This is a genomic window from Nocardia sp. NPDC059240, from assembly GCF_042753865.1.
GTDB lineage: Bacteria > Actinomycetota > Actinomycetes > Mycobacteriales > Mycobacteriaceae > Nocardia.
This window is the reverse complement of record NZ_JBHZAC010000007.1, coordinates 112,396-168,475: the sequence shown is the minus strand read 5'-3', so window position 1 is coordinate 168,475 and position 56,080 is coordinate 112,396. Positions and strand designations below refer to the sequence as shown.

Below are 56,080 nucleotides of genomic sequence, written 5' to 3'. Positions count from 1 at the left end.
GCTACGCCCTCACTTCTCAGCCGAGCAGCGGTACGCAGACCGAGCCGAAGTCGATGTAGGGGCCACCGACCGAGGAGCCGACACCGACGGAACCGAGCCCGAGCTCGGCGGCCGGTCCGCTACCGCAGTTGCCGGTACCGGAGCCGGTGCCCGAGCCGGTGATGCCGACATCGATGGGCTGCAGCGTCACGTCGGCGTTGGCGGCGGGGGCAGTGAGGAACAGACCGGCGGCGAGCAGGCCGACGGTTCCGAGCGCAATCTTCATATGTACAACCTTCATCGGGAGCGGGTTATGCGCCTGCACCCTAGCCCAGCCCGCGACCTTCTGAAGCGTGTTTGTTTCACTAGATCTGACAGGTACCGGCGAGTAAGTTCGAACCACCGCGCTGACCAGGCGATTCGACAAGCCTGGACGGCACTTCTTACTCTGAAGTAAGATAGTCTTACTCAGGAGTAAGATTGCTGGGCAGGATCACCCACCTCCTCGATAGAAAACTGGTGATTATGAGCACTCGAGACACCGCAACGAAGCGGGATACCTCCGCCGTTGGCCTGAACCCGGTCAAACGCGACTGGATGGGCGCGGCGATGCGGGTCATGACGACCATCACGGGGTCCGAACTCGCCGAGAAGTACAAGCTGCGCAAGCCGATCGAGCGCATCACGTACGAGGGCACCAAGACCGGATTCCGCACCCTCGGCGCCGCGACCCGCGCGTTCGAGAAGGTCGCCGGAGGTGGGGCGCCGAAGCGGCTGCCCGCCAACGAGTCTCGTAAGAAGGACTACTTCGACCTCACCCCGACCGACGAGCAGCAGATGATCGTCGAGACGGTGCGCGAGTTCGCGGCGGAGATCCTGCGCCCGGCCGCCTACGAGGCCGACAATGCCGCCAAGGCCCCGCGCGATCTGCTCGAGCGCGCCGCCGAGCTGGGTGTGACCCTCATCAACGTGCCCGAGGAGCTCGAGGGTGCGGCGTCCGAGCGGGGCGCGGTGACCAATTCGCTGGTGGCCGAGGCGCTTTCGCACGGTGACATGGGCCTGGCGCTGCCGATCCTGGCGCCGAGCGGTGTCGCGGTCGCGCTGTCGCAGTGGGGTTCCGACGCGCAGCAGAAGACCTACCTGGGCGCTTTCGCGGGTGAGAACGTGCCGCAGGCTTCGGTCGTCATCTCCGAGCCGCAGGCGCTGTTCGATCCGTTCGCTCTGAAGACCAAGGCGACGCGTGCGCCCAGCGGTTTCCGCCTCAACGGCGTGAAGACCCTGGTGCCCGCCGCCGGTGATGCCGAGCTGTTCATCGTCGCCGCCGAGCTGGATGGCCGCCCGACCTTCTTCATCGTCGAGTCCGACACCCAGGGTGTTTCGGTCGAGGCCGACCCGAGCATGGGTATGCGGGCCGCGGGCCTGGGCCGCCTGGTGCTCAACAATGTCGCGGTGCCGACCACCGCCCTGCTGGGTGACGCCGAAGGCGCCGTGCGCGCCGAGGAGTACGCCGACGCCGTGCGGCTGGCCCGGCTGGGCTGGGCCTCGCTGGCCATCGGCACCGGTCAGGCCGTGCTGGACTACGTGATTCCGTATGTGAAGGAGCGCGAGGCGTTCGGTGAGCCGATCGCTCACCGGCAGGCGGTCGCGTTCATGGTCGCCAATATGGCGATCGAGCTGGATGGTCTTCGTCTCGTGACCCTGCGGGGTGCGTCACGCGCGGAGCAGGGTCTGTCGTTCGCTCGCGAGGCGGCGCTGGCCAAGAAGCTGGCCACCGACAAGGGCATGCAGATCGGCCTGGACGGTGTGCAGTTGCTGGGTGGACACGGCTTCACCAAGGAGCACCCGGTCGAGCGCTGGTACCGCGATCTGCGCGGCGTCGGCGTCGCCGAAGGCATCGTCCTCATCTAGCCCCGACTTCCCCACGGAGACAACCCCATGATCAATCTCGAACTCCCCAAGAAGCTGCGGGCCAGTGCCAACCAGGCGCACCAGGTCGCGCAGGAGATCTTCCGTCCGGCTTCGCGCAAGTACGATCTCGCCGAGCACGAGTACCCGGTCGAGCTGGACACCATGGCCGCCATGGTCGAGGGCCTGTCCGACTCCGGCACCGAGCAGATTTCCGGTGCCACCGGCGGCCGCCAGGTCGAGGATGAGAAGAAGGACGCGCACGCCACCGAGCTGCTGGGTAACACCAACGGCGGCAACATGTCCGCGCTCATGAACGCCCTGGAGACCTCCTGGGGCGACGTCGGCCTGATGCTGTCGATCCCCTACCAGGGTCTCGGCAATGCCGCCATCGCCGCGGTCGCCACCGATGAGCAGCTGTCGCGTTTCGGCAAGGTGTGGGCCGCCATGGCCATCACCGAGCCGTCCTTCGGCTCCGACTCGGCCGCGGTCACCGCCACCGCGACCCTCGACGGTGACGAGTGGGTCCTCAACGGCACCAAGATCTTCGTGACCGCGGGCTCGCGCGCCACCCACATCGTGGTGTGGGCTTCGGTGGACAAGTCCGCCGGCCGCGCCGCCATCAAGTCCTTCGTGGTCCCCCGGGATGCCAAGGGCCTGACCGTGTCCCGCCTCGAGCACAAGCTCGGAATCAAGGCGTCCGACACCGCGGAGATCCGCTTCGAGGACTGCCGCATCCCGAAGGACAACATCCTCGGTTCGCCGGAAGTCAACGTGGAGAAGGGTTTCGCGGGCGTCATGCAGACGTTCGACAACACCCGCCCCCTCGTCGCCGCCATGGCCGTCGGCGTAGGCCGCGCCGCCCTCGAGGAGCTCCGCACCGTCTTGACCGACGCGGGCATCGAAATCTCCTACGACAAGCCCGCCAACAACCAGCACGCCGCCGCCGCGGAATTCCTCCGCCTGGAAGCAGACTGGGAATCGGCCTACCTCCTCTCGCTACGCGCAGCCTGGATGGCCGACAACAAGAAGCCCAACTCCCTCGAGGCGTCGATGTCCAAGGCCAAGGCCGGCCGCATGGGCACCGACGTCACCCTGAAGGCCGTGGAGCTGGCCGGTGCCACCGGCTACTCCCAGCGCACCCTCCTCGAAAAGTGGGGCCGCGACTCGAAGATCCTCGACATCTTCGAAGGCACCCAACAGATCCAGCAACTCATCGTGGCCCGCCGCGTGCTCGGACTGTCCAGCGACAAGCTGAAGTAGCAAGCAACATATCGAAGGCCTGTGTGACCAGAATTTCTGGTCACACAGGCCTTTCATGGATGGCGATACTTTGACGGAGAGATCTACCGCCAAGGCTCCCCAGGAGGCCAGGTATCGGGGAGCCCGAGGAACAAGGCAGCTGTGACCGGCGCGGGTCCCTCCACCAACTGCGTCCCCTTAGCCTCGATCGAACCCCACGGCAGACCAGTATCCGAGGGGAGCAACCGCAATGGTGCAGGATGATGCCAAAGAGTGGTTTCAGCCCGAAGAACATGCCACGGCATCAATTGATTCACCAGCAAGACGGCGGAGACATTATTGTGGTTCCAGTCCGGTGCCGTCCCGAAATAACCATCGGGCTGCCTGACAAGGCCATCGAATACGAGATCACCGTCAGTAGATTGCGTTAATGTCATCGCCTCATGACCATACAGGGCATTACTGCTGTGCCATCGGTCAGTATCGGCAATATAGGTACCAATAGCGATCACAAATGGGGAGTCGAGACCAGGGTAGGCACTGTGCTTCTCAGCAAGTGCCGCCCTGATCGTTGAGGCGTCATCAACCCAAGACGAGACGGTCGGATACAAGCCGATCGCACGACCAGAGGTTCCGCTATGACGGGCATTCGGGCTCTTAGGAATGACCGAAAACATTGCAGCCCAACCGTCATCTTCCCAGCGCAGCTCCGGCGAGTTCTCGAAATCGAACACATCATCTGGGGCGAGGCCAGCGACCCAACGCTCCAGCTGCTTGCGAAGCTTGGCGGCACGCGGTGGATTGAGTCCATCTTGCAGCTCTACGATACGCAGGAAGAAGTTCGGGCTCTCAACACGATTCACCATGTCAAGCAGGTCCGCACGCCGACGAGCAGCCCCCTTTGCCACTTTGCTCGAACTAGGGGATATCGCTTCTACGAAGAACCCGGAGCCATTACGCTCAGCATAGAAGTCGGGGTGACGGGTCGTACCTGGCACATTAGGGTGAACGGTTACGTGATATCCGGCCCGATAAAGACATTCGTGAAGATACAGCTCGAGGAATGCGCTTCGGAACTGGTCATCCTCCCCGGATCTGAGGCGATTTCGCAGGTCTCGGTATTCCGCCTCGTCGCTTATGTGCTCGGCCCACTCCTGCATCAACCTGCGCGGATGTTGCCAATAGGTCCCATGCACACGATTGAGAAAGGTAAAGCTCGGCTCTCCCTGCCTGCCAGGCGAAGGATCGGTGCGTTCGAAAACATCAAAGATCGGTTCTCTGGTGAAAATCACCTCAGTAGCTCTCCTCGAGTCGTCGCCCATGACCCACGTCTAGTTCGTGCTCGTCATCATAGGTGCGGCACGTAAGAGCATCGCGAACAACGTTGTGATCGAGTTTGCGCGCAACATCCCAATTCTTGTAGACGGACGCACGCTTCCAAGCTGCCCAAGGAAAGGAACCCCTTCGATGCCAACGACGTTGCCAGCAGAGTACCGTGCGGATGTCGAAGTCCTCTGGGACTACAACCAGCTGCGCCATGAGCCCCGTCCGGTCGATGTCGGCGTCGGTCTCGGCGGCCATGACTTCGGAGTCGCCACCTACACAGCTGATCTCTATAACGCGGGCATCTTCCCGATGATCGTGTTCACCGGTGCGAACGCACCGACCACCGTCGACCTGTTCCCCCGTGGCGAGGCAGTGCACTTCCGCGAACGAGCCATAGAATTCGGCGTGCCCGTCGATGCGATCCTGGTCGAGCCCAATGCGACCAACACCGGCGACAACATCGATTTCACCCGCGCGCTACTGAGCGAGCGCGACTACCTGGACTCGGTCAATTCCGTGATGCTGATCTCCCGGCCATACCAACAGCGCCGCAGCTTCGCTATCTGCCGGAAGCGCTGGCCCGAGGTGGATGTGGTCTGCGGATCGCTTCCCCTCGCTCTGGACGAGTATGTGGCCGACATCGGGGACATTGATCGCGTGATGAACATGCTCGTCGGTGACACCCAACGAATCTGGGTCTACCCGACGAGGGGCTGGGCTATCGAGCAGGACGTCCCCGAGATGGTGCGAGACTCTTACGAGCGCCTGGTCGCCGCCGGTTTCACGCGACGCCTACTCCCGGAGTAGAGACACGAACCCGCCGCACCAGATTCGCGACCCCGGCCAGGTCAGGCCCAGTACCCTGCGCCCATGGGCCGCCGCATCGACTACCACGAGGATCCGAACGCACCCGCCGCCAACAGCGTCAGGCCGAGTGCCGGCGCTTTCGTCCGCCGCGGCGACGAAGTACTCCTCATCCGCCGCTCCGACAATGGCAATTGGTCGATGCCCGGCGGCGGGCACGATCCCGGAGAATCCCTCAGCCACACGGCAATCCGCGAGACCGCGGAAGAGACCGGCATCAGTATCCGCCTGACCGGCATCGTCGGAATCTTCACCGATCCGACCCACCTCATCCACTACACCAGCAATGACGAAGTGCGGCAGGAATTCTCAGTCATCTACCGCGCCGAGGCCATCGACGGCGAGCCGACAACCAGCAGCGAAAGCACATCCGTCGAATGGGTTCCCGTCGACAAGATTCCGGCGCTGACCATGGACCCGAGCCAACGCATGCGCATCGACTGGGCACTCTCCAACACCGAGCCGCATTTCGATCCCGAGCCTCGCTGACCGACCGCCTGTGAGTTACCGGAGCCGGGTTGTCCTGCCTCCTCATCGGCCCATTGGTCTCGCTCCACTCGGACGCACCGAGGACGCTACGCGTCGGCTACGCCGATTGACATTCGTCCGCTTTGCCCCCTTCCGCCGAGGGGCGCCTGCATGAGGAAGCAGGGGAAGGGAAGCCGCCGGGCCGACCGAGCCGTGGCCGCTTCGAACCGGCCCGGGTCGCGGCACCAAGGGACGCTCAGGTCGGAGAATCGGGAGGATTCGCACCGGCGTCAGTGAATAGCCTGACCGGAACCGATGGGAGATCCAGTTCCCGGCGGGCTGATTCGATGAATCGCTCCAGGGCTTGGCGTGCCGGCGTTCGCGCCTGCGTCCAGGCGTCATCAGTCGTAACTTGCCGTTCCACTGCCAAGTAGAAGAGTGAGCCGATGGCGTCGTCGAGTTGAGTCGCAGAGGTTACTACCTCCGCCGATCCGTGTAACCAGATCGCTGCGACCGCACTGTCCCATGCAGCGAATCCGCCGGTTCTCGTGTGGTCGATGAGGGCTTGTCGCGATGTGGAATCCGAGTCGGTAAGGGCAACGATGCGGATCGCCTCATAGGTGGCTTGAAACTCTTCAGCGAGACGCTGGTAGCAGGCGGTCTTCTGATCTCGTCGCCACCGGGTGGACTCTGATTTCGTGTCCCAGAGCCGACCGACCGCGAGCCCCACGATCCCAGTCAGTGCTGCAAGTAGTGCTGCGGTCACACGTTTCCCCCGAGGATCGCCGGACCGATCACGGATGGTCCGGACAGAGTTCATTCTATGGGCATTACAGGAGGTTTCGGCCGCTGGAGGTCACCGGAATCGGCCTCGAGATCCTCGGCATCTTCGAAGGCACCCAGCAGATCCAGCAACTCATCGTGGCCCGCCGGGTCCTGGGCCTGTCGAGTGACAAGCTGAAGTAAGTTCTGCCCCAACGAGAAACCGGTGCGGACCTGCGTGGTCCGCACCGGTTTTTCGTTGTCCACGGCGAGTCGATGTCGGTCGGCTCCTGCATGATCGGTACATGCCGATCACGAACCAGCAAGTGGCGGAGCGTACGTTCCTGCAGCCGTTGTACGCGGATGCGTACTTTCCCGATCGCGTCCTCGATAAGGGCACTGCCATCCTGTTGCGGCTGTGCGAACGGATCGAGGCCGAGAAACCGTCGGATCTGACGGCCCTGTACACGCTCACCTGGGCCGCGACGGAGGAATTCAATCTTCTGGAGGCGGAGTTCGAGGCGGCGGGGAGCGAGATCGAGACGGTGGCGCGGGAGGAGATCGCCGAAGACTTCTGGTTCATCGCGTCGGCCTACGGTTTCGCAGACGCCGACGCAGAGGAACTCATCGCTACCCGCGACTGGTAACCGGCGTCGCGGGTTACGGGCCTACGCCGAGGGGCCGGCGAGGAAGCACCAGATACCGATCAAGGGGTCCATGTTGCATAGACCGCCGGCGACGGGCTCGGTTGATGCGGCAGTGGGTGATTCGAGTGGGACGGGGGCTGCTGCTGCGGGGGCGGCGGCGGTGAAGGCGGCTGCACCGATCAAGGCGGCGGCGCAGATCGCGCGACGTGCGGACATTCGAAGCTCCTCTGGGACAACGGGTTTTCGCGGAGGATGGAGGTTGGCGGGGCTAGAGCACCAGGCAGGAGCTGCCTGCGTTGACGCCGGTGCCGACCGTTAGGACGATGGTTTTGGTGGTGTCGGCTTGGGTGATGAGGATGGTGTGGGTGCCGGGGGTGGTGGGGGTCCAGTTGGCGGTTTGGGTTTTGGGGGTGGGGCTGCCTTCGGTGGTGGCGAATTGGATGCCGTTGTCGGAGAAGGTCATTCCTGAGGGGCCGGTGCCGTTCGCGACTACCTGGTAGGTGCAGCCGGTTCCGAAACCGTTGCTGAGGCCGCCGCCGGCGATGACGACCTGGGCGCCGATTTCGGCGGATGCGGTCGGCGCGTTCAGCATGGCGCCTGTGGCGACGACGGCGACCGCAGCTGGAATCGAGTGCCGCAGACGGAAGTTGACGCGGTTGTTGCGTGGATCTCTCGAGAGTGCTCCCATGCGGTCAGCCTCGCATGCTGAGATATCAATATCAACCCGAGATATCTTTACGGCAGAGCTTCGCTGACCCCCTGCTATATCAATGGTCTGCGCTGGCATACTGTCCCCGTGTCGGATATTCACAGCGTGATCGCGGGAACGCCTCATATCCCAGCGCTGCTCCTGGTCGGCCGCGACGAATCGGGGCTCGACCGCACCGGGCTGGCCTATCGGGCGATCAGACGGCAGATCATCGATTTGAAACTGCCGCCGGGCAGCAGTTTTACGGAGGCGTCGCTCACCCAGCAGGGGCAGACCAGTAAGACGCCGGTTCGTGAGGCGTTGGCCCGGTTGCGGCGGGATGGGCTGGTGAGTGCGCTGCCGCGGGCGGGTTATGTGGTCAGTCCGGTGACATTGCAGGACACCGGTGATCTGTGTGCGCTGCGGTCGGTGCTGTCCAGCGAGGCTGCTCGTACGGCGGCCCGGGTCGGGGTTCCGGGACCGGCGCTCGATCGGCTGGCGGCGCTGGCCGAGGTGCCCTACGCACGCGTGGCAGGCGAAGCGGGGCTGGAGGATTCGCTGCGGGCGGGGATCGAGTTCGAGGGCATCATCGCCAATGCCGGGGGCAACGGTCGCCTCGCGAAGGCGGTTGTCGACGTGATCGACGAGCTCGAGCGGATTCTGCGGATGGCCGCCTTGATCGCGCCCGATATCGCGAGCCCGCCCGGGGAGCTGAAAGCGATCGTCGAGCGACTGCGTGAGCGTGATGCCGACGGCGCCTACGACGCCACCCACAAGCGTTGCGAGCGTGTGCGTCTCGACATCCTGCAGGTGCTGTCCAGGAGCACCTCGGTGAGCCGGGCACCCATCGAACTACCGGTGCACTAGGGCTTCCACTCCGCGCAGGACACGACATCGAAACCGCGGCTGGGGAATACCGCGTCGACGAAGAAGGCGTGCATCCCCGGATCACCGTCGGCGCAACCGTCCCGCAGCACCGTCACCCGATAGCCGCGATCCGCCGCGTCGTAGCAGGTGGCGGCCACCATGGCGCTGGTCGCGACCCCAGCGATCACGACGCTGTCCACACCGCGGGCACGCAGCACCAGATCGAGATCCGTACCGGCGAAAGCGCTTGCCCGCCGCTTCAATACGACGACATCCTCCGCGTCGACCGGCAGATCGATCTCGGTCCCCGGCGACCCCTCGTGAAAGTCGTCCCCGGCATCGTAGAACGTCCGATACAGCGCGTTGCCCGGCGGCACATCAGCCCCGTTACCGCGGAAAGCGAAGTGCACGAACGCCACCAGCACACCCGCGCCACGCGCACGTGGCAACAGCTCGGTGAGCGCCGGCACGATCTCCCCGGCGAACGGATAGCCGCCCGTGATTCCCCGTTGCATGTCGCCGATGATCAAAGCAGTGGCCATGCTTAAGATTCCAACATCGAACAGCTGAGATATCAACCTCGGCTGAACATGTCGGTGGGTCCCGGTTGAATGGCGCCGTGAACGAATTTCTGAGTCGACTGCCTGAGATCGCGACGCTGCGGGGGCGGTGTCGAGCCATGGCGATGCTTGATGCCGTGCTGAGCCCGGAGTGGGGGGATCGGTACTACTCGTTCAACTGTCGATGGAGCGACGGGGAAGAGATGGCTTCGATGCGGGACGGGTCGGGCAATGACTGGTTCATCGTCTTTTCCGGCGCAGGTGCCTACGGACGCGGGTTCGACCATGAAAGAGGTAGTGAACCAACGGCATTCGAGAAGGTGCCCGCGGTCTTCAGCCCCTATGTCGCCGAGCCCGCGTTCGCTGATCATGATGGTTCACCCCTTGCGACGGCGTGTTTCTGGCGGGAACCTCACGACGGTGACTGGGGCGTGGCCTCGCCCGGCAACGATGGCCGTCAGCTGTTCGAGTTGCTGGTTGAAGGTACGCCCGAGGCCTACCGGGACTGGGCCGAGGACTACTACGAGACGCCGGTGAGCCTGGCAGCAGTCCAGCATGTGTACGCCCTGCGCCCGCTGACGGCCGCGGTCGTGAAGGAGCTCAATCCCGATCTCGATCCGACCGACCTCGAGCCGGACGTGGACGAAATAGGTTATCCGCGTTGAGTATTCGGCGATCTGTGGCGGTCAAGGGGAGCTAGCCGGACGCGGCGTCCGATTCCTGCCAGCGTGGGCTCGGCGGGGGAAGCAGGGTGGATGGCATGCATCGAGTTATTGATCTCAAGGTTTTGTACTTCGGGACTCCGGTGGTGCTCATCAGCACGCGGAATGTGGATGGGACGGCGAATATCGCGCCGATGTCTTCGGCGTGGTGGCTGGGTGATCAGTGCATGTTGGGGATGAATTCCGCGTCTCAGACCACGCGGAACATGCTGCGGGAGGGGGAATGTGTGCTCAATTTGCCGTCTTCGGAGTTGGCGGGGGCGGCGGATCGGCTGGCGTTGTTGAGCGGGTCGCCGGAGATGACGCCGCACAAGGTGGAGAAGGGGTATCGGTACGAGCCGGATAAGTTCGGGGCGGCCGGACTTACCCCGCAGGCATCGGAGCTGGTGGGGGCACCCCGGATTGTCGAGTGCCCGATCCAGCTCGAAGGCAGGGTGGTGTCGTCGCGCCCGTTCGATGAGAGGGGCGGGGTTACCGCGCACACCGTTCAGATCGTGCGTGCCCACGTTCAAGAGGACCTCATCGTTCCAGGGACCGCGCACGTCGACGCTCGCGGCTGGGATCCGCTGATCATGAAGTTCTGCGAATACTTCGGTGGCGGAACCCAACTCCGCCCCTCCCGCCTGGCCGAGGCCTGGCAGATCCCCCAGCCTCAACCGGCCCGCTAGCACCGGATATCTCGCTTAGCGCCACGTCGGCGAACCATTTAGGCTGTGCAACGAATTGCCGAGGGCGGCAATCGGTCGAATGGAGTACGGACGTGTTCATTTCCCCCATTGCGAGCACGGGCAGCGGCGCGGCGCTCGGTTCCTTGCTGGCGCTGTTGTTGGGGCCGTTCGTGTGTGCGCCGGCCGCCGGAGCCTCGTGTGCGACGATCCTCGGCAACATGACGGGCTCGGCGGGCTGAGCCGGGGATCTGCGGTTATATCCGTTGTAGTTGCTGAAATGTGATCCGCGCGGTTAGGTTTCGGCGGTGCGTGGATTCAGTAGACGGATGCTATTGGGGGGCAGCGCTATTGCTGTCGGGGGGTTGATGCGGGCGGGCGTGGCGCGGGCCGGGGTGCCTGTGATCGGGCCCGCGTTCGATGCCGAGTATCGGGCGGTGACGGGGCTGGCGGGCGGGCGGTGGCATTGCCTGGTCAGTGATTTGGGGTCTGGGAAGCCGGAGACGGTGGTGGAGGAGGATGCGGACTTCGTCATCGAGGGGGCCAGCGTGCAGAAGCTGGCGGTGATGACGGCATTGATGAGCGAGGTGGATGCCGGGCGGGTGAAGCTGTCCGACACCACCACGCTCGACGCCGAGATGGTGGCCGATGGCAGTGGGCTGTATTTGAATCAGGCGGCGTTCGGGGATCAGCTGACGGTCGCGAATCTGCTGACGACGATGTTGCAGGTCTCCGATAACACCGCGGTGCGGTTGATGTCGCGGTTCGTGTCAGGCGATCAGATCAACGACACGCTGGATCGGCTGGGGTTCAAGCAGACCCGGGTGACGCCGGTCCCGGGCGACAGCAAGTTCTATCTGGGCTACACCACGCCGCGGGAGAACAACGATCTGCTGTACCGGCTGGGTTCGGGGACGCTGCTGTCGAAGGAGTCGACGCAGGCGGTGTTGCGGATCATGACGTGGTCGTCGGTGGGATACACCGACGGGGTGCGGCGGAACATGTCGTCGGACGAGCGGGCGCGCTTCGCTACCAAGCATGGTGCCTCCGATGACAAGCGACACGATACGGGGATCATGTTCGATACAGCCGGTTCGCCGTTGGTGGTGTTCTCGTTCTTCGCCGATCAGTCGCCGGACGCCGACAACTACGGGGCCACCAACCCGATCGTGGAGGCGCACGCCACGCTGGGACGGGCGCTGCTCGACACCTACACGCACCTCTCGCCACTGCAGTCGTTCATCGATCCGAAGAAGATCGCTGCCGGCGGGCACTGAGTGGCACTCGAGATCGTGCGCTGAACGGTTCAGTCCGACAGTAGGTTTCGCATGGCGGTGAACACCTCCGACGCGCCGCCGAGCGACCAGCCGCCATCGACGGGGATGATCGCGCCGTTGACGTAAGAGGCGAGCGGGGAAGCCAGCCACAGGCAGCAGTCGGCGATCTCCTGCGCGGTGCCGTAGCGGCCCAGCGGCACGGACTTCGCGACCAGCTCGGCCATTTCGGGGGTGGGCGCCAGCCGCGCCATCCCTTCGGTGTCCTCGATGGGTCCCGGTACCACGGCATTGACGCGGATCCCGGCGGCCGCCCACTCCAAGGCCGCGACCCGGGTGAGCATGTCCACCCCGGCCTTGGCGGAGCAGGCGTGCGCCTGCAGTGTCATCGGAATGCTGGCCTGCGGCGCGGAGATATTGATGACCGCTGCGCCGGGCGTGCGCAGATGCTCGCGGGCGGCGCGCAGCACATTGAACGTGCCCTTGAGGTCGATGTCGACGACTGCGGCGAACGCGCGCGGCGACATGGATTCCGTTGCGGCGGGAAAGTTCCCGGCCGCACCGGAGATCAGGATATCGAGTTCGCCGAGCTCCGCGCAGGTGGCGGCGATCCCCTGCGCGACCGCGTCGTAGTCGCGGACGTCGGCGACGAAGCCCAGGGCGGTGACCCCGCACTCCCCCAGCGAGTCGACGGCGGCCCGCACCTTCTCCGGCGTTCGCGACAGCACCGCCACCGATGCTCCCGCCCGCGCGAACGCCTGAGCCACAACAAGATTGATGCCGCTGGTACCCCCGGCCACGAACACGGAGCGGCCGGAGAAATCGAAGAGATCGCTCATCCTACGATTCTGCGGCGGACGCGGCTCCCCGGTGCCGGGTTCAGTCGGTTCGATATGTATCAGCGGCGTCCAACGCGGCATCTGCGTCGGCAAGGTCAGTTTCCGTGACGCCGGCCTGGGCGGATAAATCGGCCAGGATCTGCTCGGCTGCGGCCCAGTCGGGTTCCCGCCCCGTTGGTCGGCTCATGCGGCGGCGAAACGGACGGCGAGCTGGGTGCGGCTGGTGCAGGAGGTTTCGGCGAGGACGCGGGTGAGGTGCTTTTTCACGGTGTCGACGCCGATGAACAGGCGTTCGGCGATCTGGCGGTTGGTGAGGCCGCGGGCGGCGAGGTCGGCGACCTCCCATTCGCGCGGGGTCAGGTGCCAGTTCGCGGTGGCGGCGCGGCGTTCGTGGTCGCGCGCGAGCTGGCCGGTGACCAGCGGGGCGAGGTGGCGGCGCAGGGCATGCAGGACGGCGAGGTCGCGCTCGGGGACCCGCAGGGAGTCGGCGACGGCCATGCCGACGTAGAGGACTCCGGCTGGTTCGCCGTCCACCAGCATGGCGGCCTTGTCGTTGATTCCATGGGGACGCAGGAAGTCCGTGAGGAACGCGATGCCGCCGGGCACCTCGCTGAGCCGGATGACGCCGCGGCCGCGCAGCAGATCGCCGACCTGCTCGGCGCGCAAGGGATCCGCGTCGATCCAGTGGGCGGCGTAGTCGGCCATGAATTCCGGCGTGTAGCCGCCCTGGATGCCGCAGCCGTCGTGGATGGCCGCGGAGAGCGTATCGCCGTGCAGCACAGCGACTCCGGTGAACCCGAACCAGTTCTGCAATGCCAGCAGCAGCCGTTCGCGGAATTCGGTCAGATCCGCGGCGCGGTCCACCGATTCGAGCACGCCGATCACGCGCCGATGGTCCTCGGCGCTCAACGGCTCGCCGTCGGGCAGCGGCCGCGGCCGCCGGTTCGGGTCGGTCAGGGCTCCGGTCACCCTCATATATTCCACCTTTGGGCCATGCCGGGCCATGGCGCGACGGGGCAAGCTCTGGAGCATGACCTCGAGCCGACCGGTTCGAGAGCGCATCGAGAGGGATCGAGCATGAGTGCAGACAACGCCCGCCGCTGGCTGATCACCGGGGCCAACAGTGGTTTCGGTGCGGCCTTCACCAAGGCCGTGCTGGCCGCGGGCGACGAGGTGGTGGCCGCGGTGCGCAGGCCCGAGAGCATGGCGGATGTGGTTGCGGCGCATCCGGATCGGGTGAGCGTGGTGGCATTGGATGTGCGGGACGCGGCGGCGGCCGAGCGGGTGGTGAAGGAGGCCGGGCGGATCGACGTGCTGGTCAACAATGCCGGGTACGGGATCGTCGGCGCGATCGAGGAGACCAGCGAAGGCGATCTGCGGGATGCCATGGAGGTCATGTTCTTCGGGCCGCTGCGGCTGACCCAGCTGGTGCTGCCGCAGATGCGGGAACGACGCAGCGGCACCATCGTGCAGCTGAGCAGCATGGGCGGGTTCATGTCCTTCGCGGGTGTGGGCGCGTACAGCGCGGCCAAAGGTGCGCTGGAGTTGGCCAGCGAAGCGCTTGCGGCGGAGGTGAATCCGCTGGGTATCCAGGTGCTGATCGTCGAACCCGGCGAGTTCCGTACCGGTTTCGCGAAGCCCGCCGCGCTCACCATCGGTTCGGCTCTCCCGGACTACGCGGAGACGGTCGGCGCGATCCGCGACGGACTGCCCGCCTCCGATCAGCGACAGACAGGTGATCCGGACAAGGCGGCGGCCGCTGTTCTCGCGACCGTCGGTCAACCGAATCCGCCGCTGCGCCTGACACTGGGCGCGGATGCCGTGGGTGCGATCCGGGGCAAGCTGGCCACCGTCGCCGCCGAACTGGATGCCACTGCACATCTGGGCCTGACCACCGCTTTCGACGCGGACTGACCGACCCGGAAATCAGAACAGCCCGCCGAACCCCCTCGGCGGGCTGTTCCTACGAGTACTGCCTACAGCGCGGTGAGCGCGGAGCTTCCACTGCTCAGGGCGGTGAACAGGTTGGCGAGTACGGCGAGCAGTTCCATGCGGATGACCTCATCAGGTTGGGGGTTGGAACCCGCAGCCTGGGTGATGGGTATGTCCTGCGGGCGACGGTGAGGTTAACAGGGGCTGGGAATCTCTCGAATCAGTACCGATGTCCTATGTGACCGATTTTCTGTAACAGGGGTCACACCACGCTGTTACGGTGGCGCTACCCGGCCGTGGGGCCGGGCGGTTCGGTACTCGGAGGTGGTCGGCGTGGCCTCGGTAGTGGAGATGGCGCAGCAGCGAGTGGCGCACACCGCGGAGGCGGTACGGGGATTGCGGCGGCTGCGGGAGCTGGGGCTGACCGATCCGCGCAAGCCGGTGGAGACGGTGCGAACCGCCTTGGAGGGCCGCGTCTTCGGACCGCCCGCGACCGCGGTGCGGCGGGCGGCCCGCAAGTGGCCGGACCGGCCCGCGGTGGCCGACGAACACGGCGAACTCACTTATCGGGAACTCGACGAGCAGTCCAATGCGCTCGCGCGCGGGCTGCAGCGCCTCGGAGTGAAGCCGGGCACCGTGGTCGGCGTGCTCTCGCGCGATCACCGTGGCCTGCTGCTCACCATGGCCGCGCTCGGCAAGCTCGGCGCCCGATTGGCGCTGATGAACACCGGTTTCGCCAAACCGCAGTTCGCGCAGGTGTGTGAGCGCGAGAACGTGCGGGCGGTGCTGCACGACAGCGAGTTCATCGGACTGCTCGACGCGCTGCCGCCGGAGTTGCCCCGGGTGCTCACCTGGGTCGACGAGGGCACCGAGATCCCTTCGGGGGTAACAACTCTGGACGCGCTTATCGCCGCGAATACCAAAACCCCACTGCCCGCGCCCAAGAAGGCGGGCGGGTTCATCATTCTGACCAGCGGCACCACCGGCCTACCCAAGGGCGCGCCGCGCGATCACACCAGTCCGCTGGCGACCGTGCAGATGGTGGATCGCATCGACTTCCCGCAGCGCGGGACCATGGTCATCGTCTCGCCGATCTTCCACTCCACCGGTTTCAGCACCTGGCTCGCCGGTGTGGCTTTCGGCAACAAGGTGGTGACCGCGCGTCGTTTCGACGCCGAACGGACGCTGCGGCTCATCGCCGAGCACCGGGCCGACATGCTGGTGGCGGTGCCGACCATGCTGCATCGAATGGTGGAGCTGGACAAGACGATTCGCGACAAGTACGACACGTCCTCGTTGCGGGGCATCGTGATCGCGGGATCGGCACTGGCACCGGAACTCTCGGTGCGCACCGCCGAGGTGTTCGGGCCGGTCCTCTACAACCTGTACGGCTCCACCGAATGCGCGATCGCCACGGTGGCCCGCCCGGAGGATCTGGCCATCGCGCCCGGTACCGCGGGCCGCGCCCCGCTCACCTGCGAGGTCGCCCTCTTCGATGACGACGGGCGGCGCATCCTGGCCAAGAACGTGAAGGGCCGCATCTTCATTCGCTCGGGTTCGCCGTTCAAGGGCTACACCGACGGCCGGCACAAGGAGATCATCGACGGCTACATGTCCAGCGGCGACGTCGGGCACTTCGACGAGCGCGGCCTGCTGTTCGTCGACGGCCGCGACGACGACATGATCGTCTCCGGCGGCGAGAACGTCTATCCGCAGGAGGTGGAGAACCTGCTGCTGGAACGCCCCGATATCTTCGACGCCGCCGTGGTGGGCGTCGACGACATCGAGTTCGGTAAACGCCTGCGCGCCTTCATCGTCCCGGAACCCGGCGCGGAACTGGTTCCCGACGAGATCAAGGCGTACGTCAAGGCCAACCTGGCCCGCTACAAGGTCCCTCGCGACGTCTTCTTCCTCGACGACCTCCCCCGCAACGCGACAGGCAAACTCCTGCGCCGCGTCCTCGTGGAGTACGAACCGACGCAGTGACCATCCTCGACGACGCACTGACCATCCTCGAGGAAGCAGTGACCGTCGCCGACACCGTCACCTTCGTGGGATCCCCGCCACGAGCTGGGGGGTTTATTCGTTACCGCTGGTAACGGAGACCTCGGCCACACCCTGCGGCCTGCGCTTGCTAGGGTTAGCACCGCACTGGATCTCGATGTTGCGGTCCGTCGGGCCGCCTCGTCCGGCCCGCGACCGCGGAAGGTTGTACCCATGTCACTTGCCCTTCCATCGGCTGGCTCGGTTCTACGCAAGGCGGGCGATGCCGCGCTCAGCGTCAACGCCATGGTTCGAGGGGGTCTGTTCAATCCGCTGCGACCGGACATCGCGGCGCGATCGGCGATCAGCATGCTCAAGTTCGGCCCCTTCGCGGGTGCGGTGGTGCACGGCGCCAACACCCATGCGAAGAGTGCGGCCATCGTGGACGAGGGCGGCGAGCTGACCTTCGAGCAGCTCGACCAGATGTCGAACGCCTTCGCGCGCGGGCTGGCCGCGCAAGGCCTGGCCCCCGGCGATGTGATCGGCGTCCTGTGCCGCGATCACCGCGGCATGGTGCTGGCCCTGGCCGCCGCCGGCAAGCTGGGTGTGCGTGCGGTGCTGATGAACACCGGTTTCGCCAAGCCGCAGTTCACCGATGTGGCCGCCCGCGAGAAGGTCAAGGCGGTGCTGCACGACAGCGAGTTCTTCGACCTCATGTCCGCCATTCCGGCCGACATTCCGCGCATCCTGACCTGGGTGGACGCGAAAGACAATGCGGACCCCGCGATTCCGACCATCGAGTCGGTCTCGGCCGGGCAGTCGACCGCGGCGGTCAACCCGCCGGAGAAGCCGGGCGGCATGGTCATCCTGACCTCGGGCACCACCGGCACCCCGAAGGGCGCGCCGCGCGACAAGGTCTCCCCCTTCATTACCGCGCAGTTCCTGGACCGGATTCCGTTGCCGCGCAACGGCACCGTGGTGATGGCCGCCCCGATCTTCCACGCCACCGGCCTGTCGCAGTTCACGCTGGCGCTGGCACTGGGCAACCGGGTGGTGTTCCAGCAGCGTCGCTTCGATCCGGAAACCACGCTCGCCAATATCCAGAACTTCCGCGCGCAGGGCCTGACCGTGGTGCCGACCATGCTGCAGCGCATCCTGGATCTGCCCGAGGAGACCCTCGCGAAGTACAGCCCGAAGGAGACCCTGCAGGTCATCTTCGCCGCGGGTTCGGCGATCCCGCCGGACGTGGTCACCCGGACCCTGGACTACTTCGGCGAGACCCTCTACAACGTGTACGGCTCCACCGAGTGCGCGGTCATGACCGTGGCCACCCCGCCCGAGCTGCGCAAGGCCCCGACCACCGCGGGCAAGCCGCCGGTCGGCATCCGCATCGCGCTGTTCGACGAGAACCGCAAGCGCATCAGTGCGCCGAACGTGACCGGCACGATCTTCATCGAGAACGGCCACTCGTTCAAGCAGTACACCGACGGCCGCACCAAGGAGTACGTGGAGGGCCTGATGTCCTCCGGAGACGTCGGTCACTTCGACACCGACGGCCTGCTGTTCATCGACGGCCGCGATGACGACATGATCATCTCCGGTGGCGAGAACGTCTTCCCGCAGGAGGTCGAGAACCTGCTGTCCAACCGCCACGACATCCTGGAGGCGGCGGTCGTCGGCGTCGAGGACCGTGACTTCGGAAAGCGGCTGCGCGCCATCGTGGTTCCGGGTCCGGAATCCAAGCGGGACGTGCAGGAGATCAAGGATTACGTCAAGGAGAACCTGGCGCGCTACAAGGTGCCGCGCGAGGTCATCTTCCTCGACGAACTGCCGCGCAACGCGACCGGAAAACTGCTGCGCAAGCCGCTGATCGAGATGGAAGTCACCGAGGGCTAGCCAAAGCCCTTCGGACCCTGCCGCTTAACGGCCGGGTACGAATTCGGTTTGAAAACAAACGTGGCTATTATCAGCGCGTGAACATCGGACCCGGCCGCTTTACGGCGCAAAAACGCAGCGATGCTGCGGTATTGCGCGGTGGGGCGGCCGGTTCGCTGTCCGGGGCACTCGCGGTCGCCGCGCACGGCTGGATCTCGGGGGCCGCGCCCCTGGAATCCGGGCCGCTGATGCTGCTGATCGCCGCCTCGGCCGCGGTCGGCGCGGCGGTGGCGGGCGTGAATTCGCTGCGCACCACCACGCTCGGGCTGGTTACGGCACTGCTTGCCGGGCAGCTGCTGGGCCACTTCAGCATGATGTGGGGCTCGCCGGGCCACAGCATGGACATGCATCATCACGCCTCCATGTGGAGTCCGGCCATGCTGGCCGCGCACCTGACGGCCGCCTGCGGCGCGGCCGTCGTGATTCTGGGCGCCGAGGCCGCCTACCGGATCGGCACCACCGTGCTGGCCTGGGCGCTGCCGGTGCCCATTTCCCTTCCCGCGCAGGTGGGGCCGCCACGGCTGCCCATCGAGCACCGGGATCGGGTCGTGCTGCGCGTCTTCGCGGCCGACGCCTGTCATACCCGCGGGCCACCCGCGTTCGTTCGAGGCTGAACTCTTTTCCTTTTCACCCGGGCACACGGACCGCACGTCCGTGTGACTTCGCCGTACGCACCCGACCGTCGAGGTGGTGCCATGCGCGTCCCGGCGTATCCATGACCGCGGTGCCCGAGCGATGGCAGTCGCCCGCGCACACATGAGGGGGTCATGGCCCGCCGAGGCAGTCGCTGCCCCGTTGCGTCATTCCCTGTATCCGCGTCCCCGGGTGTTCCTCGAACACGAAAGTCCGCTGGTGACAATGACCGACAGCGGTGTCGATTCGGCACCGCCGCCCTCCCCTGCCCCGACGACGGAATCTCCGTCCGCCACTCCGAAACCATCCCCTGCCGGCCAGAAACGCAGCGCGGGTAATGCCTTTCAGTCGCTCATGCTGCGCCTGCACTTCTACGCGGGCGTCTTCGTGGCACCGTTCATCCTGATCGCATGCGTGACCGGTGCGCTGTACGCGATCTCCCCGACGCTGGAGAACATCACCTCCAGCACCCTGCTGCACACCGATTCGACCGGACCGGCCAAGCCGTTGCGGGAGCAGATCGCGGCGGCCGTGTCGGTCGAGCCCAAGCTGCCGCTGGTCGCCGTGGCACCCGGTCAGAACGCCGGTGAGACCACCCGGGTGCTCTTCAGCGATCCGTCGCTGGGTGACTCCGAGCGTCGTGCCGTCTTCATCGATCCGGTGACCGCGCGACCGGTGGGCGACAGCGTCGTGTACGGCAGTTCCGGCGCGCTGCCGCTGCGCACCTGGATCGACAAGCTGCACATCAACCTGCACCTCGGCGATTTCGGCCGCTACTACAGCGAGATCGCGGCCTCCTGGCTGTGGCTGATCGCGCTGGCCGGGCTGGTGCTCTGGTATCGGCGGGTGCGGGCGCGACGCGAAAAGCGTTCCGCCGCTTGGCTGCTGCGCCCGGATCGGTCCCGGCCCCGGGCCCGCACGCTGAATTGGCATGCGGTGGTGGGTGTCTGGATCCTGCCCGTGCTCCTGCTGTTGTCGGTCACCGGCATGACCTGGTCGAAGTACGCGGGTGAGAATGTCACCGAACTGCGGCAGGCGATGAGCTGGAATACGCCCGCGGTCAGCGCCACACTGCCCGGTGCGACGGGTCCGGCCATGCCTGCGGGCGGTGAGCACGACCATCACGGCGGCGGTGCGGCCGCGGCCATGCCGCCGGCGGACAAGGCGGCGCTGACCGACACCGTGTACGGGGTCGCCCGCGCCAACGGGCTGACCGGTCCGCTGGAGATCAGCATTCCGGCCGCTGACGGCACGGCCTTCGTGGCGCAGGAGGTGCGTCGCCCCGGTCAGTACACCCGCGATGCCATCGCGGTGGACGGCACCACCGGCAATGTCACCGACAAGCTGCCGTACTCGCAGTGGCCGCTGATGGCCAAGCTCACCAACTGGGGCATCCAGTTCCATATGGGCCTGATGTTCGGGCTGGTCAATCAGCTGTTGCTGCTGGCCGTCATGATCGGCCTGGGCACCGTGATCGTGCGCGGTTACCTCATGTGGTGGCGTCGCCGCCCGACCAAGGACGCCACGTTCGCCGCGGGCCGCGCACCGCGCCGGGCGCTGGCGCAGACCCCGCTGACCATCATCGTGCCGTTGGCAGCGGCCGCGCTGGTGATCGGCTGGTTCGCGCCCATGATCGGAATTCCACTGCTGGGCTTCCTGGTGATCGACGTGCTGGTGGGTGTGGGAGCCCGCCTGCGCGCTCGCGCCTAAGCCCTTCTCGGGGAAACAACAGCCCTTTCACACACAGCTGAGCGACACGGCCTCCGGGCCGTGCCGCCGGCTTGTCACATCTTGTCGCGGTCAGCAGTCGAGTAGCTGACCGTGTCCATCGTGCGGACCCTGACCCGCACTGACGAAAGACCAAACCTGATGAAGCTCAACACGTTTGCCATGTCCGCTGCCCTCGTGACCACCGCGCTCGGGGTCACCGCCGGGACGGTGAACGCCGCACCTGCACCCGCCGATGCGGGTGTCGTGTACTACACCGCCACCGCCGGCGAGCGGGACGTGGTCATCCGGACTGACGCCGGGGCGCTGGTGGTGGACAACGGGATCTTCAAGATCAAGGCCGCGGACGGGACCACCGTGGCGGGCACCGAATTGTCGGTGCGGGTCGACGATTTCGTCTTCCCCGTCACCGCCGATATTCGCGATCACGTCGCCACCCTCACCCCGCGGATCGACACCGCGCACGCCGTCTATCAGCCGGTCGCCCTGCCGTTCGAGAGCAGCGCGCCCTTCAAGGGCGACTACGACCGCGAGGTCGCCGCCTGGAACCGGATGAGCAGCACCGTCAGCATGGGCGCGACCATCGGCACCCTCGCCGGTGGTCTCGGTGGCGCGGCGCTGGGCTGCCTGCTCGGCGGCATCTCCGCCGCGGGTCTGGTGACCCTCGGCTCGGCCGGAATCCTTGCCGCCCTGTTCGTTCCACTGCTGGGTGCGGCCGGGACCGGCTGCTTGATCGGCGCGGCGGCGGTCGGCTTCGTCGGCACCATCGCGGGCCAGCTGTTCGTCACCGCCCCGGTGGCCATCGCCGCGGCGGTCCAGTACTTCACGACGATCAGCCAGCCGTCGATCAATCCCGCGAAGTAGCCGGACAGCCCGCCGGGGCCATCCCACCCCCCGTTATTTCGGTGGGATGGCTCCGGCGGGGATCGGCAGGCGGTCGAGGATGCGGACCGTCACCGAGTCGGGAATGACACCGCCGGAGGCGATTTCGTGTTCCACGCCGGGGCGGGTGCGCCAGGCGGCGGCGGATTCCGGGGAGTCGAATTCGACGATGACCAGCAGGCGCTGCGGATCGGCCGGGTCTGCGAGGACCAGGACCAGTTCGCCGCCCGCTGCGCGGCGGCGTTCGGCGCCGCCGGAGAAGGCACTCTGCCAGCGGGTTACGTCCTCGACGCGCTGATCTACGACGAGATAGGTCATGACACTGCTCTTTCCGTGAGGGACGGGTCCAGATCGCGGCGCAGAACTCGGGTTTCACGGGCGTGGGCCGGAGCACCGAGGAACCGGTAGAGCAGACGGACCGGGCCGGGGATATCGGCGAGGAAGGCGACGCGTTCGGTGGCGTCGGCCTCTTCGAGGATGTAGCCGAGGAAGACCAGGGAGCGACGCTTCGGGAGGGCGACCATGCCGCGCTCACCGAGTTCGGCCCATTGGGGTTCGGTGAGGATGTTCGCCACGAGCGGCAGCACCGCGTGTTCCTCCTCGTGCAGATGCTCACTCAGTACGAGGTGCAGGCGGGCCGCCGCGACGGTGACCGTTTCGCCCGCCCCCGGGTCGGACTCCCAGCCGGTGAGCACCGCGTCGAGCGCGTCCATGGCGGCGGAAATGCCGCCGTGCTGGGACTCCATGGCATCGATGAGGGCGGCGTCCACGCCCGCGGAACGCAGCCGCGGCCAGACCAATTCGTCCTCGGAGTGGTGATGGTGGTGCAGCGCGGTCAGCATCTCGCGGCCGTGGCGCACCACCCGGCGGATCTGCTCGCCATCGGATGCCGGTGTCACCGCGGCGATTTCGCCGATCAGCCGGAATTCGCGGGTGAAGGCGCGGTGCACCACGACCATGGCGTGGGTGTCGCAACTCATGAATAGGGCCCCCGTTTCGATAAATGCACTGCTGTGCATTTAGTGCATGTGGATATAGTGAATCGCGGTGAGAACACTGTCAAGGCCGGAATCGAGGAAGGGCCGTCACGCGTGAACGAAACCCCGTCGGCGGGCGGTCCGGGCCGGGTCGCCCAGCGTCGGCGCACCCGCAAGGCCATCGTCGACGCCGCCATGTCGCTGCTGGAACAGGGCGCCACGAACCCCTCGATCAACGAGATCGCGGAGGCGGCCGAGGTTGCGCGCCGCACCGTCTATCTGCATTTCCCCACCCTCGATCAGCTACTGCTGGACGCCACGGTGGGGCTGATCAGCGCGGACGCCGATACCGCGATCGAGCAGGCCGACAGCGACGACCCGCGCGAGCGTATCGGCATTCTGGTGGCGGCGCTGACCTCCGACATTCGCCGATCCCTGCCGATGGGCAGGCGATTGGTGAAGCTGACCGTCGATGCCCCGCCGCCCGAGGAGGGTCAGCCGCGCCGCGGCTTCCGGCGCATCCGGTGGATCGAATGGGCGCTGGAGCCGTTACGAGATCAGCTGCCCCCCAGTGCCTTCGAGAATCTGGTGTCGCAGATCGCGCTGGTCGTCGGCTGGGAGGCGTTCATCGTGCTCACCGATGTGCGCGGGCTGGAGCCGGAGGCCGCGCGGGAACTGTGCACCCGGGCGGCCGTCGCGCTCATCGATGCGGCGGTGTAGGACAGGAGCTTTCGAGCTTCAGAGGCGGTGCGCACCGACGGACGGGGTGACGGTGAAGTCGCGGGGCGCGTCGAACCCCTTGTCCACGAATGCCTCCCGGACCGCCTCCCGCACCGCATCCACCCGGTCACGATCGACCAGGGCGATGACGCTGCCACCGAAACCACCGCCGGTCATACGGGCACCGTAGGCGTCGGCGGCGAGCGCGGCCTCGACGGCGATATCCAGCGGTGTGGCCGAAACCTCGAAATCGTCACGCAGCGAGGCATGTCCGGCGGTCAGGATGGGACCGATGCCGCGCGGATCGACCCCGGCGCGCAATTGTTCGGCAATTTGCAGCACCCGGGCGTTTTCGGTGATCACGTGCCGGGCGCGTCGCCGCAGCACCGGATCGGCGAGGCGGTCGGCGACGGCGGCATCGGTCAGGTCGCGCAGGAACGCGACGCCCAGTCGCGCTGCCGCGGCGGCGCATTCGGCACGGCGGCGGGCATACTCGCCGTCGCGCAGGTGATGTGGGCTGCCGGTGTCGAGCACCAGCAGCGACAGGCCGGCCGCGTCGAGATCGAAGGGGATCTGTTCGGCGGCACCGGTGCGGGTATCGAGGAACAGCACGTGCCCGGCCGTGCACAGCATGGCCGCGGACTGGTCGAGGATGCCGGTGGGGACGCCCACGTAGACGTTCTCGGCGGTGCGCGCGATATCGATGATCTCGGCGTCGGTGACGCTGCGGGCGAACAGATCCCGCAGCGCGATCGCCACCGCGCACGACAGCGCCGCCGAGGAGGACAGTCCCGCGCCGATGGGGACGGTGGCGTCGAGTGCGAGGTCCACGCCGGGGATTTCGTGGCCGCGGCGTTCGAATTCCCGGATCACGCCCAGCGGATAGTGCGTCCAGCCCGGCAGTCCGGACCAGCCGCCGGTGGCGAGCGCGGCGGTGGTGGTGTCGATCTCGTCGAGCGGGGCCTGGCGGGATCGCAGGCGCACCATGCCATCCGGGCGCGCGGACGCGGTGCAGGTCATGCCCAGTGGCAGCGCCAGGGGCAGCACGTAGCCCTCGTTGTAGTCGGTGTGCTCGCCGATGAGGTTCACCCGGCCGGGGGCCCACCAACGTCCCGCTGTCGTTGCCATGTCCCCATCCTCGTCCAGCGGTCGACGCCTATTCACAGCGACATGCAGTGCTCACGGCGGGATATCCCGGGGCCGAACAGAGGCGTTCAGGCCGTACGGTTCGATCCGCGGGGAGCATAGCGAGTCACGCGGAACGCGGTACTGCGGGTTCGCCGAACTCCGCTCCGGAGCGGGCGCTTTCGTGTCATGATCGGTCCGGTTGCCCAATTAGTGGCAGCGCCTTTCTCGACCGGGCACTCTGCCACCACTCCGCGGGGACCTATGCTCGTACCGCAACATACTCGGTTGATGATCGGCGGTGTCTTTTCGAGTACTGCTCGGATAAGGGGGGCTGGTGGGAACAGACGCACAACCGGCCGAGCAGTCTGCTCCAGACACGACGTCACCGGACACGACGCGGTGGCGAAACAGAATCTGCTGGCGCACCGCACTCTTCGGCTGCGGCGTTCTGATTCTCGGCCTGCCCCTGGTGAACAACTCCCGAGCCGTCGCCCTGGGCACCCTCTGCGCCTCGGTTGCGCTGAGCCTCACCATGATCGGCATGGGCGTCCGCAAATACCGTCCCCGGCATCCCTTGCCCTGGTATCTACTGTCCGCGGCCGCCGTGCAATTCGCCATCGGCACCGCGCTGCGGCACGTCTCCGAATCCCAGCGGCACCCCTTCGATGACCTGTTCACCCTCAGCGGCTACTGCTGTGTCGGGGTGGCCGCGGTGCTGTGGTTGCGCCCGCGCCAGAACAGCACCGACCATGATCTGCTGCTGGATTCCGGACTGATCGGCCTGGGCGCGCTGCTGTTGTCGTGGACCTTCCTGATCTCTCCGGTCCTGCACATGGCCAACCACGTCCATCTGAGCACCCTCACCTGTGTCGCGGATCCGATCGTGGACGCCATGCTGCTCACCGTGATCGTGCATTCGGTGATCACCGCGGCCCGCTCGGAGACCTCGCTGCGGCTGGTCCACCTGGCCATGCTGGTCATCCTGGCCGGGGATCTGGCCTACAACCTGGAATCGGCCGGTTCGGCGGTCTTCGGCCACCAGATCCAGTTGCTGCCACTGCAACTGGGCTTCACGCTGATCGGCGCGGCCGCGCTGCATCCGAGCATGGTGGTGCTGGGCGGGCCGCGGGAGATCCATCCGCACCGGTCCCGGCAGCGGGCCTCGATGATCGCCATCGTGATGATCGTGGCGTCGCTGGTGCCCGTGGTGGGCTCGAGCCTGGACACCCTGGACCGCGTCATCGTGTCGTCGCTGTTCGCGCTCCTACTAGGCGGTGTGCTGCTACGCAGCGAACGCGCCATCGAACGCAGCGCCCGCAGCGAACGGCGCGCGCAGTACCAGGCCGATCACGACATGCTGACCGGACTCCTGAACCGCGCCGCCCTGCTGCGGGCGCTGCATCGTAATCGGGAGCGTTGGGCCGGACAGCCTTTGGCGTTGCTGTTCATCGACCTTGACGGTTTCAAGCGGGTCAACGACAACTACGGGCATGCGGTGGGCGACGAGCTGATCGCCAATGCGGCGGCCCGCATCCGCCGGGTGATCCGCCGCGACGACGCGGCCGCCCGTTACGGCGGTGACGAATTCGTGGTGCTGGCCCCGCTGGCCCAGCCGCAGGCCCGTCAGCTGGCCGAGCGACTGCTGGCCACGCTCGGGGAGCCGTTCGAGCTGAGCGCGGCCGAGGTGCGCATCGCGGCCAGTATCGGCATCGCCTGCACGCGGCCCCGGGAGACCGAGACCACGGTGTACGAGCTACTGCGCGAAGCGGATTCGGCCATGTATCACGCCAAGGAATACTCGCTCGGCTACATCTTCCACGAGGATCTGCGCCGCGGGCGACCGGAATCGGGGCCGCGCACCTGGCAGCGGGAATCCGCGGTGTGATCGGAATCCACCCTGTCGGGATGGATTCCGATCAACGGCCGGTGTCAGGCCAGGTCTTCGAGTAGCCGACGGGCCGACTCAAGTTCGGCCTGCAACTGCTGGACCTTGGCCTCCTGCGCGACCCGCACGGCCTCGTGGATGGACTCCACGACCTCGGCGAATTCGGGGTGCAGCAGCTTGGCGGCCTGGCCGACAGCGGAACTGGAGACCGGCAGGCCCTTGATGGTGCGCTTCTTGCCGTTCACCACATCGAGGGTCCACTCACCGTCGGCGGTGCCGGAGAGGGTGACCGTCACCTCGGTGGGCTTGGGCTTCTTCGCGGCAGCGGCGGCGGCATTGCGGGCCGGGCGCGAGGCGGCGGGCTTGGCCGACTTGGCTTCGGATGCCGATTCCGCAGCAGGCTGCGAGGTTTCGGGCTTGGCCTCCGGGGCCGCCGGGGTGGTCGGAGCGGCCGGCGTCGTCACGGACGAGGGCATCGTCACGGTGGATTCCTTCCTGATCGAGGTCGCGGCCGATGACGCACTGGCCGTTTTGGGCGGTGTGGCCGGTTTGGGCTGCACTTGGCGGCCCGGCTTGGTGAGGGTCACCTCGGTGGGACCGAAGGACAGCACATCCTTCGAGCCGGTCGGCTTCACCTGCAGGAAATCTCCCTCGGACGGATCACCGAGGGACATCACCTTGCCGGATCGACCTTCCGGAACGCCGACCGCCGCCGCGGTGAACCACACCATCGGCGGCTTGCCCGCGTCGATTTCCGCGGCGATCTGCCGAATCTCGGTATCCGACAAGGGTTGTGGCTTGGTACGGGTCGACATGGGACACTCCGGGCGGACGGGGCGGACAGCTGCGTGCCAAGAGCATGCACCATGGCACCGACAAATCCACATCTGACGAATGCTGACCGTCGCCGCCCCGCAGGTCAGTGAACGTTTAGCTATTCCGAATGGTGCGGCCCACCGAGCATGGCCGGCGCTGCAGATACTAAGCGTCCGCCCCTGTCCCCGCGCAACTTTCGCTAGCGGCCGAACCCTCGATGCCCGATTCGGGAGCATCGTTCAGAGCTGTTCCACCCCACGCAGCACACACCGGACGGTCTGTGGACGGGTCACCGGATCCAGCCTGGTCTCGGTGGTGAAATCCTGGTTGGCACCCGGTGCGACCAGTACCTCGGTGCGGGTGCGTTCCAGATCCGCGGACTCCGGCGTCATGAAACTGATCACCACGAGGTACCGGTGCTCGATCACATCCCGATTGCTCACCACCGCGGTCGCCTCCCAGCCCGCCGCGGTGCCCGTGCACCCGGTGACGAAGGCGCTGCGCTGCATCTCGCCGGTGTCGGCGCCGGCCTCGGCGTGGGATCGATTGGCATGCGCCGCATCGGTGGTGCTCCCGTGCGCACAGCCGGTCAGCAGCGCCACGCATCCCGTGACGACACCGACGAGCCCTCGGCCGGGGGTGATCATGAAGCTCCCATTCCACCGCGCACTTCCGCCCCCGCAACCCTGTTGCGGCTGAGTGGCCGCCGGCCGAGACTACCGCAGCACATCAGCGTGTCGTCACATGACGCGGCAGGCGTGTCGCGCTGGAAAAGTGCCCGTACGCTCGCCTTTCGCGCCCGACCGGCCGCTTGCCCACGATCGATTTCGGCCGCTTGCCTACGATCGATTCTGTGAAGGTCTTGGGAGCATGTCCACTCGATTGCCCCGACGGTTGTTCCTGGGTGGTGGACGTCCAGGACGGCAAGGCGGTCGGCCTGCGCGGCAACAAGGACCATCCGGTCACCCGGGGCGCGTTGTGCGTGAAGGTGAACCGGTATCTCGAGCAGGTCCACTCCCCCGAACGCATCACTCATCCGCTGCGCCGCGTCGGCCGCAAGGGTGAGGGCCGGTTCGAGCGGATCAGCTGGGACGAGGCACTCGACGAGATCGCGACCCGGCTCACCGGCGTTCTGGACGAGCACGGCGGCGACGCGATCTGGCCGTTCCACGGCACCGGCAGCCTGGGTTACCTGCAAGGGCTGGAAGGCTTTTCCGGGCGGCGTTTCTTCAATGCGCTCGGCGCGTCCCTGCACGATCCGACCATCTGCTCGATCGCGGGCAGCACGGGGCTGAACTACACCCTCGGTACCGCGGGCGGCATGGATCCCGAGGACCTGGCGCAGTCGAAGCTGATCCTGTTGTGGGGCACCAATCCGCTCAGCTCCGGGCATCACGTCTGGAAGTTCATCCAGGACAGCGGCGCGTACACGGTGGCCATCGATCCGGTGCGCACCCGCACCGCCGAGCGCTGCGACGAACATCTCGCGCCGCTGCCGGGCACCGATGCGGCGCTGGCGCTGGGACTCATGCATGTCATCGTGTCACTGGGTGCGCACGACGGTGCCTATTTGGCCGCGCACACCGAGGGCTGGGACGAATTCCGCTCCCGCATCGAGGAGTACACGCCGGAACGGACCGCGGCGATCACCGGGCTGCCGGTGGCCGACATCGTGGCGCTCGGTGAGCGCATCGCCCACACCCGGCCGACCGCTGTTCGGGTGTCCCAGGGCATTCAGCGGCACGCGGGCGGCGGCATGGCGCTGCGCACCCTGGCCTGCCTGCCCGGTGTGACCGGGGACTGGGCGATTCCCGGTGGCGGGCTGCACTATTCGACCAGCGGGCACTTCCAGCTCGATGTCCCCGCGCTGGTGCGCTTCGATCTGCTGCCGAATCCGGTGCGGACGCTGTCGATGACGCGCATGGGAGAAGCCCTGCTGGACACCGACGGTCCACCGGTGAAAGCACTGTTCGTGATCGCCGCGAATCCGGTCGGTTCGAATCCGGACCAGCGCAAGGTGATCGAGGGGCTGTCGCGTGAGGATCTGTTCACCGTTGTGCTGGAGCATTTTCCGACCGATACCGCCGATTACGCCGACATCGTGCTGCCCGCCACCATGCAGCCCGAACACCTCGACGTGATCGCCGCGTACGGCAATCTCTATCTGGTCTGGAACGAGCCGGCGGTGGCCGCGCCCGGCGAATGCCTGCCCACCACCGAGACTTTCCGCCGGCTCGCGCACCGCATGGGCCTGACCGAACCGGCGCTGTTCGACTCCGACGAGGAGCTGGCGAATCAGCTGTTGAAGCAGTACGACATCGACCGGCTGCGCACCGAGGGATTCCTGAAGGTCGAGCCGGGTCCGGTGCCCAAGGACAAGCTGCGGTTCGTCTCCCCGCGCGCGGCGGCGGCCGGGCACGATCCGCTGGCCGGGTACACCCCGCCCGCCGATCCCGGTGACGGCCTGGTGCTCATCTCGGCCGCCTCGCACTTCTTCCTCAACACCACGTTCGGCGCGAATCCCGAATTGCGGCGGCGGGCAGGCGAACCCCGCGTCACCCTGCATCCCGACGATGCGGCGGCGCGCGGTATCGCCGACGGTGACGCAGTGACGGTCGGCAATGCGCGCGGCTCGTTCGAGGCGATCGCCGAGGTGTCCGATGCGGTCCGGCCGGGGGTGGCCGCGACGCCGAAGGGCCGGTGGGCCAAGCACACCGGCGGCGCGACGGTGAACGCGACCGTGGCGGAACGGGATTCGGACTTCGGCGGCGGTGCGGTGTTCCACGACAACCGGGTGGAGATCACCCGGCGGGTGCTCGACTGAATACCGTTCAGGCCCCGAGGGTTTCGAGCACCTTGCGGGCCTGGTAGTTCGCGCCGAGCTGGTTGGGGTGGAACGGGACCGCGAATCCGACCGGGCTGCCCGAGAACGGCAGCAGCCCCTCCACCCAGCGGGTGCCGACGGGCTTGCAGGCGTCGTGGCCCGCGCTGCCGTCGTAGGTGTCGACGAACTCGACGCCGGTGGCATCGGCCACCCGGGCGACCATCTGGTGCAGCTCGAACAGCTTCTGGCCCAGCCAGACCGCGTCCGGATCGGAGATGGGGATCTCCGGCCAGCAGCCGCCTTCGAGGCCGATGCCCTCGAAGTAGTCCAGCAGCAGGATGCGGGCGTGCGGTGCGCGCTCGCGGATTCCGGCGATGGTGGCGGTGACCCGGTTCTCGGCCACGGCGATCTGCTGCGACATCCGGTCCACGCCGCCGGTGACCATCTCGTCGAGGCAGGGGGTGGCCGCCGGGTCGAGGGTGACGCAGTCGGTGACGGCGGCGGCCAGTCCCGCGTCGTTGCCGCCGATTTCGAGGGTGACCAGGTCGGTGTTCTCGGTCAGGCTGTCGAACTGCGGTGCGTTGTCGCCCAGCCCGGTGTGCTGCGGCTGGGTCATGTTCGCGGTGACCGCGCCGCCGCAGGTGGCGTCGCGGAAGGTGGGAACGTTGAGCGCGGCGGCGACCTGTTTGGCGTAGTTGTGGGCGCTCTGCACACAGGGCAGGGGTGTGAAGGCGGTGGTCAGTTGGCTCAGGGTGGCGTCCGCCGCCCACGAATCACCGAGGGCCACATATTCGTTGACGGCACCGGTGTCCGGGGACGGCGGGGCGGCCTGGGCAGCTGCGGCCGGTAGGACGGCGGCGAGGGCGGCGGTCAGCAGTACACGCGAGGTCTTCATCTGTGTTCTTCCCCTTGAACCAGCCCAATACCGAATGTCGGACTGTTTTCCCGCGGAAACCTAACAGCTGTGCGACCTATCCGCTCCCCGAAACCGAAACAAAACTGGACGGCAGACCATCTGTCACACCCGATCCGCCGACTCCACCCGAGCGTCCGACTCCATCCGCTCGTAGTTCGACTCCACCCGTTCGTAGCCGAGCAGCACGTCGTGGTCGACCTCCCCCTCGGACACGGTCACCCGGCTGAACGCCGCCGGATACCCGCGCGCCATCACGGTGTAGCGCCCTTCGGACAGATCCGGCACCACATAGCGGCCCGCGCCGTCGGTGCGGGTGACCGCGATCAGATCACCCGCCTCGTCCAGCACGGTGATCTGCGCGTCGGGCACGCCGTCGCCGCGCTCGTTGCACGCCGATCCGGCCAGCACCGCGCGCGGGGCCAGTTCGATGTCGTGGCGCAGCATTCCGCTGTCGGGCACCGTCAGGCTGACGGCGGTCGGCCGCATGTGGTCGGCGACCGCGACCAGGGTGTAGGTGCCCGCCAGCACGCCGCGGCAGATGAAGTCGCCGTCCGCGGAGGTGATGGCCGAGCCGACCACATCGCCGAAGGTGTCGGTCAGGGTGATGGTCGCATCGCGCAGCGGCGCACCGCGTCCCACCGCCCGCACCGTCCCCGACACCTCGCCGGAGCCGAGCAGCGCCACATCGAGTTGTTGTGGGCGGCTGCCGACGGTGAGGGTGACCGCGGCGGGCTGGTAACCGTAGGCCGACACGATCAGCACGTAGCCGCCCGCGCGCGGCACGCCGATGAGGTAGCCGCCGTCGGGTTCGCCGAGCGCCCGCGAAACCTGGCGTCCGCGTTGATCGATGAGCGTGAGCACGGTGTCGGGCACCGACTGGCCGTCCTCGCGGTGCACGCAGCCCGACACCGACAGCCCGGTCGGCTCGACGATGTGGAACTCCGGCTCCGGCTCGAGTTCGGGTTCCGGTTCGATCGTCTCCTCGACGACCGGCATCGGAACATCCTGCAGCGGAATCTCTTTCATGAACGACAGCACCAGAGCCGCCACCACCGCCACCGCGGCGGCGGTGAAGAAGACGCCGCCCATGGCATGGGTGAAACCGGTCAGGATGGGGATGCGCAGCTGATCCGGCAAGGCCGCGATCTCGCCGGTACTGCTCTGGATCTTGCCCAGCTGCGCGGCATCGAACCCAGGCGGCAGCTGTCCGCCGAAGGCCGCGATGATCTTGTGCGGCAACAGGTTGAACAGGATGGTCAGGAAGACCGCAACCCCGAGGGTGCCGCCCATCTGCCGGAAGAAGGTGGCCGTCGCGGTGGAGACGCCCATATCGGCGCGCGGGCCCGCGTTCTGGGCGGCGATGATGAGCGTCTGCATGCAGCCGCCGAGCCCGAAACCGATGATGCCGCAGTACAACAGTGGCAGCCACAGCGGGCTGTCGTAGTGCACGAGCGCGAACAGCACCGACCCGGCGGCGATCACCAGCGAGCCCAGCACCGGCAGCGCTTTGTAGCGGCCGGTGAATTTGGTGATGAGCCCGGACAATTGCGAGCCGATCATGATGCCCAGCACCAGCGGCAGCATGAAAAGCCCTGAGCGGGTGGGCGAATACCCGCGCACCACCTGGAAGTACAGCGGCACCAGCACGATCGCGCCGAACATGGCGACACCGACGATGAAGCCGCCGAGGATGGTGATGCTGAAAGTGGGATTGCGGAACAGCCGCAAGGGAATCAGCGCGGCGTCGCGCATCAGGAACTCGACGAGCAGAAACGCCACCAGCCCGGCCGCGGCGATGCCGTAGCAGAGCAGCGCACGATGGGAATGCCAGCCCCACTCGCGACCCTGCTGGGCGACGACCAGCAGCGGAACTGTCGCTGCGGCAAGGGATATCGCGCCCAGCCAGTCGGTGCGCTGCCGCCGGCGCTGCTGCGGCAGGTCGAGCACCTTGCCGACCACCAGCAGCGCCAGCACCCCGACGGGTACGTTCACCAGGAACACCCAGCGCCAACCCGAGAGTCGCAGAATGTGGTCGGCATTGGAGAAGAAACCGCCCAGGATCGGTCCCAGCACGGTGGCGATGCCGAAGACCATCATGAAATAGCCCTGGTATCGGACTCTTTCGCGGGGCGGCACGATATCGCCGATGATGGTGAAGGCCAGCGACATCAGCCCGCCCGCACCCACGCCCTGCAGCGCACGGAAGCCCGCGAGCTGGTACATGGAGGTGGCGAAGGTGCAGCACACCGAACCGAGCACGAAGACGCCGATGGCGATGAGATAGAGGGGTTTTCGGCCGTAGATGTCGGCGAGCTTGCCGTAGAGCGGCGTGCTGATGGTGGCGGTGATGAGGTAGGCGGTGGTGGCCCACGCCTGTTTGTCGAAGCCGTGCAGGCTGTTGGCGATGCGGACGATCGCCACGCTGACGATGTTCTGGTCCAGCGCCGCCAGGAAGACGCCCAGCAGCAGGCCGGACAAAATGGTCATGATCTGGCGGTGCGAGAGCGTTCTTTCGGCGAAATTCTCGGCCGTGACGGGGGCAGGCTCTACGCGAACCGGCGCTGCCACCTTCGTCTGGGTAGAGCTATAGGTCATGTTTGGGGCCCTTGTCGGATTTCGGCTTGCCGTACGTGCGGTGCTACTCGAAAAGACCTCGCCATGAAGCAATTCGGGCAGCTTACTCCCGCCGATCGGGCCCCTGACACAAGGGGTGGTTACGCCTCCGTTTGCGCGTAGAGCGGAATGCCGGTGTGGAAGAAGCGAATGAGCCGGCCGATACGGACACAGTGGTCGGCTCCGCGCTCGAAGTGGTAGGCCAGCAGCGCGATATCGATGGCCATGGCCGAGCCGTGTTCCCAGCTGTCGTCGGCGGCCAGCTCGACCAGTTGCGCGCGCAGTCTCTCCACGTTCTCGTCGCGCGGCACCAGGACCCGGTCACGCGGCGGGTTCTGCGCCGCAATGACTCTCACCGCGCTGTCGATGAGATGGGTGACCGCGCCGGAGAATTCCGCGAGCAGGGCGATCACGTGCGGCGGGGCGGCCGGGTTCGGGTAGCGGCGCACCACCACGTCGGCCACCCGGCTCAGGGCCCGGCTGACCGCGAGCAGGTCATCGGCGATCTGCATGGCGGTCACCACGTGGCGCAGGTCGCGGGCGACCGGGGCCTCCAGGGCCAGCAGGATGACCGACCGGTCCTCACATTTGGCGTGCTCGATCTCCACCTTCTCCTCGAGCGCGAACACCTCGTACGCAGCGGTCAGGTCGCTGCTCATGAGCGCGGCCGCGGCCCGCTCCGAAGCTTCATGCGTCAGTCTCGCCATATGCGCGAGCTCATCGGTCAGCGCCATCAGTTCGCTGGAGAATTTCGTGCGCACTCGCATATCTTGGCCGCCCACCGACATACCTGCACACTATCGCGGCAAAACCTTTCTCTGCGAATGACTCTCGGTTCTTTTCGTTCACTAAAAACAGACCGACCGGATTTGTACATTTCATACACGCCGGTGCGTCGCGCCGGGAAACCCGCGACCGTGCACGAGACTGGCCCCGTGGCCGCCGAAAACCCTGCCGCCGAGCAGAACACCGAGGCGACGGACAACCCCAGCAGCAGCGATGCACCGGACCGGGCTCACATGCCGGCCTGGCTACCCCGTGCCATGATGCTCGCGCTGGCCCTGCTCGGACTGTTCGAACTGGCCAATTGGGCCGCCCACCAGCTCATCGGCATCGCTGTCATGATGACTGTCGCGTTTTTCGTCTCACTGGCCATGGAACCGGCGGTGGACGGGATGGCCGCGCGCGGCATCAACCGAGGATTGGCCACCGCGGTCGTGTTCATCGTCGTCTTCGCCTGCACCGCAGGCTTCCTCGCCACGCTCGGCGTCCTGATGGTCGAAACGGTCGCCAATGTGGTCAGCGAGCTGCCGCGGCTGATCGACGAACTGGTCAACTGGATCAACTCCACCTTCCACCAGAAATTCACCTTGGATCAGCTCCGGGATCGACTGTTCAAGGACTCCGACATCATCAGCTCGTATGCCGCGCGCGCCGCGAACAACGTGTGGGGGCTGTCGAGCACGGTGCTCGGCGGGCTGGCCAAGTTCGTCACCATCGCATTGTTCAGCGTCTACATGACCGCCGACGGGCCCAAGCTGCGGCGCGCGCTGTGCACCCTGCTGCCGCCCGCGAAACAGGGTGCGGTGCTGCACGCTTGGGATCTGGCCATCGACAAGACCGGCGGCTACCTGTACTCACGGGCACTGCTGGCGGTCATCTCTGCCGTCGCGCACTGGGCCTTCCTGGCGGTGCTGGGACTGCCCAACGCGCTGGCGCTGGGGATCTGGTTCGGCGTGGTGGCCTCGTTCGTGCCGACCATCGGCACGTATATCGCTGGGACGCTGCCGATTCTGGTGGCCTTGACGATCCGGCCGATCGACGCGGTGTGGATCGTCATCTTCGTGGTGGTGTACCAGTGGATCCAGGATTACGTGCTGCAGCCGCGGATCACCGCCAAGACCGTGGACGTGAATCCGGCGGTCGCGCTGCTGTCGGTCATCGTGGGCGGGGCGCTGCTGGGGGCGGTGGGGGCGCTGCTGGCCATTCCGGCCACCGCCACCCTGCAGGCGTTCCTCGGCGAGTACGTCAAACGCTATGACGTCGCCGAGGATCCGCGCATCGAGCGCAGCGACCGAACCCGCAAGCAGCGCAAGGCTGATCGGGGTTAGGCCGGGGCCGGTTCCTTCGCCTCGGTCTTGGTGCGGGCGGTACCCACGATCGAGCCGATGATCACCAGCGGGAAGCCGATCGCCATGCCCGCGGTGAGCGGCTCGTTCAGCAGCGAGACGCCGATCAGCAGGGCCACCGCCGGATTGATGTAGGTGATGACGGTGGCACGCGACGGGCCGACCTCACCGATCAGCGCGAAGAAGACCACGAAGGCCAGCGCGGTGCAGATCAGGCCGAGCCCGACCACCGACCAGGTCGGGGCGGCGGTGTAGTGGGAAGGCATGCGCCACAGCGCGAACGGCAGGTAGATGGCGGCGGCGAAGATCAGCGAGCCGGTCACCACGCCGATCGGCGGCAGTTCCTTCAGCTTGCGGTCGATGATGATCGGGCCCAGCGCGTAACCGATGACGCTGACGCCGATGGCCGCCATCGCGCCCAGATTCGAGACGTCGATGTCCAGACCGACCAGGGCGGTGACACCCGCGAAACCGATCACCAGGCCGAGGATGCGGCGCATGTCCAGGCGCTCGTGGCCCATCCGCGTGGTGAGCACGATCGCGATCAGCGGCACCGCGGCGATGAGCAGGCCGACCGTCGAACTGGTCAGCTTGGTTTCGGCGTGGCCGATGAGCAGCCACGGGCCGGTGATCTCCACCAGCGTGTACACCAGCAGCCAGCGCCATTGCCGCAGCGCGGGAGCCAGGACCCTCATGTACAGGGCGATCGGCAGCAGCACCAGCGCGCCGAGCAGGGTGCGGCCGCAGGCCACGAACACCGGGTCGAATTCCCGGACCGCCACCCGGATCATGGCGTACGGGACACCCCAGATCACGCCCATGCCCAGGAACAACAACCAGCCGCGCTTGCTCACACCCCGCTCCTTCCGATCAACCGGAGCGTATGCCACGCCGCCGACACGCTGAATCGGTCGTCCAAACGCCGCCGGCGTCCGAACTATTTCGGTGACGAATGCGATACCGGCGGGCAGACAGTGGCGAAGATGGCGTGTGCAGGCGGGGACGGCGGTGGTGGCGGCACTACTCCTGCTGGGCGCGACACCCGCGGCGGCGATGCCGGAGATCGCTCCGGCCGACCAGCCGACTGCCGGGACGCTCGAGCCGACGCTGGACTGCACGCCGGATCCGGAGCAACCCAATCCGGTGGTGATACTCGGGGGCTTCGGGGCGGTGGGGGATATTCGCGCGACGCTGGAAAAGCAGATGGCGGGGATCACGGGTGGGATTCGGGGCATCGGGGGCTGCCCGTTCATCTTCGGATACGGGATCATCGGGCCGATGCAGGCGGCCGCGCCGGTGTCGGAGTCTGCCGGACAGCTGCGGGATTTCGTGGCGAAGGTGCGGGCGGCGACGGGGGCCGCGAAGGTCGATATCGTCGCGCATTCCTCGGGGGCGCTGATCGCGAACTACTACCTGAAGTTCCTGCACGGGGGTTCGTCGGTGGATCGGGCGGTGTATCTCGCGCCGGTGACCAAGGGGACTACGGCCGCGACCCTGATCGGGGGGCTGGATCTGCCCGGGTCACCCGAAGGCTTGGCGGGCGTGTTGAACGATGCGACGAATCCGTTGCGTGACACCGTTTTTCGCGGGGTGCGAGGTGCGCTCGACTGTCTGGCCGGGTCGACGGTCACGACGGAGCTGCTCGCGGGCGGGGTCACCGTGCCGGAGGTGTCGTACTCGGTGCTGGCCACGCGCGGGGATCAGGTGCTGACGCCGCCGGGGGTGGCCTCGTTCATCGAGGAGCCGGGCGTGGTCAACGACTACTTCGAGGATCTGTATCCGCGTGCGGGAGTGGCCAGTCACGCGGCGCTGCCGATGCAGCCCGATGCGGCGGAGTGGGTGGTCGAGCAGCTGCTCTCCGAATAGGCCGAAAATTGCCCAGCGGGAAACATTGCCCGCTGGGCACTTTTTGCGCATACTGGGTTCATGCCCGAAGAACAGCAACTCGGACTCCGCGAGCGCAAGAAGGCCGACACCAGAAGGGCTTTGAGCGACGCGGCCCTCGAGCTGATGTTCGAACTCGGGTTGGAGAACGTGACGCGCGAGGACATCGCCGCGCGCGCCGGAGTCTCCATCCGCACCTTCAACAACTACTTCACCGGTAAGTACGACGCACTCGCCTACCGGCAGCTCGACCGCGTCCGGCGGGGTGTCGAGATATTGGGCGCCTATCCGGCAGATGCGCCACTGTGGCAGGCGATTACGGCCGCACTCGTCGAGCCACTCGAATCCGAACACGTGGGCGCGCCGAACGCGGGTATCCCGACCCGCAGGCAACTCGACGAGTCGAAGAAACTGCTCGCCGCGCCAGAGATGCGGGCCATGTTGTCGCGGGGCGTGGAGGACGATCTGATCGCCGCCATCGCCGCACGCACCGGCACCGATCCGGAGCGATCCATGTATCCGCGCCTGGTGGTGGGCATGATGCTCACCGCACAGCACGCCGCCCTCGAGGCCTATGTGCGCGCGGACCCGCCGGTACCCGTCACCGACCTGCTCCGGCAGGCCCTGGCAGCCCTCGAAGCGGGTCTGCCCGAACCACCGGCGTAGCAGCGCCGCTACGTCGGCAATCCCGAAAAACCCTCGCTGACAAGAGGTCTATTTGCCATGCCCGAAAACATCGCAACCACCGACATCGTCATCGCCGGAGCCGGGCCGAACGGACTCCTGCTCGCCTGCGAACTGGCCCTGGCCGGACTCCGGCCGATCGTGCTGGACCTACTACCCGCGCCCAGCCTCGAGCCGAAGGCCAATGGATTGGCCGGGCAGGTCGCCCGGGTACTCGACATGCGCGGCCTCTACGAATCATTCAGCGGTAACACCGGCGCTCCGGTCCCGGTGCCGCGGTACATCTTCGGCGGAATGCCGCTGGATCTGACTGCGGTGCAACCGAATCCGGTGCATCTGGTGCTCAAGCCGCAGCCGGAGATGGTGGAGATCCTCACCAAGCGCGCCATCGATCTCGGCGTGGATCTGCGCTGGGGACACGGGCTGACCGAGATCGAGCCCACCGCGGACGGGGTGACGGTCGCGGTATCCGGCCCCGACGGGGTCTACCGGCTGACGACCCGCTTCCTGGTCGGAGCCGATGGCGGAAAGAGCCTGGTACGCAAGCGAACCGGCATCGAGTTCCCCGGCGTCACCTCCGACGGGCACGTCGCTCGAACCGGCCACGTCACCGTTCCCGGCGAACTGCGTACCGGTGACGGCCGGATCGAGATCCCGGGCGTGGGCACCTTCGGCCTGGGCCACCACCGGCTCGAGCGCGGCATCTTCGTCTATGCCGAGCTGCAGGCGGACCGACCACTCGTGGGAACCGTCGAATTCGAAGGCGGCGAACAGTATTCCGACGAGACACCCATGACCTTGCAGGAGCTCCAGGACAGTGTCGAACGCGTCCTCGGCACCACACTCCCCCTCACCCCGCCGACCTGGCCCGGACCCCACAACCTGCGCCGCACCATCGGTCAGAACACCCGGGTCGCCGAGCACTACCGCAGCGGCAATATCTTCCTGCTCGGCGACGCCGCCCACGTCCATTCCGCCATGGGCGGCCCCGGACTGAATCTGGGCCTACAAGACACCGTCAACCTCGGCTGGAAGCTGGCCGCCGAATTGCGCGGCTGGGCCCCCGAAGGCCTGCTCGACACCTACGAATCCGAACGCCACCCGGTAGCCGAACGCGTCATGATGTACACCCTCTCCCAAGCAGCCCTGGTCTCCCCCGACCCGGAAATCACCGCCCTCCGAACCCTTTTCGGCGAACTGATGCACCTGCCGGCCGTAACATCCCACATCGCCAACCTGCTGGCAGGCTCCGACATCCGCTACAACGTCGGCGACAACCACCCACTGTCCGGCCACTTCTTCCCAGACAGTGAAGTCGAAACCGAAAGCGGCCCAACCCGAATTGCGGAACTCCTACACCCCGCCCGCCCCCTCCTCCTCACCTTCGACGCTGCCGCCGATCTCGCCACCATCGCAGCAGACTGGACCGACCGCGTCACCGTGACACGGGCGACAAGCCCCCAACCGCCCGCCGCCGCCCTCCTCATCCGCCCCGACGGCTACATAGCCTGGGCCACCGACGATTTCACCCCGTCCGACCACACCCCCCTCCGCGCCGCCCTCCACCGCTGGTTCGGCGCACCCACCCCCACCCCCGCCCCCGCCTAGCACCCGAACTGCCTCCGCTTGGCAGCAACGGCCAGCCGACCGCGGTCGCTGATCCTCCAGCGCCCGCGGTCGACACACGCAACCACCAGCCCCCGAGCCCGCAACCGAACCAGTGCATTCCGCGCACTCCACCCACCGAGCCCCGCCCCACCCCGAATCTCCTCCACACTCAACCGATCCGCCGCACTCAGTACGGCCAACACGGCGAACTCGGCCGTGGTCACGCCGTCACCCTCCGTGTCGGCAGCGAGCCAAAGATGATGTGATCCAGCCGCTTCGGGCGCTCGATGGCTGTCTGGTGACGCCCTCTGTACGACCGCGCACCGTGTGGGTGCGTTTCACGGTAAAAGCCCCACACTGCCCACGCGATGACGACCAGACAGAGTCCGAGAATCGACAGCAGAGCCCATGTATCCCAATGCATTACGAACCTCCCAGAATGTTTCGGATTAGCCCTCTCAGCAAGTGCTCCGGAAGCAGTTCAAGCACACTCCAGCGAGCGAAAGTTGGCAATGCCATTACGGCAGAATCGCAAAACAGCCCCAAAGGCCCAGGATCATTGCCACAATGGCCAGAGATCGTTGCCATTACTCGCGAGCTCGAGGGGTGGACGCCATGGCAAATGCAAGCCAGCAGCCAATGTCTGTGGCACGCAAGCAGGTCGGGATGCAGCTACGCGAGGCTCGCCAGAAGGCGAATCTGGACCTCAGCGACGTAGCGGACGCCATGGGCCCAGGCTGGAGTACCAGCAAGGTCGGCCGACTCGAGCGTGGCGAGTCGGGCCGGATCAGCCTTCCCGAAGTGGACGTACTCGCGCAGATTCTCGAAATGGACGACGACACCCACTCGAACGTGGTCGCTCTCGTCAAACAGGCCGCATCGAAGTCCTGGTGGTACAAATATCGAGACGTGGTCCACAGCGGTTTCCGGATCTACGCCGATATGGAAGCCTGCGCCTGCCGAATGACGATGTACCACAACAATATCGTTCCTGGCGTTCTTCAAACCGCGGAGTACGCTCGCGCACTCGACCGGATCTTTTTCGCCGGCGAGCCCGAGTCCACCCTCAATCGCCGCCTCCAACTCAAGTTGGAACGCCAATCGTTCATCACCCGAAAGACCAAGCCGATCATCGTGAATGCGATCCTGCACGAATCGGCCATCCATACCCAGGTCGGCGGCCTCGCCGTCATGGCGGACCAACTCGAGCACCTCGTGGAGATGAGCAAGCGCCCCAACATCACACTCCGAGTGCTGCCGTTCACTGCGGGGCTTCCGCTGGGCACGGCCACCGGCTCGTTCACGATCATCGATATGAAACCCATGGCGGGCACGGAGAACCACCCGGTCGTCTACTTCGATTCCTTGGTCGGCGCTGCCTGCCTCGAAGGCCCCGACGAGGTCGAAACCCACACGTCCGCAATAGCTTCCATCCAGCAGGCCGCATTGGACGAAGTCAGCACCCGCGCCCTGCTCCGCCGCGTGGCCAGAGATATCAGCCCAAGGAGATAGCAACCATGCACAACCTATCCGGCACCGACCCCCGAGTCCGCAGCGCCAGCTTCCGTAAGAGCACCCGCAGCGGAAACGGGCCCGACTGCGTGGAAGTCGCCTTCCTCCCCGACGGCGACATCGCGGTCCGCCACTCGCAAGCCCCCGACGGCCACGTACTCGTCTACACCCCGACCGAATGGGACGCCTTCACGCTCGGAGTCAAACGCGGCGAGTTCGACCGTCGTTGAACCGTGCGGCTGCTCGGGTCAGATGGTCCAGGTGATCGGGTAGTGGGCGTAGGTTGCGGTCTCGGCCGTGAAAGTCACGCCTATTGCTCGGAATTCGTCGCGCGCCCGGACGCGCATCTCCTTCAGCTCGTCCATCTGCGCCGCATGCGCTTCGGAGTCCCAGACGCTGATCTGGGAGAGCGAACCGTCCGGGGAGACGCCCGCGAACCAGTGGAGTAGACCCGGCAGGCTCTGAATTGCCGGGATCAGGTACTCCGAGGTCTTCTTGTCGGCCTCGACGACCGCGTCGTACAGGCTCGGGTCGAAGGTGACCCGCCCGACGCGGACCACGGCGGTTGCGGGCAACGACTCGGTCATCGCAATCGATTCCTCTCGGGATACTGAAAATTCCTGTTTGCCAGACGATTCCATCTTCGGGACGGATGGATCAAGGGCGCTGTTCGGAGCGACCGATAATCCACGCTTATCTGTCAGCCGGCTACGTTTGCCGTGGGGATGTCAAGACCAGAAGAGTTATGAAGTGATTCCGTTTCGGATTCTCGGTTCGGTAGCTAGAGTTCCTGCTGCCCGGCGATCTTGCCCCGGGCGAGCTAGGAGAACGAGCCGTGATGAGACTGAAAATACTGGGCCGCAATGCATTCGGGATCGCGGCTGCGACCACTGTCGCCGGGCTCGCAATCGGGGCGGCACCCGCCTCCGCCGATATCATCGACCTCACCGCGGACTGTATCGGTTATCGAGGAACCGCATGTACCGCGGCGGATATCGAGATGCATTTCACGGATGCCACGCCGGTGTGGGTCACTCTCAACGGCACGACACTCGGCGGCAGTCCGTTCACGCCGAAGGTGTTCAACAACAGCTCCAGCATGCAGCTCATCCTCGACTGCCACCTGACGCCGCTCCACATCGTCGCGATGCAGAAGGACGCGAGCGGCACGATCACCAGTCAGAAGTCGACCGATTACACGCCCCCCGTCACGGTGCCGAGTTTGATCATCGGCGATATGTTCACCGGCAGCGCTCTCGGCAGCGCTGACGCCTGGCTAGCCATCACCGGCAACACCACCCCCAACACGGGCAGCGCCCTCGGCTCCAGCTCCGCCGCCGACGCCGTCAAATCCGGCAGCGCGGAAAACGGCGGCTGCCATGTCACGGACCAGGTCTGATCAGAAGACGACAACACCCCGAGCGTTGGCAGTGCCACCGGCTCTGCCAACGCCGGCACGGCGGATTTCAGGCGGCGGAAGGGTTTTCGAGGACGATGGCGACGCCTTGGCCGGATCCGATGCAGACTCCGATCGCGCCGTAGCGCGCATTGCGTTCGCGTAGTTCGGTGGCCAGGGTCAGGACGTAGCGGGCGCCGGTGGCTCCGAAGGGGTGTCCGATCGCCACCGCGCCGCCGTTCGGGGTCAGCTTCTCGTCGGGGATGACGAAACCGTCGAGCTGGTTGGGGAGTTCGCGCAGCACGCCCAGGGCTTGGGCGCTGAAGGCCTCGTGGACTTCCCACACGTCGATCTGCTGGGGTGTCAGGCCCGCGCGCCGGATGGCCAGGGGCAGCGCCCATGCCGGAGCGAGACCCATGTAGAGCGGATCGATTCCGTATACCGCGGAGGAGACGACGCGGGCCAGCGGTTCCACGCCGAGTTCGGCGGCTCGTTCGCCCGAGGCCAGCACCAGGGCACTGGCTCCGTCGGTCAGGGGGGTCGAGTTGGCGGCCGTCATCTGCGTGGTGCCGGGCTGCGGGGGCAGGGCCGCCAGCTTTTCGGCGGTGGTGTCGTCGCGGATGAACTCGTCGTGCTCGAACAGGCGGGCGGGGGTCTTGCGGGTGCCGGGGATCTCGACCGGCATGATCTCCTTGGCGAGTCGCCCGGAATCCCTGGCCGCCTTGGCATTTCGCTGGGTCCGCAGCGCGAACGCGTCGATCTCCTCGCGGGTCAGCCCGTAACGGTTCGCGACGTTCTGCGCCGTCTCGATCATGCCGATATAGGCATTGCGCGCCAGCAGCGTCGGATTGGCGGGACCGCCCGCACCCGCCCACATGGTGTCGAGCAGGATCACCGGACCGCGCGGCCCGAACGGGGAATCGCCCTTCATGTACGCCCAACCCGAGCGCGACATCGACTCGACGCCACAGGCGATCCCGACGCCCAGATCCCCCGCCTTGATCGCGTGCGCGACATTGACGGTCGCACTCAGCGACGAGCCGCAGAACCGGTTGATCGTCGCCCCGGCCACCGTGTCGGGGAATCCCGCCGCCAGCGCCGCCCAGCGCGCGACATCACCCATCCCTTCGTGCGCGGGATTGACGCAGCCCGCGACGATGTCCTCGATCTGGTCGAGCCCCACGCCGACGCGTTCACACGCGCCCTTCATGGTCATCCCCAGCAGATCATCGGTCCGAATGTGCGAGAGCGAACCGCCGTAGCGGGCGAAGGGGGTCCGAACACCACCGAGCACAAAAGCTTCCGCCATCACGATCTCCTTCGACAGTGTCCTCAGGGTCGCAACGAGCGAGCCGTCGTTGCCGCTTTTGATCTTGCCCGGATTCCGGGCGATTCCGCCACGCCCAAGAAGTACGGGGTCAGTCCGCGTGACCCGCCCGCGGGGGCACGGCCAGCCAGCGCAGTCCGCAGCACACGGCGTAGATCAAGGTCGGGAAGGCGGCGATGCGCTCCCACAGGCCGCCCAGTGCGGGTCCGCCGACGTGGCAGATCATCAGTATCAAGCCGATGACGGCTACGCATCCTCCTGCTACGCCCAGCAGGCCGAGGCCGCGGTGGCGACGTTCGCGTAGCAGGGCCGCGCCGAGGACGATCATGGCCACTTCACCACCGACAATGGCGAATGCCGCGCCCAGACCGTGCATGACGGGTCTCAGGTCCTCGGGGTTGGCTCCCACCGTGATCAGGCCCAAGCCGGACACGATGTACAGACCCAAACCGACACGGGCCGAACGTGATTCCACGAATGCGTTCATGAGCAACAGCGCGCCCAACGCGAGGCAAGTGCCTGCCACCAGCCAGGAGCCGTTCGCCGGCCGATGCCACGGCGAACAGACCCAGACGGCCCGAGAATCGGCGTATCGGCAGGTCGTGGCGCCCAGGTCGCTGATCATGTTTCGCATCGGGTCGTATGGCGTACTCCAACGGCTGCTGACGACTGGCAGCACCAGGAAGAACTCGAGGACGGCCACCCAGAGCACCGCACCGATCCGCACCAGGATCCGGCGGTGACCGGGGGCGACCCGGCGATCAGCCGCGGTGGTCGTCCGAGACGGCGTCGCGCTCATCGCACAATCCTAAAAGGGTGGTGCGCGGCTTTATCGGTCATCGGATCCGCCACCGATGTGGCGAAAGTATGACGCGTGGTCGTGACGGATGGCGGGTGATCTCGGAGTGGTGCTTCACTCGGATGATTGATTGTTCAATCAGATAGGAGCGCAACGTGTTTCGAAGATCATTGGCAGTGGCCGCGATCGTCGCCGGGGTAGGAGTGGGGTTCATGCCCGCTGCCTCGGCATACGACGGGATCACCGGGCAGTTGGTGACCGTGATTGCCAGTCCGAACGATCCGACTCCGATTCCGAAAGTTCTCACCGACAACAGTTTCTATTCGCGCTATTGCCTGACCTATGTCGGCAATTACGCGGTGGCTGTCACCAATGACACCAACGAGACCCTCTACGTCTACGGTGACGACTCCTGCACTGTGACAAACCAAGTCGCGGTTGTTCAGCCCGGCGAATCCGCCTCGCTGCTGGCGACTCCCGGATGGGGGTTCACCTTCGGTAGCCCGGCCTACGCCGGCGAGGATCACGTCCCGTTCTGAGTCGGGGCAATCCTGATCGGGGCAGTCCTAGAGGCGGGTCGCGGTGCGGACGAGCGCGGCGACGGCCTGGGATCGGCTGTGGGGCGGCCAGGCGATGACCGTGGTGACCGTCGGGGCATCGAGCACTTCGACCGTGGCGTGTTCGTCCCGCAGGTGGGTCCGGCTCGATTCGGGCATGACGGCGCAGGCGCGGCCGAGGGCGATCATCTGGAGGAGCTGGGTGTGGTCACGGACCTGCGGGCCGGGGCCGTCGCGGTAGCTGCCGTCGGGGCCGGGCCAGCGGGGCATCGGGAGGCCCGGCAGCCCGGTGATGTCGGCGAGGTGCACGTGGTCACGGGTGGCGAGGGGGTGACCGGCGGGCAGGACCACGACCTGCCGCTCGGAGTGGAGGTCCTCGGTGTCGAACCCCGCCGTCGAGTCGAACGGGCGGTGCAGCAGCGCCACGTCGGCACGCCCGTCGCGCAGCATCGGTTCCTGTTGGCCCGGTCCGCAGAGCTGGACGTCGATGGTGACCGCGTCGGGTTCGGCGGCGTAGGCGTCGAGCAGTTTCGCCAGCAGCTCGATGGAAGCACCGGCCTTGGTGGCGAGGACCAGGCCGGGCCGACCGGTCGCGGCGTCGGCGGCGCGGCGGGTGCGACGCTCGGCGGCCTCGACCGCGTCCAGTGCGGCCAGGCCCTGCTCGAGCAGCACCGCGCCGGGGACGGTGAGCGTCACCCCGCGACTGTTGCGCTCGAAAAGCGTTGTCCCGAGCCGTCGTTCGAGTTGGCCGATGGCACGCGACAGCGGGGGTTGCGCGATCCCGAGTCGCTGCGCGGCCCGGCCGAAATGCAATTCCTCGGCGACCGCGACGAAATACCGAAGCTCCCGCGTCTCCACATCGCCACTCTACTCAGGATCGATACCCGTGCGGTATCGCTGCCCACCCGATCGGTGTTGGAGCTCCCCCGGTGCCGGGGAACAGGATTGGTCCCATGAGCGAAAACACGATCGCGCTGGTGACCGGCGCGAACAAAGGTATCGGGTTCGAAATCGCGGCCGGTCTGGGCGCACTGGGCTGGACGGTCGGCGTCGGCGCCCGCAACGAGGTGCTGCGCGAGGAGGCCGTGGCGAAGCTGCGCGCCGCCGGCGCCGACGCGTTCGGGGTCCCGCTCGACGTCACCGACGATGCCAGTGTCACTGCCGCCGCCCGCCTGATCGAGGACCGCGCGGGCCGCCTCGACGTCCTGGTCAACAATGCCGGAGTCACCGGTGGCATGCCGCAGGCCCCCACCGAGGTAGACCCCGCCACGGTCCGAATTGCCGTGGAAACCAACGTGATCGGCGTCATCCGCGTCACCAACGCAATGCTCCCCCTGCTGCGCCGCTCCCCCTCCCCCCGCATCGTAAACATGTCGAGCACCGTCGGGTCCCTGACCTTGCAATCCGACCTAGCCGCGGTGATCGGCCCCCTCTCGGCCGCATACTCACCATCGAAGTCCTTCCTCAACGCCGTCACCATCCAGTACGCCAAGGAACTCCGCGACACCAACATCCTGATCAACGCCGCCTGCCCTGGCTTCGTCGCCACCGACCTCAACAACTTCCGAGGCACCCGCACCCCCGAAGAGGGCGCGGCCATCGCCATCAAACTCGCGACCCTGCCCGACAACGGCCCCACCGGCAGCTTCTTCGACGACTCCGGCGTAGTGCCCTGGTAACGTTTGCTCAGATGCGTAATCCTTTGCCGCCCAGTAGAAACGGGAGCTGGGCGAGACCTGCCCTGCTGGACCTGGCACCGGCGGCGGCGCTGGCACTGGGATTTGCCGCGACGGCCGTCGCCGCCGCTACCGAGCACGCCGTGTACTCCGGAATGCGTTGCGACGGTGCGAGATCGGTGCCAGGGACGGCGGCCGCGTTCTACACGCTGGGTGTCGCGTGCGGGATCGTCGCACTGACGGTGGCCCTGTGGCCGCGGTCCCACATCGATGCGGGACCGATGGGTGCGGTCCGTGCGCGGGTCGGCGGATGGCTGACCGTGGGGGTCGCCGTGGTGACGGTCGTGGCCGGTTCATGTGCGGGGCCGCGAGATCAGCACGGGCGCGATCCGATCGCGGGGCCGTGGTGGCTGGTGGAGCTGGTCGTGTCGATGATCGTGGCCTCGACCATGCTCGGCTGCGTGCAGCTGTGGCGATCACGAGGTCAGGCCGGCAGCCGACTCGGACTGCTCGCCACCACCACCCTCGGCGTCCTGATCTCCGCATCGACGCTGGGAGCCCTCACCTACCACGACTGGTTCGCCGCGCACGCCCTCCACAAGGTCTGCTGGTACGGGTAACCACCAACCTCGGGAGTACTCAGCGCGGGAAAACGGACAGAATTCCGCGCTGAGAACTCCCTGATCTCGGCGGGGAACTAGAGTTCTCGCATGTCGACATCCGAGGCGGGGTCAGCAGCAGGGGGTGCCGCCGATACTTCGGCGGCCGAGGTGGGGCGGGCGGCGCGGAAGCGGGTGCCGCGGTCGTCATTGGGTGAGTGGAAGGCGGCGGCGGATCGGGTGGATCCGGTGTCGGTGCTGGAGCGGCAGGCTACGACTCGGGTGCCGGAACTGGTGAAGATTCGGTATGCGCGGATGGCGGCGGGAGAGTTTCCGTTCTATCGGGGAGCCCCGGCGATCATGGCGGGGGATCTCGCGAGTGGCGACAACACCGGGTTGATGGTGCAGCTCTGCGGGGATGCGCATCTGTCGAACTTCGGACTGTTCGCTTCGCCGGAGCGGGCGTTGGTCTTCGATGTGAACGACTTCGATGAGACGTTGCCGGGGCCGTTCGAGTGGGATGTGAAGCGGCTGGCGGCGAGTGTGGCGGTGGCGGCCCGCGCCAATGGGTTCGGGGATGACGAAGCGGGTGGGGCGGCGGTGGCGGCCGCGCAGGCTTATCGGGAGGCGATGGGGCGGCTGGCGGCGCTCGGGGAGACCGACGTCTGGTACGAGAAGGTCGATGCCGAGCAGGTGTCCGATCTGCTGAAGCCCAAGGATCGCAAGCAGACCGAGAAGGTGATCAGCAAGGCGCGGTCGCGCACCAGCATGCAGGCGCTCGACAAGCTGACCGAGCCCGGGCCGGATGGCGCGCCCCGCATCAAGGCGGATCCGCCGCTGGTCATGCCGGTGCCGAAAGAACTGCACGTGGAATTGAATTCGGTGCTGTCGGACTATCGGGCGACCTTGCCCGAGGAGCGCCGGGTGCTGCTGGACCGGTACGAATTGCGGGATATCGCAATGAAGGTCGTGGGTGTGGGCAGTGTCGGGACGCGGTGCTTCATCGCCCTGCTGACCGGACGCAATACCGGCGATCCACTGTTCCTGCAGGTGAAGCAGGCCGAGGATTCGGTGCTGTCGACGCACTTGCGCTCCAGTCAGTTCCGGCATCAGGGGCATCGGGTGGTGCACGGGCAGCGGCTCACCCAGTCGGCCGGTGACATCTTCCTGGGCTGGGCGACCGGGCCGGACGGGCTCTTCTACTACTGGCGGCAGCTGCGAGACATGAAGGGCTCCTTGGTCATCGACGACATGTCGGCGGCACAGCTGCGTCAGTACGCGGGCCTGTGCGGGCATACGCTCGCCCGCGGGCACGCGCGGTCCGGTGATCGCGTCGCGATCGCGGCGTATCTGGGCGGCAACGACGTCTTCGACAAGGCCATGGGCGAATTCGCGCTGGCGTACGCCGATCAGACAGTCGCCGATCACGAATCCCTGTTGGCCGCCATCGATTCCGGCCGGGTGGTGGCGGCCGCGAACGGAGCGGGCGATAAGGACGAGTAAAGGGACGAATGTCCCGAACAGGACGTGATTAGCGCGGTATAGCTAATTCTCAGTAGCCTCTTAAAATTGGTCATTAGGTTCCCCTAACGCACAGACGCTCCAGCTCCCAGGGATCGTTCGGGATTCACCACGACCGGTTGAAAGAGGTTCGCCTTGAGCTCGCTGATCGACAGCAAACCTGGAGAGACTTTCCGGATCGGAGAGCTTCGACTCCTGGGTCGACAGCGACGGCGACTGCTCGAGATGGGATTGATCCCGGGCGCGCCCGTGAGTGTGTCCGCGATCGGCGTGTGTGGTGGGCGCATCCTGCGCGTCGGCGAGGCCCGCATCGCGGTGGACCGGGCCACCGCGCGGGCGATCGATGTGGCACGGGAATCCGCGCATGAGTGAATCCTGCTGCGGCCCTTCCAATTCCGAATCCTCCGTCAAGTCTTCCGGGGCCACCGCGACCCTCACCGGAGCGGCCACGGTGGTGCTAGTCGGCAATCCGAATGTCGGCAAGTCGACGCTGTTCAATGCCGCCACTGGGGCCCGCCAGCGGGTCGGCAACTGGCCCGGCACCACGGTCGAGGTGACCGAGGGACCCTGGAAAACCGCGCCCGACAGCATGATTCGCCTGCTGGACCTGCCCGGCGCCCACAGCCTGCTGCCCGCCGCACCCGACGAGGCCGTGACCCGCGACGCCCTGCTCACCGACTCCGGACCGGACCGGCCGGACCTGGTCGTCGCCGTGGTGGACGCCGCGAATCTGGCGCGCAGCCTGTACCTGCTGTCACAGATTCTGGAGACCGGGGTGCCCACGGTCGTGGCCATGACCATGACCGATGTGGCGGCGGGACGCGGCGCACCCGTCGACGCCGACCGGCTCGCCAAAGTGCTCGGGGTGCCGGTGGTTCCGCTGGTGGCGCGCGGCGGCACCGGGATGCCCGCCCTGGCCGAAGCCGTCGACACCGCATTGAGCGACCGGAGCAAGCCGATCGCACCGCACCTCGGCGCGGATGTGGAAACCGCTATCGCGGCGCTGGAACCCCAACTGCCCGACCATTATCCGGCGCGCTGGCTGGCACTCGCGCTGCTGGCCGGTGATACCCCGCCGGGCGTCCCGGCGGAATTGACCACGATCGCCCGCACGACGTTGGCCGAATCCTCCGACCAGCCCATGGATTCTGAAGACGACGGCGAGATTCTGATCGCCGAACGCCGCTACGCCTGGGCCCACGATGTGCGCGCGGCCGTCGTCACCGACGCCGAAATGCGCACCACGCGCAGCGATCGAGTGGACCGCATCGTCACCCACCGCTGGCTGGGCGTTCCCATCTTCCTGGCCGTCATGTGGCTGGTGTTCGAGCTGACCACCACGGTCGCCAAGCCACTGCAGGACACGCTGGGCGGCTTCTTCACCGGCCCGGTGGCCGACGGCGCGGCGGATTTCCTGAAAACTCTGCACGCGCCGCAGCCGCTGATCGGCCTGGTGCGGGACGGCTTCATCAACGGCGTCGGCCAGGTGCTGAGCTTCGTGCCGCTCATGCTGATCATGTTCGTCTTGCTGGCACTGCTGGAGGATTCGGGCTACATGGCCCGCGCCGCCTTCGTCGCCGACCGGCTCATGCGCAGCATCGGCCTGCCGGGCCGGGCGGTGCTGCCGCTGATCGTCGGCTTCGGCTGCAACGTGCCCGCCATCGCGGGCACCCGGGTGCTGTCCAATCCCCGGCATCGGCTGCTCACCGCGCTGCTGATCCCGTTCACCAGTTGCAATGCGCGCCTGGTGGTCTACGTGCTGCTGGCCGGGATCTTCTTCGGCAGCCAGGCCGGGACGGTGGTCTTCGCCATGTACCTGGCCTCCATCCTGCTCGTGGTCGGCATCGGATACCTGTTGCGCAACATCATGTTCCGCGACATGGCCGACGAGCCGCTGGTGCTCGACCTGCCGCCCTACCGACGTCCCAGCCTGCAGGTGCTGGGTGTGCACACCTGGCAGAAGATGCGCGGGTTTCTGACCACGGCCAGCGGCATCATCGTCGCCACCGTCACCGGTATCTGGCTGCTGGCCTCGATTCCGGTGGGCGGCGGCAGCTTCGGTGAGGTGCAGCCCGAACACAGCGCACTGGGCGCGGTGTCCTCGGCGGTCTCCCCTGCTTTCGCGCCCGCCGGATTCGACGACTGGCATGCCGGAGCGGCGCTGGTGAGCGGATTTGTCGCGAAAGAGGCTGTGGTCGCCACGATTTCGCAGTCCTACAGCATGGCCGACCCCGGTGACGGACCGGCCGACGCGCCCCTGTCGGACCAGCTGCGCGACACCTTCCGGCACTCCTCGGGCGGGCACACCATCCCCGCCGTGCTGGCCTTCATGATGTTCCTGCTCGCCTATACGCCGTGCATGACCACACTCGCGGTGCTGCGCAACACCATCGGGCTGCGCATGACGCTCATGAGCGTGGCGCTACAGCTGTCGGTGGCGTGGGTGCTGGCGGTCGCGGTCTTCCAGATCGGGCGGCTCTTCTGGTGAGCGCCCCGACCACACCCACGCCGAGCCCGCTGCGCCGCGTGCTGGCCGAAATCACCGAATCCCGTGGGGAATTCAGCCTCGACCAGGTGGCGCGGCGCGTCGGCGTCTCCCGCGACGAGGCCCAGGCCATGGTCGACTACTGGGTCCGCAAGGGGCGACTGTCGGTGGAGCAGATCGGATCGGGCTGCCCGTCCACCGGCTGCGGCGGTTGCGCGCAGACCGGCTGCTCCACCGGCGTGAAAGGCCCAGTACTGCTGGCGATCACGCCGAATCCGCGCAGGGAGTGATGGGGCCGCTCAGGGATTGACGGCGATCACCAGCTTGCCGGTCGAGGTGCGGCCCGCCATCAATCGGTGCGCGTCTGCCGCGTCGGCGAGCGCGAACTCCGCCGTGATCGGCAGCTCGACCTTGCCCGAGGTGGCCAATTCAAAAGCCTTGGCGGCGATCTCGTGCAGCACGTCCGGTGCGGCGGTGCTCAGGCCCAGGATGGAGAAGCCGGATACCGTGCGGCCCTGCGGGAGCAGATCGGGTGCGCCGACCTGCCACGGGGCCTCGCCGCCGGCATTGCCGAAGGAGACCAGGCGGCCGAAGCGCGCCAGGGAATCCAGTGTGCGGCGCAGGGTTTCGCCGCCGACGGATTCCAGCGCGAGGTCGACGCCACGGCCGCCGGTGGCCGCGCGGACGTCGGCATCGAAGGACTCATTGAGGAACGCCTCGTCGTAACCGTAGGCGCGCGCGTACTCCGCCTTGGCCGGGCTGGACACCACACCGTAGACCGCACCCGCGCCGCCGAGCTTGGCGATCTGCGCGGCCACCGTGCCGACGCCACCCGCGGCGGCCTGCACCAGCACGGTGTCACCCGACTGCAGGCGGCCGACGGTGTGCACCAGCGCGTAGGCGGTCGGCAGCACGGTGGGAAGCGTTGCGGCCGTGCGCAGATCGACGCCCTCGGGCACCGGGAACACCGTGGACGCCGAGACCACCGCGACATCCGCGTACGCGCCACCATCGGTGATGGCGGCCACCGGCTGCCCCACGACCAGCCCCTCGACGCCTTCCCCGACCGCACGCACCCGCCCCGACAGCTCCAGCCCCGGCACGAACGGCAGCCCCGGCACCCGATACCCGACGGCCCGCGCCTGCAGATCGGCGAAGTTCAACCCCACATACGCCACATCGATGGACACCTGCCCCGCACCGGGTTCCGGCACCGCCAACTCCACCGACTTCAAGACCTCCGGCCCGCCGAATTCGTCGAATCGAATCGCACGCATGCCGCCACACTCCCTCTCGCCCGTTTCACCGGACGCTTCGAACCACATCCGCATCCGCACCCCGGACGCACCGCAGTCCAGCATCCCCGAACCCCGCCCTATTCCACCAAGTCTCACTCCACCACCCCGCTGACCCAATTGCGTCATCGCGTCGAGGGGGCACCTACCTCAGGTGGGGCGCTTCGCGTTGCGGGCGGTGCCGCGGTGGGCGGTGATGGTGGTGGGGTCTTCGGGCCAGGCGTGTTTGGGGTAGCGGCCGCGGAGGTCGGCGCGGACCTGGGGCCAGCCGGTGCGCCAGAAGGAGGCGAGGTCGGCGGTGACGGCTACGGGGCGTTGGGCCGGGGAGAGGAGGTGCAGGAGGATGGGGATGCGGCCGGCTGCCAGGCGGGGTGGGTCGATCCAGCCGAAGATCTCCTGGACCTTGACCGCGAGCACGGGCGGGTCGGAGGAGTAGTCGAGGCGGATGTGGCTGCCGGAGGGCACTTCCAGGCGTTCGGGGGCGAGTTCGTCCAGGCGGGCGGCCTCGGGCCAGGGCAGCAGGCGGCGCAGGGCGGTTCCGGCGGCGGCGCGCTGCAGGTCGGTGCGGCGGCGGGCGGCGGAAAGCTCTGGGCCGAGCCAGGTTTCGGCGGTGGCGAGCAGGGTGTCGTCGTCGACCGCGGGCCAGGGCTCGCCGATCGCGCGGTGCAGGAAGTCCAGGCGCTGCCGCAGCGAGCGCGCGTCATCGTCCCAGCGCAGCAGGTTCAAGCCTGCGTCGCGCAGGCCGCGCAGCAGGGCCGCCGACACCAGCGCCGGATCGGGATCGCGCAGCGGCCGCTCCGACAACACGATCGCACCGAGCCGCTCCACCCGCCGCGCCACCAGATCACCGTCGCGCCAATCGACTTCGTCGACCGTCTCCAGCAGATTCGCGGCAGCCTCACGAGCAAGCTGCTCATCAGCCTTGGCCGCCAACCGGATTCGCCCCTCCGACTGTCCTGGATCGCGCCCGGCCACCGCGACGGCCAGCCACTCCGCATCCCCGAGTCCGCTCCCCGGCGGCAACGTCACAGCGGTGCCGCCGGCCATGAGATAGCTCGACGACCCCGTCGCACGGCGACGCGCCAGCCGCTCCGGGTAGGCCAGCGCCGCGATCAACGCCGGATCGTCTCGGTCGCCTGGTTTGCGATCCTGCCCAGCTGCCCTGGAACCGCCCCGGGCCGGTCGCGAACCACCTTGGCCTGTAGACGGATTCGGAGTGATGAGTTTGGCCAGGCGCTGGGCTTCGCGTTGCCAGCGGGTGGGTGGCTGGGAGCGCAGGGTGCGCAGGGCGGCGACCAGGTCGATGCCGGGGGCGAGGGTGTCGTCGTCGAGGAGGGCGATCGCCTCGGCGGCGGCGCGCGGGCCCAGCTCGGCCGCACCGTCGAGCAGAGCGCGGGCCAGGCGGGGGTGAAGTCCGAAGGCGGCCATGCGGCGGCCGCGATCCGTCACCGCCCCTTGGTCGTCCACCGCGTCCAGGGCGCGGAGCACGGCCCGGCCTGCCGCGAGTCCGCCCGCCGGGGGCGGGTCCCACCAGGCCAGGCCCTGGCCGTCGACGGTGCCCCAGCAGGCCAACTCCAGTGCCAGGCGGGTGAGGTCGGCGGTGCGGATCTCCGGTTCCGGATAGGCGGGCAGGGTGGCGTGTTCGAATTCGGGCCAGCAACGGTAGGCGTGGCCGGGCCCTTCGCGGCCCGCGCGGCCCGCCCGCTGTTCGGCGACGGCGGCCGAAACCCGCACGGTCGCAAGGCCGGACAGTCCGCGCCGGTGGTCGATGCGCGGCACCCGCGCCAGGCCCGAGTCCACCACCGCGCGCACGCCGGGCACGGTCAAGCTCGATTCGGCGACGGCGGTGGACAGCACCACGCGGCGGCGCGGCCCCGCCCGCAGCGCAGTGTCCTGTGCGGCGGCCGCGAGCCGGCCGTGCAACGGCAGCACATCGACATCGCGCAAACCCGACAGCAGCTCGGCGGTGCGGCGGATCTCACCCGCCCCGGGCAGAAACACCAGAACGTCATCCGCGGTGTCCGCCAACGCCATTCGCGTCACCCGGGCCACCTGCTGCTCGATCCGCTCCCGGGGCAGCGAGGGCACGTAGTCGAACCGCACCGGGTAGGCGCGGCCCAGGACCTGCAACACCGGCGCAGGCTCCGACTCCCCCAGCAGCACCGAAAGCCGTTCTGCGGCAACGGTCGCCGAGGTGGCCAGCACCCGCAGGTCCGGGCGCAGCCCGGCGCGGGCGTCGAGCAGCAGGGCCAGCAGCAGGTCCGCGTCCAGGTGCCGTTCGTGGCATTCGTCGAGCACCACCACGTCCACCCCGGCCAGCTCCGGATCGTTCTGCAGCCGCCGCACCAGCAGCCCGGAGGTCACCACCTCGATCCGCGTACCGGATCCGACCTTGCGATCGCCGCGCACCGAATAGCCGACGGTGCCGCCGACCTGCTCACCCAGCAGCGCCGCCATCCGCGCGGCGGCGGCGCGAGCGGCCAGCCGGCGTGGTTCGGCCACCACGACCCGGCCGGCGGTCGCGGCCGCCAGCGCGAGCGGAACCAGGGTCGTCTTGCCGGTGCCCGGCGGCGCGACCAGCACGGCGGTGCCGCGGTCGGCGAGCGTGCCCGTGATCTCGTCGAGAACCGCGCGAACCGGCAGGTCGGGAAGGTCGGGAAGCATCATGTCCGCCCCAGTCTGCCGGGCGCTCGGGCCGGTGACCAAGCCGGGCGGCGGGCCCGGTCGGCGGGCCGCATTCCGCGTTGACGCCTCGCGGAATCACATCACGAATCGCAACTGATTGCGCTTCAGTCGATTTCGTTTCACCCCGGGGGGTTGCGCCGAGG

At 67.1% G+C, this 56,080-nt stretch carries 55 protein-coding genes and 1 pseudogene; 34 read left to right on the top strand and 22 right to left on the bottom strand.

Annotated features, from left to right (window positions below; all coding sequences use genetic code 11):
• Positions 1-16: 16 nt before the first annotated feature.
• Entirely contained in the window at positions 17-265 is a 249-nt protein-coding gene (locus ACFXHA_RS25840) for a hypothetical protein (RefSeq protein WP_379361024.1), read from the bottom strand.
• A 233-nt stretch (positions 266-498) separates the two neighbouring features.
• On the opposite strand from ACFXHA_RS25840, the gene ACFXHA_RS25835 reads away from it, so the two are divergent.
• A complete protein-coding gene (locus ACFXHA_RS25835; RefSeq protein WP_379361022.1) occupies positions 499-1,887 on the top strand; it encodes an acyl-CoA dehydrogenase family protein in 1,389 nt (462 codons plus the stop codon).
• 27 nt (positions 1,888-1,914) lie between these two features.
• Entirely contained in the window at positions 1,915-3,147 is a 1,233-nt protein-coding gene (locus ACFXHA_RS25830) for an acyl-CoA dehydrogenase family protein (protein WP_379361020.1), read from the top strand.
• An 83-nt stretch (positions 3,148-3,230) separates the two neighbouring features.
• On the opposite strand, the gene ACFXHA_RS25825 is transcribed toward ACFXHA_RS25830, so the two are convergent.
• Complete coding sequence (locus ACFXHA_RS25825; protein ID WP_379361018.1) at positions 3,231-4,448, bottom strand: hypothetical protein; 1,218 nt, start codon at positions 4,446-4,448, stop codon at positions 3,231-3,233.
• Positions 4,449-4,593: 145 nt separating this feature from the next.
• On the opposite strand from ACFXHA_RS25825, the gene ACFXHA_RS25820 reads away from it, so the two are divergent.
• The 4 genes and pseudogenes from ACFXHA_RS25820 (at position 4,594) to ACFXHA_RS25805 (ending at position 7,193) form a co-directional block, all read left to right on the top strand.
• Positions 4,594-5,259 carry a YdcF family protein gene (locus tag ACFXHA_RS25820; protein ID WP_379361016.1) on the top strand — a complete coding sequence of 222 codons (666 nt, stop codon included), beginning with the start codon at positions 4,594-4,596 and terminating at the stop codon, positions 5,257-5,259.
• Positions 5,260-5,322: 63 nt separating this feature from the next.
• Complete coding sequence (locus ACFXHA_RS25815) at positions 5,323-5,805, top strand: NUDIX hydrolase (RefSeq protein ID WP_379361014.1); 483 nt, start codon at positions 5,323-5,325, stop codon at positions 5,803-5,805.
• Between the two features lie 852 nt (positions 5,806-6,657).
• A pseudogene (locus ACFXHA_RS25810) lies at positions 6,658-6,750 on the top strand (hypothetical protein); the annotation flags it as partial.
• A gap of 101 nt (positions 6,751-6,851) precedes the next feature.
• Positions 6,852-7,193, top strand: a complete 342-nt coding sequence (locus ACFXHA_RS25805; protein WP_379361012.1) for a DUF5713 family protein — start codon at positions 6,852-6,854, stop codon at positions 7,191-7,193.
• A gap of 21 nt (positions 7,194-7,214) precedes the next feature.
• Here the strand turns inward: ACFXHA_RS25805 and ACFXHA_RS25800 are convergent, their stop codons facing one another.
• Positions 7,215-7,409: a hypothetical protein gene (locus ACFXHA_RS25800; protein ID WP_379361010.1), complete on the bottom strand. Its 195-nt coding sequence runs from the start codon at positions 7,407-7,409 to the stop codon at positions 7,215-7,217.
• Positions 7,410-7,461: 52 nt separating this feature from the next.
• The gene (locus ACFXHA_RS25795; protein WP_379361008.1) at positions 7,462-7,881 is read right to left on the bottom strand and encodes a hypothetical protein; all 420 of its coding nucleotides are present in this window, start codon (positions 7,879-7,881) and stop codon (positions 7,462-7,464) included.
• A 108-nt stretch (positions 7,882-7,989) separates the two neighbouring features.
• Here ACFXHA_RS25795 and ACFXHA_RS25790 point away from each other — a divergent pair, with 108 nt between their 5' ends.
• Complete coding sequence (locus ACFXHA_RS25790; RefSeq protein ID WP_379361006.1) at positions 7,990-8,748, top strand: GntR family transcriptional regulator; 759 nt, start codon at positions 7,990-7,992, stop codon at positions 8,746-8,748.
• Here ACFXHA_RS25790 and ACFXHA_RS25785 read toward each other — a convergent pair.
• Positions 8,745-9,290 carry a cysteine hydrolase family protein gene (locus ACFXHA_RS25785; protein WP_379361004.1) on the bottom strand — a complete coding sequence of 182 codons (546 nt, stop codon included), beginning with the start codon at positions 9,288-9,290 and terminating at the stop codon, positions 8,745-8,747. The two genes, ACFXHA_RS25790 and ACFXHA_RS25785, sit on opposite strands and share 4 nt — an antisense overlap.
• A 77-nt stretch (positions 9,291-9,367) precedes the next feature.
• Here ACFXHA_RS25785 and ACFXHA_RS25780 point away from each other — a divergent pair, with 77 nt between their 5' ends.
• The 4 genes from ACFXHA_RS25780 (at position 9,368) to ACFXHA_RS25765 (ending at position 11,972) form a co-directional block, all read left to right on the top strand.
• Positions 9,368-9,973, top strand: coding sequence for a hypothetical protein (locus ACFXHA_RS25780; protein ID WP_379361002.1), 606 nt, complete (start codon positions 9,368-9,370; stop codon positions 9,971-9,973).
• Positions 9,974-10,068: 95 nt separating this feature from the next.
• Positions 10,069-10,698: a flavin reductase family protein gene (locus tag ACFXHA_RS25775; RefSeq protein WP_379361000.1), complete on the top strand. Its 630-nt coding sequence runs from the start codon at positions 10,069-10,071 to the stop codon at positions 10,696-10,698.
• Positions 10,699-10,790: 92 nt separating this feature from the next.
• Positions 10,791-10,937 carry a hypothetical protein gene (locus ACFXHA_RS25770; protein ID WP_379360998.1) on the top strand — a complete coding sequence of 49 codons (147 nt, stop codon included), beginning with the start codon at positions 10,791-10,793 and terminating at the stop codon, positions 10,935-10,937.
• 87 nt (positions 10,938-11,024) lie between these two features.
• Complete coding sequence (locus tag ACFXHA_RS25765; protein ID WP_379360996.1) at positions 11,025-11,972, top strand: serine hydrolase; 948 nt, start codon at positions 11,025-11,027, stop codon at positions 11,970-11,972.
• Between the two features lie 29 nt (positions 11,973-12,001).
• Here ACFXHA_RS25765 and ACFXHA_RS25760 read toward each other — a convergent pair whose 3' ends face one another.
• Positions 12,002-12,808, bottom strand: coding sequence for an SDR family oxidoreductase (locus ACFXHA_RS25760; protein ID WP_379360994.1), 807 nt, complete (start codon positions 12,806-12,808; stop codon positions 12,002-12,004).
• Between the two features lie 183 nt (positions 12,809-12,991).
• Positions 12,992-13,783, bottom strand: a complete 792-nt coding sequence (locus ACFXHA_RS25755; protein WP_379360992.1) for a LuxR C-terminal-related transcriptional regulator — start codon at positions 13,781-13,783, stop codon at positions 12,992-12,994.
• A 102-nt stretch (positions 13,784-13,885) separates the two neighbouring features.
• Between ACFXHA_RS25755 and ACFXHA_RS25750 the strand changes: the two genes are divergently transcribed.
• The 6 genes from ACFXHA_RS25750 (at position 13,886) to ACFXHA_RS25725 (ending at position 21,883) form a co-directional block, all read left to right on the top strand.
• Positions 13,886-14,722, top strand: a complete 837-nt coding sequence (locus ACFXHA_RS25750) for an SDR family NAD(P)-dependent oxidoreductase (protein ID WP_379360990.1) — start codon at positions 13,886-13,888, stop codon at positions 14,720-14,722.
• A gap of 369 nt (positions 14,723-15,091) precedes the next feature.
• Positions 15,092-16,726 (top strand): acyl-CoA synthetase, encoded by a 1,635-nt coding sequence (locus ACFXHA_RS25745; protein WP_379361606.1) that lies wholly within the window; start codon positions 15,092-15,094, stop codon positions 16,724-16,726.
• Positions 16,727-16,957: 231 nt separating this feature from the next.
• Complete coding sequence (locus tag ACFXHA_RS25740; protein WP_379360988.1) at positions 16,958-18,619, top strand: acyl-CoA synthetase; 1,662 nt, start codon at positions 16,958-16,960, stop codon at positions 18,617-18,619.
• Positions 18,620-18,696: 77 nt separating this feature from the next.
• Entirely contained in the window at positions 18,697-19,272 is a 576-nt protein-coding gene (locus ACFXHA_RS25735) for a hypothetical protein (RefSeq protein WP_379360986.1), read from the top strand.
• A gap of 244 nt (positions 19,273-19,516) precedes the next feature.
• Positions 19,517-21,001: a PepSY-associated TM helix domain-containing protein gene (locus ACFXHA_RS25730; protein WP_379360984.1), complete on the top strand. Its 1,485-nt coding sequence runs from the start codon at positions 19,517-19,519 to the stop codon at positions 20,999-21,001.
• 180 nt (positions 21,002-21,181) lie between these two features.
• Positions 21,182-21,883 (top strand): hypothetical protein, encoded by a 702-nt coding sequence (locus ACFXHA_RS25725; RefSeq protein ID WP_379360982.1) that lies wholly within the window; start codon positions 21,182-21,184, stop codon positions 21,881-21,883.
• 33 nt (positions 21,884-21,916) lie between these two features.
• Here the strand turns inward: ACFXHA_RS25725 and ACFXHA_RS25720 are convergent, their stop codons facing one another.
• Both ACFXHA_RS25720 and ACFXHA_RS25715 read right to left on the bottom strand, forming a co-directional pair.
• Entirely contained in the window at positions 21,917-22,219 is a 303-nt protein-coding gene (locus ACFXHA_RS25720; RefSeq protein ID WP_379360980.1) for a hypothetical protein, read from the bottom strand.
• Positions 22,216-22,881 (bottom strand): hemerythrin domain-containing protein, encoded by a 666-nt coding sequence (locus tag ACFXHA_RS25715; protein WP_379360978.1) that lies wholly within the window; start codon positions 22,879-22,881, stop codon positions 22,216-22,218. Before ACFXHA_RS25715 ends, ACFXHA_RS25720 begins: the two co-directional genes overlap by 4 nt.
• A gap of 111 nt (positions 22,882-22,992) precedes the next feature.
• Here ACFXHA_RS25715 and ACFXHA_RS25710 point away from each other — a divergent pair, with 111 nt between their 5' ends.
• Entirely contained in the window at positions 22,993-23,598 is a 606-nt protein-coding gene (locus ACFXHA_RS25710; RefSeq protein ID WP_379360976.1) for a TetR/AcrR family transcriptional regulator, read from the top strand.
• A gap of 18 nt (positions 23,599-23,616) precedes the next feature.
• Here ACFXHA_RS25710 and galK read toward each other — a convergent pair whose 3' ends face one another.
• Positions 23,617-24,726: a galactokinase gene (gene galK, locus ACFXHA_RS25705; RefSeq protein ID WP_379360974.1), complete on the bottom strand. Its 1,110-nt coding sequence runs from the start codon at positions 24,724-24,726 to the stop codon at positions 23,617-23,619.
• A 469-nt stretch (positions 24,727-25,195) separates the two neighbouring features.
• On the opposite strand from galK, the gene ACFXHA_RS25700 reads away from it, so the two are divergent.
• Entirely contained in the window at positions 25,196-26,611 is a 1,416-nt protein-coding gene (locus ACFXHA_RS25700) for a diguanylate cyclase domain-containing protein (RefSeq protein WP_379360972.1), read from the top strand.
• A 44-nt stretch (positions 26,612-26,655) separates the two neighbouring features.
• On the opposite strand, the gene ACFXHA_RS25695 is transcribed toward ACFXHA_RS25700, so the two are convergent.
• Together ACFXHA_RS25695 and ACFXHA_RS25690 are read right to left on the bottom strand one after the other, a co-directional pair.
• Positions 26,656-27,426 carry a DUF6319 family protein gene (locus ACFXHA_RS25695; protein ID WP_379360970.1) on the bottom strand — a complete coding sequence of 257 codons (771 nt, stop codon included), beginning with the start codon at positions 27,424-27,426 and terminating at the stop codon, positions 26,656-26,658.
• A 240-nt stretch (positions 27,427-27,666) separates the two neighbouring features.
• Positions 27,667-28,074: a hypothetical protein gene (locus tag ACFXHA_RS25690; protein WP_379360968.1), complete on the bottom strand. Its 408-nt coding sequence runs from the start codon at positions 28,072-28,074 to the stop codon at positions 27,667-27,669.
• Between the two features lie 206 nt (positions 28,075-28,280).
• Here ACFXHA_RS25690 and ACFXHA_RS25685 point away from each other — a divergent pair, with 206 nt between their 5' ends.
• Entirely contained in the window at positions 28,281-30,251 is a 1,971-nt protein-coding gene (locus tag ACFXHA_RS25685; protein ID WP_379360966.1) for a molybdopterin-dependent oxidoreductase, read from the top strand.
• 7 nt (positions 30,252-30,258) lie between these two features.
• On the opposite strand, the gene ACFXHA_RS25680 is transcribed toward ACFXHA_RS25685, so the two are convergent.
• The 3 genes from ACFXHA_RS25680 to ACFXHA_RS25670 form a co-directional block, all read right to left on the bottom strand.
• On the bottom strand, positions 30,259-31,146 hold the full coding sequence (locus ACFXHA_RS25680; RefSeq protein ID WP_379360964.1) for an SGNH/GDSL hydrolase family protein: 888 nt from the start codon (positions 31,144-31,146) through the stop codon (positions 30,259-30,261).
• 123 nt (positions 31,147-31,269) lie between these two features.
• A complete protein-coding gene (locus ACFXHA_RS25675) occupies positions 31,270-33,762 on the bottom strand; it encodes an MFS transporter (RefSeq protein ID WP_379360962.1) in 2,493 nt (830 codons plus the stop codon).
• A 119-nt stretch (positions 33,763-33,881) separates the two neighbouring features.
• A complete protein-coding gene (locus tag ACFXHA_RS25670; protein ID WP_379360960.1) occupies positions 33,882-34,541 on the bottom strand; it encodes a phosphate uptake regulator PhoU in 660 nt (219 codons plus the stop codon).
• 174 nt (positions 34,542-34,715) lie between these two features.
• Between ACFXHA_RS25670 and ACFXHA_RS25665 the strand changes: the two genes are divergently transcribed.
• A complete protein-coding gene (locus tag ACFXHA_RS25665) occupies positions 34,716-35,891 on the top strand; it encodes an AI-2E family transporter (protein ID WP_379360958.1) in 1,176 nt (391 codons plus the stop codon).
• On the opposite strand, the gene ACFXHA_RS25660 is transcribed toward ACFXHA_RS25665, so the two are convergent.
• Positions 35,888-36,763 carry a DMT family transporter gene (locus ACFXHA_RS25660; protein ID WP_379360956.1) on the bottom strand — a complete coding sequence of 292 codons (876 nt, stop codon included), beginning with the start codon at positions 36,761-36,763 and terminating at the stop codon, positions 35,888-35,890. The genes ACFXHA_RS25665 and ACFXHA_RS25660 overlap by 4 nt on opposite strands.
• Positions 36,764-36,899: 136 nt before the next feature.
• Between ACFXHA_RS25660 and ACFXHA_RS25655 the strand changes: the two genes are divergently transcribed.
• The 5 genes from ACFXHA_RS25655 (at position 36,900) to ACFXHA_RS25635 (ending at position 41,827) form a co-directional block, all read left to right on the top strand.
• Positions 36,900-37,775 (top strand): esterase/lipase family protein, encoded by an 876-nt coding sequence (locus tag ACFXHA_RS25655; RefSeq protein ID WP_379360954.1) that lies wholly within the window; start codon positions 36,900-36,902, stop codon positions 37,773-37,775.
• Between the two features lie 60 nt (positions 37,776-37,835).
• Complete coding sequence (locus ACFXHA_RS25650; RefSeq protein WP_379360952.1) at positions 37,836-38,459, top strand: TetR/AcrR family transcriptional regulator; 624 nt, start codon at positions 37,836-37,838, stop codon at positions 38,457-38,459.
• Positions 38,460-38,516: 57 nt separating this feature from the next.
• On the top strand, positions 38,517-40,085 hold the full coding sequence (locus ACFXHA_RS25645) for an FAD-dependent monooxygenase (protein WP_379360950.1): 1,569 nt from the start codon (positions 38,517-38,519) through the stop codon (positions 40,083-40,085).
• 615 nt (positions 40,086-40,700) lie between these two features.
• Complete coding sequence (locus tag ACFXHA_RS25640; RefSeq protein ID WP_379361604.1) at positions 40,701-41,597, top strand: helix-turn-helix domain-containing protein; 897 nt, start codon at positions 40,701-40,703, stop codon at positions 41,595-41,597.
• A gap of 5 nt (positions 41,598-41,602) precedes the next feature.
• On the top strand, positions 41,603-41,827 hold the full coding sequence (locus ACFXHA_RS25635; protein ID WP_379360948.1) for a DUF397 domain-containing protein: 225 nt from the start codon (positions 41,603-41,605) through the stop codon (positions 41,825-41,827).
• Between the two features lie 18 nt (positions 41,828-41,845).
• Here the strand turns inward: ACFXHA_RS25635 and ACFXHA_RS25630 are convergent, their stop codons facing one another.
• Positions 41,846-42,184: a hypothetical protein gene (locus tag ACFXHA_RS25630; protein ID WP_379360946.1), complete on the bottom strand. Its 339-nt coding sequence runs from the start codon at positions 42,182-42,184 to the stop codon at positions 41,846-41,848.
• A 251-nt stretch (positions 42,185-42,435) separates the two neighbouring features.
• Here ACFXHA_RS25630 and ACFXHA_RS25625 point away from each other — a divergent pair, with 251 nt between their 5' ends.
• Entirely contained in the window at positions 42,436-42,996 is a 561-nt protein-coding gene (locus tag ACFXHA_RS25625; protein WP_379360944.1) for a hypothetical protein, read from the top strand.
• Positions 42,997-43,063: 67 nt separating this feature from the next.
• Here the strand turns inward: ACFXHA_RS25625 and ACFXHA_RS25620 are convergent, their stop codons facing one another.
• Both ACFXHA_RS25620 and ACFXHA_RS25615 read right to left on the bottom strand, forming a co-directional pair.
• Positions 43,064-44,302: a thiolase family protein gene (locus tag ACFXHA_RS25620; RefSeq protein ID WP_379360942.1), complete on the bottom strand. Its 1,239-nt coding sequence runs from the start codon at positions 44,300-44,302 to the stop codon at positions 43,064-43,066.
• Positions 44,303-44,411: 109 nt separating this feature from the next.
• The gene (locus ACFXHA_RS25615) at positions 44,412-45,119 is read right to left on the bottom strand and encodes a DUF998 domain-containing protein (protein WP_379360940.1); all 708 of its coding nucleotides are present in this window, start codon (positions 45,117-45,119) and stop codon (positions 44,412-44,414) included.
• Positions 45,120-45,331: 212 nt separating this feature from the next.
• Here ACFXHA_RS25615 and ACFXHA_RS25610 point away from each other — a divergent pair, with 212 nt between their 5' ends.
• On the top strand, positions 45,332-45,658 hold the full coding sequence (locus tag ACFXHA_RS25610) for a hypothetical protein (protein ID WP_379360938.1): 327 nt from the start codon (positions 45,332-45,334) through the stop codon (positions 45,656-45,658).
• Positions 45,659-45,685: 27 nt separating this feature from the next.
• Here ACFXHA_RS25610 and ACFXHA_RS25605 read toward each other — a convergent pair whose 3' ends face one another.
• Positions 45,686-46,534: a LysR family transcriptional regulator gene (locus tag ACFXHA_RS25605; RefSeq protein ID WP_379360936.1), complete on the bottom strand. Its 849-nt coding sequence runs from the start codon at positions 46,532-46,534 to the stop codon at positions 45,686-45,688.
• A 95-nt stretch (positions 46,535-46,629) separates the two neighbouring features.
• On the opposite strand from ACFXHA_RS25605, the gene ACFXHA_RS25600 reads away from it, so the two are divergent.
• From ACFXHA_RS25600 to ACFXHA_RS25575, 6 genes are all read left to right on the top strand, one after another.
• On the top strand, positions 46,630-47,355 hold the full coding sequence (locus ACFXHA_RS25600) for an SDR family oxidoreductase (protein ID WP_379360934.1): 726 nt from the start codon (positions 46,630-46,632) through the stop codon (positions 47,353-47,355).
• An 11-nt stretch (positions 47,356-47,366) separates the two neighbouring features.
• Positions 47,367-47,972 (top strand): hypothetical protein, encoded by a 606-nt coding sequence (locus tag ACFXHA_RS25595; protein ID WP_379360932.1) that lies wholly within the window; start codon positions 47,367-47,369, stop codon positions 47,970-47,972.
• A 90-nt stretch (positions 47,973-48,062) separates the two neighbouring features.
• The gene (locus tag ACFXHA_RS25590) at positions 48,063-49,454 is read left to right on the top strand and encodes a DUF2252 domain-containing protein (RefSeq protein ID WP_379360930.1); all 1,392 of its coding nucleotides are present in this window, start codon (positions 48,063-48,065) and stop codon (positions 49,452-49,454) included.
• A gap of 153 nt (positions 49,455-49,607) precedes the next feature.
• Entirely contained in the window at positions 49,608-49,844 is a 237-nt protein-coding gene (locus tag ACFXHA_RS25585; protein WP_379360928.1) for a ferrous iron transport protein A, read from the top strand.
• Positions 49,837-51,960: a ferrous iron transport protein B gene (gene feoB, locus ACFXHA_RS25580; protein WP_379360926.1), complete on the top strand. Its 2,124-nt coding sequence runs from the start codon at positions 49,837-49,839 to the stop codon at positions 51,958-51,960. The genes ACFXHA_RS25585 and feoB overlap by 8 nt, the downstream gene beginning before the upstream one ends.
• Positions 51,957-52,247 carry a FeoC-like transcriptional regulator gene (locus tag ACFXHA_RS25575; RefSeq protein ID WP_379360924.1) on the top strand — a complete coding sequence of 97 codons (291 nt, stop codon included), beginning with the start codon at positions 51,957-51,959 and terminating at the stop codon, positions 52,245-52,247. Before feoB ends, ACFXHA_RS25575 begins: the two co-directional genes overlap by 4 nt.
• A gap of 9 nt (positions 52,248-52,256) precedes the next feature.
• Here the strand turns inward: ACFXHA_RS25575 and ACFXHA_RS25570 are convergent, their stop codons facing one another.
• Both ACFXHA_RS25570 and hrpB read right to left on the bottom strand, forming a co-directional pair.
• Entirely contained in the window at positions 52,257-53,234 is a 978-nt protein-coding gene (locus tag ACFXHA_RS25570) for a zinc-binding alcohol dehydrogenase family protein (RefSeq protein ID WP_379360922.1), read from the bottom strand.
• Positions 53,235-53,402: 168 nt separating this feature from the next.
• Complete coding sequence (gene hrpB / locus ACFXHA_RS25565; protein ID WP_379360920.1) at positions 53,403-55,919, bottom strand: ATP-dependent helicase HrpB; 2,517 nt, start codon at positions 55,917-55,919, stop codon at positions 53,403-53,405.
• Between the last annotated feature and the right edge of the window lie 161 nt (positions 55,920-56,080).

Coding starts and splice junctions, on each gene's coding strand:
- ACFXHA_RS25610 (WP_379360938.1), top strand. CDS start 45,332: ATGCCCGCTGCCTCGGCATACGACGGGATCACCGGGCAGTTGGTGACC.
- ACFXHA_RS25675 (WP_379360962.1), bottom strand. CDS start 33,762: ATGACCTATAGCTCTACCCAGACGAAGGTGGCAGCGCCGGTTCGCGTA.
- ACFXHA_RS25825 (WP_379361018.1), bottom strand. CDS start 4,448: ATGGGCGACGACTCGAGGAGAGCTACTGAGGTGATTTTCACCAGAGAA.
- ACFXHA_RS25635 (WP_379360948.1), top strand. CDS start 41,603: ATGCACAACCTATCCGGCACCGACCCCCGAGTCCGCAGCGCCAGCTTC.
- ACFXHA_RS25775 (WP_379361000.1), top strand. CDS start 10,069: ATGCATCGAGTTATTGATCTCAAGGTTTTGTACTTCGGGACTCCGGTG.
- ACFXHA_RS25755 (WP_379360992.1), bottom strand. CDS start 13,783: ATGAGGGTGACCGGAGCCCTGACCGACCCGAACCGGCGGCCGCGGCCG.
- ACFXHA_RS25795 (WP_379361008.1), bottom strand. CDS start 7,881: ATGGGAGCACTCTCGAGAGATCCACGCAACAACCGCGTCAACTTCCGT.
- feoB (WP_379360926.1), top strand. CDS start 49,837: ATGAGTGAATCCTGCTGCGGCCCTTCCAATTCCGAATCCTCCGTCAAG.
- ACFXHA_RS25595 (WP_379360932.1), top strand. CDS start 47,367: ATGCGTAATCCTTTGCCGCCCAGTAGAAACGGGAGCTGGGCGAGACCT.
- ACFXHA_RS25800 (WP_379361010.1), bottom strand. CDS start 7,409: ATGTCCGCACGTCGCGCGATCTGCGCCGCCGCCTTGATCGGTGCAGCC.
- ACFXHA_RS25745 (WP_379361606.1), top strand. CDS start 15,092: ATGGCGCAGCAGCGAGTGGCGCACACCGCGGAGGCGGTACGGGGATTG.
- ACFXHA_RS25815 (WP_379361014.1), top strand. CDS start 5,323: ATGGGCCGCCGCATCGACTACCACGAGGATCCGAACGCACCCGCCGCC.
- ACFXHA_RS25830 (WP_379361020.1), top strand. CDS start 1,915: ATGATCAATCTCGAACTCCCCAAGAAGCTGCGGGCCAGTGCCAACCAG.
- ACFXHA_RS25630 (WP_379360946.1), bottom strand. CDS start 42,184: ATGACCGAGTCGTTGCCCGCAACCGCCGTGGTCCGCGTCGGGCGGGTC.
- ACFXHA_RS25740 (WP_379360988.1), top strand. CDS start 16,958: ATGTCACTTGCCCTTCCATCGGCTGGCTCGGTTCTACGCAAGGCGGGC.
- ACFXHA_RS25615 (WP_379360940.1), bottom strand. CDS start 45,119: ATGAGCGCGACGCCGTCTCGGACGACCACCGCGGCTGATCGCCGGGTC.
- ACFXHA_RS25840 (WP_379361024.1), bottom strand. CDS start 265: ATGAAGATTGCGCTCGGAACCGTCGGCCTGCTCGCCGCCGGTCTGTTC.
- hrpB (WP_379360920.1), bottom strand. CDS start 55,919: ATGATGCTTCCCGACCTTCCCGACCTGCCGGTTCGCGCGGTTCTCGAC.
- ACFXHA_RS25590 (WP_379360930.1), top strand. CDS start 48,063: ATGTCGACATCCGAGGCGGGGTCAGCAGCAGGGGGTGCCGCCGATACT.
- ACFXHA_RS25765 (WP_379360996.1), top strand. CDS start 11,025: ATGCTATTGGGGGGCAGCGCTATTGCTGTCGGGGGGTTGATGCGGGCG.
- ACFXHA_RS25600 (WP_379360934.1), top strand. CDS start 46,630: ATGAGCGAAAACACGATCGCGCTGGTGACCGGCGCGAACAAAGGTATC.
- ACFXHA_RS25680 (WP_379360964.1), bottom strand. CDS start 31,146: ATGAAGACCTCGCGTGTACTGCTGACCGCCGCCCTCGCCGCCGTCCTA.
- ACFXHA_RS25650 (WP_379360952.1), top strand. CDS start 37,836: ATGCCCGAAGAACAGCAACTCGGACTCCGCGAGCGCAAGAAGGCCGAC.
- ACFXHA_RS25760 (WP_379360994.1), bottom strand. CDS start 12,808: ATGAGCGATCTCTTCGATTTCTCCGGCCGCTCCGTGTTCGTGGCCGGG.
- ACFXHA_RS25785 (WP_379361004.1), bottom strand. CDS start 9,290: ATGGCCACTGCTTTGATCATCGGCGACATGCAACGGGGAATCACGGGC.
- ACFXHA_RS25725 (WP_379360982.1), top strand. CDS start 21,182: ATGTCCGCTGCCCTCGTGACCACCGCGCTCGGGGTCACCGCCGGGACG.
- ACFXHA_RS25620 (WP_379360942.1), bottom strand. CDS start 44,302: ATGGCGGAAGCTTTTGTGCTCGGTGGTGTTCGGACCCCCTTCGCCCGC.
- ACFXHA_RS25645 (WP_379360950.1), top strand. CDS start 38,517: ATGCCCGAAAACATCGCAACCACCGACATCGTCATCGCCGGAGCCGGG.
- ACFXHA_RS25640 (WP_379361604.1), top strand. CDS start 40,701: ATGGCAAATGCAAGCCAGCAGCCAATGTCTGTGGCACGCAAGCAGGTC.
- ACFXHA_RS25570 (WP_379360922.1), bottom strand. CDS start 53,234: ATGCGTGCGATTCGATTCGACGAATTCGGCGGGCCGGAGGTCTTGAAG.
- ACFXHA_RS25805 (WP_379361012.1), top strand. CDS start 6,852: ATGCCGATCACGAACCAGCAAGTGGCGGAGCGTACGTTCCTGCAGCCG.
- ACFXHA_RS25625 (WP_379360944.1), top strand. CDS start 42,436: ATGAGACTGAAAATACTGGGCCGCAATGCATTCGGGATCGCGGCTGCG.
- galK (WP_379360974.1), bottom strand. CDS start 24,726: ATGGCAACGACAGCGGGACGTTGGTGGGCCCCCGGCCGGGTGAACCTC.
- ACFXHA_RS25720 (WP_379360980.1), bottom strand. CDS start 22,219: ATGACCTATCTCGTCGTAGATCAGCGCGTCGAGGACGTAACCCGCTGG.
- ACFXHA_RS25695 (WP_379360970.1), bottom strand. CDS start 27,426: ATGTCGACCCGTACCAAGCCACAACCCTTGTCGGATACCGAGATTCGG.
- ACFXHA_RS25750 (WP_379360990.1), top strand. CDS start 13,886: ATGAGTGCAGACAACGCCCGCCGCTGGCTGATCACCGGGGCCAACAGT.
- ACFXHA_RS25730 (WP_379360984.1), top strand. CDS start 19,517: ATGACCGACAGCGGTGTCGATTCGGCACCGCCGCCCTCCCCTGCCCCG.
- ACFXHA_RS25820 (WP_379361016.1), top strand. CDS start 4,594: ATGCCAACGACGTTGCCAGCAGAGTACCGTGCGGATGTCGAAGTCCTC.
- ACFXHA_RS25715 (WP_379360978.1), bottom strand. CDS start 22,881: ATGAGTTGCGACACCCACGCCATGGTCGTGGTGCACCGCGCCTTCACC.
- ACFXHA_RS25690 (WP_379360968.1), bottom strand. CDS start 28,074: ATGATCACCCCCGGCCGAGGGCTCGTCGGTGTCGTCACGGGATGCGTG.